Source organism: Streptococcus porci DSM 23759 (assembly GCF_000423765.1).
In the GTDB taxonomy this organism is placed as follows: Bacteria; Bacillota; Bacilli; order Lactobacillales; family Streptococcaceae; genus Streptococcus; species Streptococcus porci.
Genome location: NZ_KE384089.1, coordinates 184,742 through 239,389, shown reverse-complemented (window position 1 = coordinate 239,389; position 54,648 = coordinate 184,742). Strand labels below are relative to the sequence as shown.

General features: G+C 41.2%; 70 protein-coding genes, 1 tRNA gene, 2 riboswitches and 1 other annotated feature (2 of these 74 only partly in view). Of the genes, 18 read left to right on the top strand and 53 right to left on the bottom strand.

The features are described from left to right. The 28 genes from G576_RS13065 to G576_RS0110795 form a co-directional block, all read right to left on the bottom strand. Positions 1–48 carry the beginning of a minor capsid protein gene (locus G576_RS13065; RefSeq protein WP_051178111.1) on the bottom strand. The gene continues 1,527 nt to the left of window position 1, outside the view, so only the first 48 of its 1,575 coding nucleotides appear in the window; it begins with the start codon at positions 46–48; its stop codon lies off the left edge, out of view. After that, complete coding sequence (locus tag G576_RS12815) at positions 32–1,507, bottom strand: phage portal protein (protein WP_245563038.1); 1,476 nt, start codon at positions 1,505–1,507, stop codon at positions 32–34. Before G576_RS12815 ends, G576_RS13065 begins: the two co-directional genes overlap by 17 nt. Before the next feature lie 3 nt (positions 1,508–1,510). After that, the gene (locus G576_RS0110945; RefSeq protein ID WP_027974632.1) at positions 1,511–2,896 is read right to left on the bottom strand and encodes a terminase large subunit domain-containing protein; all 1,386 of its coding nucleotides are present in this window, start codon (positions 2,894–2,896) and stop codon (positions 1,511–1,513) included. Further along, positions 2,893–3,435, bottom strand: a complete 543-nt coding sequence (locus G576_RS12810; protein ID WP_037618962.1) for a terminase small subunit — start codon at positions 3,433–3,435, stop codon at positions 2,893–2,895. The genes G576_RS0110945 and G576_RS12810 overlap by 4 nt, the downstream gene beginning before the upstream one ends. A 78-nt stretch (positions 3,436–3,513) precedes the next feature. Continuing rightward, positions 3,514–3,572 (bottom strand) — tRNA-OTHER (locus G576_RS0110935). 849 nt (positions 3,573–4,421) lie between these two features. Further along, positions 4,422–4,835 carry a transcriptional regulator gene (locus tag G576_RS0110925; protein ID WP_027974630.1) on the bottom strand — a complete coding sequence of 138 codons (414 nt, stop codon included), beginning with the start codon at positions 4,833–4,835 and terminating at the stop codon, positions 4,422–4,424. Between the two features lie 253 nt (positions 4,836–5,088). Further along, the gene (locus tag G576_RS0110920; protein ID WP_027974629.1) at positions 5,089–5,307 is read right to left on the bottom strand and encodes a hypothetical protein; all 219 of its coding nucleotides are present in this window, start codon (positions 5,305–5,307) and stop codon (positions 5,089–5,091) included. Then, positions 5,300–5,656, bottom strand: coding sequence for a YopX family protein (locus G576_RS13060; protein WP_051178109.1), 357 nt, complete (start codon positions 5,654–5,656; stop codon positions 5,300–5,302). The genes G576_RS0110920 and G576_RS13060 overlap by 8 nt, the downstream gene beginning before the upstream one ends. Then, positions 5,650–5,787 (bottom strand): hypothetical protein, encoded by a 138-nt coding sequence (locus G576_RS13660; RefSeq protein WP_156875145.1) that lies wholly within the window; start codon positions 5,785–5,787, stop codon positions 5,650–5,652. Before G576_RS13660 ends, G576_RS13060 begins: the two co-directional genes overlap by 7 nt. 130 nt (positions 5,788–5,917) lie before the next feature. Next, complete coding sequence (locus G576_RS0110895; RefSeq protein ID WP_027974628.1) at positions 5,918–6,100, bottom strand: hypothetical protein; 183 nt, start codon at positions 6,098–6,100, stop codon at positions 5,918–5,920. A 205-nt stretch (positions 6,101–6,305) separates the two neighbouring features. Beyond that, positions 6,306–6,806, bottom strand: coding sequence for a DUF1642 domain-containing protein (locus G576_RS12795; protein ID WP_051178107.1), 501 nt, complete (start codon positions 6,804–6,806; stop codon positions 6,306–6,308). A gap of 12 nt (positions 6,807–6,818) precedes the next feature. Continuing rightward, complete coding sequence (locus G576_RS0110880) at positions 6,819–7,115, bottom strand: hypothetical protein (RefSeq protein ID WP_037618961.1); 297 nt, start codon at positions 7,113–7,115, stop codon at positions 6,819–6,821. Beyond that, positions 7,108–7,407 (bottom strand): DUF3310 domain-containing protein, encoded by a 300-nt coding sequence (locus tag G576_RS12790; protein ID WP_083960028.1) that lies wholly within the window; start codon positions 7,405–7,407, stop codon positions 7,108–7,110. The genes G576_RS0110880 and G576_RS12790 overlap by 8 nt, the downstream gene beginning before the upstream one ends. Continuing rightward, complete coding sequence (locus G576_RS0110870; RefSeq protein WP_037618960.1) at positions 7,407–7,721, bottom strand: DUF1372 family protein; 315 nt, start codon at positions 7,719–7,721, stop codon at positions 7,407–7,409. Before G576_RS0110870 ends, G576_RS12790 begins: the two co-directional genes overlap by 1 nt. Before the next feature lie 13 nt (positions 7,722–7,734). Further along, positions 7,735–7,926, bottom strand: a complete 192-nt coding sequence (locus tag G576_RS0110865) for a hypothetical protein (protein WP_027974624.1) — start codon at positions 7,924–7,926, stop codon at positions 7,735–7,737. 2 nt (positions 7,927–7,928) lie between these two features. Continuing rightward, positions 7,929–8,153 carry a hypothetical protein gene (locus G576_RS0110860; RefSeq protein WP_027974623.1) on the bottom strand — a complete coding sequence of 75 codons (225 nt, stop codon included), beginning with the start codon at positions 8,151–8,153 and terminating at the stop codon, positions 7,929–7,931. Next, a complete protein-coding gene (locus tag G576_RS0110855) occupies positions 8,150–8,545 on the bottom strand; it encodes a RusA family crossover junction endodeoxyribonuclease (RefSeq protein WP_027974622.1) in 396 nt (131 codons plus the stop codon). The genes G576_RS0110860 and G576_RS0110855 overlap by 4 nt, the downstream gene beginning before the upstream one ends. Next, positions 8,538–8,756 carry a crAss001_48 related protein gene (locus tag G576_RS0110850; protein WP_027974621.1) on the bottom strand — a complete coding sequence of 73 codons (219 nt, stop codon included), beginning with the start codon at positions 8,754–8,756 and terminating at the stop codon, positions 8,538–8,540. The genes G576_RS0110855 and G576_RS0110850 overlap by 8 nt, the downstream gene beginning before the upstream one ends. A gap of 299 nt (positions 8,757–9,055) precedes the next feature. Further along, positions 9,056–11,302, bottom strand: coding sequence for an AAA family ATPase (locus G576_RS0110845; RefSeq protein ID WP_027974620.1), 2,247 nt, complete (start codon positions 11,300–11,302; stop codon positions 9,056–9,058). An 8-nt stretch (positions 11,303–11,310) separates the two neighbouring features. Beyond that, positions 11,311–12,894 carry a DEAD/DEAH box helicase gene (locus G576_RS0110840; protein WP_027974619.1) on the bottom strand — a complete coding sequence of 528 codons (1,584 nt, stop codon included), beginning with the start codon at positions 12,892–12,894 and terminating at the stop codon, positions 11,311–11,313. Beyond that, complete coding sequence (locus tag G576_RS0110835) at positions 12,894–13,475, bottom strand: hypothetical protein (RefSeq protein ID WP_027974618.1); 582 nt, start codon at positions 13,473–13,475, stop codon at positions 12,894–12,896. The genes G576_RS0110840 and G576_RS0110835 overlap by 1 nt, the downstream gene beginning before the upstream one ends. 64 nt (positions 13,476–13,539) lie before the next feature. Continuing rightward, positions 13,540–14,634 (bottom strand): ATP-binding protein, encoded by a 1,095-nt coding sequence (locus G576_RS0110830; RefSeq protein ID WP_027974617.1) that lies wholly within the window; start codon positions 14,632–14,634, stop codon positions 13,540–13,542. A gap of 14 nt (positions 14,635–14,648) precedes the next feature. Then, the gene (locus G576_RS0110825; RefSeq protein WP_027974616.1) at positions 14,649–15,944 is read right to left on the bottom strand and encodes an AAA family ATPase; all 1,296 of its coding nucleotides are present in this window, start codon (positions 15,942–15,944) and stop codon (positions 14,649–14,651) included. After that, positions 15,925–16,158 (bottom strand): hypothetical protein, encoded by a 234-nt coding sequence (locus tag G576_RS0110820; RefSeq protein ID WP_027974615.1) that lies wholly within the window; start codon positions 16,156–16,158, stop codon positions 15,925–15,927. The genes G576_RS0110825 and G576_RS0110820 overlap by 20 nt, the downstream gene beginning before the upstream one ends. After that, complete coding sequence (locus G576_RS13760) at positions 16,145–16,318, bottom strand: hypothetical protein (protein ID WP_169361580.1); 174 nt, start codon at positions 16,316–16,318, stop codon at positions 16,145–16,147. The genes G576_RS0110820 and G576_RS13760 overlap by 14 nt, the downstream gene beginning before the upstream one ends. A 136-nt stretch (positions 16,319–16,454) precedes the next feature. After that, a complete protein-coding gene (locus G576_RS13755; protein ID WP_037618958.1) occupies positions 16,455–16,595 on the bottom strand; it encodes a hypothetical protein in 141 nt (46 codons plus the stop codon). Positions 16,596–16,597: 2 nt separating this feature from the next. Then, positions 16,598–17,182 (bottom strand): hypothetical protein, encoded by a 585-nt coding sequence (locus G576_RS14165; RefSeq protein WP_211218883.1) that lies wholly within the window; start codon positions 17,180–17,182, stop codon positions 16,598–16,600. 79 nt (positions 17,183–17,261) lie between these two features. Further along, entirely contained in the window at positions 17,262–17,456 is a 195-nt protein-coding gene (locus G576_RS0110795; RefSeq protein ID WP_018165614.1) for a helix-turn-helix domain-containing protein, read from the bottom strand. Between the two features lie 223 nt (positions 17,457–17,679). Between G576_RS0110795 and G576_RS0110790 the strand changes: the two genes are divergently transcribed. Further along, positions 17,680–17,928: a hypothetical protein gene (locus G576_RS0110790; RefSeq protein ID WP_018368812.1), complete on the top strand. Its 249-nt coding sequence runs from the start codon at positions 17,680–17,682 to the stop codon at positions 17,926–17,928. Positions 17,929–18,030: 102 nt separating this feature from the next. Here G576_RS0110790 and G576_RS12780 read toward each other — a convergent pair whose 3' ends face one another. The 3 genes from G576_RS12780 to G576_RS0110770 are packed head-to-tail and all read right to left on the bottom strand — an operon-like array spanning position 18,031 to position 18,739. Beyond that, on the bottom strand, positions 18,031–18,303 hold the full coding sequence (locus G576_RS12780; protein ID WP_051178106.1) for a hypothetical protein: 273 nt from the start codon (positions 18,301–18,303) through the stop codon (positions 18,031–18,033). A 26-nt stretch (positions 18,304–18,329) separates the two neighbouring features. Continuing rightward, on the bottom strand, positions 18,330–18,545 hold the full coding sequence (locus G576_RS0110775) for a hypothetical protein (protein ID WP_027974612.1): 216 nt from the start codon (positions 18,543–18,545) through the stop codon (positions 18,330–18,332). Next, positions 18,542–18,739: a helix-turn-helix domain-containing protein gene (locus G576_RS0110770; RefSeq protein ID WP_027974611.1), complete on the bottom strand. Its 198-nt coding sequence runs from the start codon at positions 18,737–18,739 to the stop codon at positions 18,542–18,544. The genes G576_RS0110775 and G576_RS0110770 overlap by 4 nt, the downstream gene beginning before the upstream one ends. Before the next feature lie 190 nt (positions 18,740–18,929). Here G576_RS0110770 and G576_RS13750 point away from each other — a divergent pair, with 190 nt between their 5' ends. From G576_RS13750 to G576_RS12770, 9 genes are all read left to right on the top strand, one after another. Further along, positions 18,930–19,073 (top strand): hypothetical protein, encoded by a 144-nt coding sequence (locus G576_RS13750; RefSeq protein WP_169361579.1) that lies wholly within the window; start codon positions 18,930–18,932, stop codon positions 19,071–19,073. Positions 19,074–19,690: 617 nt separating this feature from the next. After that, the gene (locus tag G576_RS13655; RefSeq protein ID WP_156875144.1) at positions 19,691–19,780 is read left to right on the top strand and encodes a type I toxin-antitoxin system Fst family toxin; all 90 of its coding nucleotides are present in this window, start codon (positions 19,691–19,693) and stop codon (positions 19,778–19,780) included. 200 nt (positions 19,781–19,980) lie between these two features. Beyond that, positions 19,981–20,085 carry a type I toxin-antitoxin system Fst family toxin gene (locus G576_RS13650; protein WP_156875143.1) on the top strand — a complete coding sequence of 35 codons (105 nt, stop codon included), beginning with the start codon at positions 19,981–19,983 and terminating at the stop codon, positions 20,083–20,085. 393 nt (positions 20,086–20,478) lie between these two features. Beyond that, on the top strand, positions 20,479–20,844 hold the full coding sequence (locus G576_RS0110745) for a helix-turn-helix domain-containing protein (protein ID WP_027974610.1): 366 nt from the start codon (positions 20,479–20,481) through the stop codon (positions 20,842–20,844). Between the two features lie 4 nt (positions 20,845–20,848). Next, positions 20,849–21,070, top strand: coding sequence for a DUF6290 family protein (locus G576_RS0110740; protein ID WP_027974609.1), 222 nt, complete (start codon positions 20,849–20,851; stop codon positions 21,068–21,070). Further along, a complete protein-coding gene (locus tag G576_RS0110735; RefSeq protein ID WP_027974608.1) occupies positions 21,060–21,335 on the top strand; it encodes a type II toxin-antitoxin system RelE family toxin in 276 nt (91 codons plus the stop codon). Before G576_RS0110740 ends, G576_RS0110735 begins: the two co-directional genes overlap by 11 nt. A 13-nt stretch (positions 21,336–21,348) precedes the next feature. Next, the gene (locus G576_RS0110730; RefSeq protein ID WP_027974607.1) at positions 21,349–21,729 is read left to right on the top strand and encodes an ImmA/IrrE family metallo-endopeptidase; all 381 of its coding nucleotides are present in this window, start codon (positions 21,349–21,351) and stop codon (positions 21,727–21,729) included. A 135-nt stretch (positions 21,730–21,864) separates the two neighbouring features. Beyond that, on the top strand, positions 21,865–22,020 hold the full coding sequence (locus G576_RS13970) for a DUF4231 domain-containing protein (protein ID WP_245563037.1): 156 nt from the start codon (positions 21,865–21,867) through the stop codon (positions 22,018–22,020). Beyond that, positions 21,971–22,366: a hypothetical protein gene (locus G576_RS12770; protein ID WP_245563036.1), complete on the top strand. Its 396-nt coding sequence runs from the start codon at positions 21,971–21,973 to the stop codon at positions 22,364–22,366. The genes G576_RS13970 and G576_RS12770 overlap by 50 nt, the downstream gene beginning before the upstream one ends. 10 nt (positions 22,367–22,376) lie before the next feature. Here the strand turns inward: G576_RS12770 and G576_RS0110715 are convergent, their stop codons facing one another. Then, on the bottom strand, positions 22,377–22,559 hold the full coding sequence (locus G576_RS0110715) for a hypothetical protein (protein ID WP_027974606.1): 183 nt from the start codon (positions 22,557–22,559) through the stop codon (positions 22,377–22,379). A 177-nt stretch (positions 22,560–22,736) separates the two neighbouring features. Between G576_RS0110715 and G576_RS0110710 the strand changes: the two genes are divergently transcribed. Further along, positions 22,737–23,888 (top strand): tyrosine-type recombinase/integrase, encoded by a 1,152-nt coding sequence (locus tag G576_RS0110710; RefSeq protein ID WP_027974605.1) that lies wholly within the window; start codon positions 22,737–22,739, stop codon positions 23,886–23,888. Between the two features lie 99 nt (positions 23,889–23,987). On the opposite strand, the gene rplL is transcribed toward G576_RS0110710, so the two are convergent. From rplL to G576_RS0110630, 16 genes are all read right to left on the bottom strand, one after another. After that, complete coding sequence (rplL, locus tag G576_RS0110705) at positions 23,988–24,353, bottom strand: 50S ribosomal protein L7/L12 (RefSeq protein WP_027974604.1); 366 nt, start codon at positions 24,351–24,353, stop codon at positions 23,988–23,990. 74 nt (positions 24,354–24,427) lie between these two features. Next, positions 24,428–24,922, bottom strand: a complete 495-nt coding sequence (gene rplJ, locus G576_RS0110700) for a 50S ribosomal protein L10 (RefSeq protein WP_027974603.1) — start codon at positions 24,920–24,922, stop codon at positions 24,428–24,430. A gap of 28 nt (positions 24,923–24,950) precedes the next feature. Continuing rightward, positions 24,951–25,084, bottom strand: a sequence feature (ribosomal protein L10 leader region). Between the two features lie 103 nt (positions 25,085–25,187). Then, positions 25,188–26,234, bottom strand: coding sequence for a dTDP-glucose 4,6-dehydratase (gene rfbB, locus G576_RS0110695; protein ID WP_027974602.1), 1,047 nt, complete (start codon positions 26,232–26,234; stop codon positions 25,188–25,190). Between the two features lie 189 nt (positions 26,235–26,423). Beyond that, positions 26,424–26,909 (bottom strand): phosphoribosylanthranilate isomerase, encoded by a 486-nt coding sequence (locus G576_RS0110690; protein WP_027974601.1) that lies wholly within the window; start codon positions 26,907–26,909, stop codon positions 26,424–26,426. Beyond that, on the bottom strand, positions 26,909–27,502 hold the full coding sequence (locus G576_RS0110685; RefSeq protein WP_027974600.1) for a dTDP-4-dehydrorhamnose 3,5-epimerase family protein: 594 nt from the start codon (positions 27,500–27,502) through the stop codon (positions 26,909–26,911). Before G576_RS0110685 ends, G576_RS0110690 begins: the two co-directional genes overlap by 1 nt. Beyond that, entirely contained in the window at positions 27,502–28,371 is an 870-nt protein-coding gene (gene rfbA, locus G576_RS0110680; protein WP_027974599.1) for a glucose-1-phosphate thymidylyltransferase RfbA, read from the bottom strand. The genes G576_RS0110685 and rfbA overlap by 1 nt, the downstream gene beginning before the upstream one ends. A 35-nt stretch (positions 28,372–28,406) precedes the next feature. Continuing rightward, positions 28,407–29,519 carry an NAD(P)/FAD-dependent oxidoreductase gene (locus tag G576_RS0110675; protein ID WP_027974598.1) on the bottom strand — a complete coding sequence of 371 codons (1,113 nt, stop codon included), beginning with the start codon at positions 29,517–29,519 and terminating at the stop codon, positions 28,407–28,409. Positions 29,520–29,524: 5 nt separating this feature from the next. Beyond that, positions 29,525–30,340, bottom strand: coding sequence for a ZIP family metal transporter (locus G576_RS0110670; RefSeq protein ID WP_027974597.1), 816 nt, complete (start codon positions 30,338–30,340; stop codon positions 29,525–29,527). Between the two features lie 26 nt (positions 30,341–30,366). Further along, positions 30,367–31,158: a Nif3-like dinuclear metal center hexameric protein gene (locus tag G576_RS0110665; RefSeq protein ID WP_027974596.1), complete on the bottom strand. Its 792-nt coding sequence runs from the start codon at positions 31,156–31,158 to the stop codon at positions 30,367–30,369. Then, positions 31,142–31,831 (bottom strand): tRNA (adenine(22)-N(1))-methyltransferase, encoded by a 690-nt coding sequence (locus G576_RS0110660; RefSeq protein ID WP_027974595.1) that lies wholly within the window; start codon positions 31,829–31,831, stop codon positions 31,142–31,144. The genes G576_RS0110665 and G576_RS0110660 overlap by 17 nt, the downstream gene beginning before the upstream one ends. Positions 31,832–31,908: 77 nt before the next feature. Continuing rightward, the gene (locus G576_RS0110655) at positions 31,909–32,655 is read right to left on the bottom strand and encodes a cyclase family protein (protein ID WP_027974594.1); all 747 of its coding nucleotides are present in this window, start codon (positions 32,653–32,655) and stop codon (positions 31,909–31,911) included. A 14-nt stretch (positions 32,656–32,669) separates the two neighbouring features. Continuing rightward, complete coding sequence (locus G576_RS0110650; protein WP_027974593.1) at positions 32,670–33,950, bottom strand: O-acetylhomoserine aminocarboxypropyltransferase/cysteine synthase family protein; 1,281 nt, start codon at positions 33,948–33,950, stop codon at positions 32,670–32,672. An 89-nt stretch (positions 33,951–34,039) separates the two neighbouring features. Then, positions 34,040–34,861: a metal ABC transporter permease gene (locus G576_RS0110645; protein WP_027974592.1), complete on the bottom strand. Its 822-nt coding sequence runs from the start codon at positions 34,859–34,861 to the stop codon at positions 34,040–34,042. Further along, a complete protein-coding gene (locus G576_RS0110640) occupies positions 34,854–35,708 on the bottom strand; it encodes a metal ABC transporter permease (protein WP_027974591.1) in 855 nt (284 codons plus the stop codon). The genes G576_RS0110645 and G576_RS0110640 overlap by 8 nt, the downstream gene beginning before the upstream one ends. Then, positions 35,701–36,465 carry a metal ABC transporter ATP-binding protein gene (locus G576_RS0110635; protein ID WP_027974590.1) on the bottom strand — a complete coding sequence of 255 codons (765 nt, stop codon included), beginning with the start codon at positions 36,463–36,465 and terminating at the stop codon, positions 35,701–35,703. Before G576_RS0110635 ends, G576_RS0110640 begins: the two co-directional genes overlap by 8 nt. A 21-nt stretch (positions 36,466–36,486) precedes the next feature. Continuing rightward, positions 36,487–37,410 carry a metal ABC transporter solute-binding protein, Zn/Mn family gene (locus G576_RS0110630; protein ID WP_027974589.1) on the bottom strand — a complete coding sequence of 308 codons (924 nt, stop codon included), beginning with the start codon at positions 37,408–37,410 and terminating at the stop codon, positions 36,487–36,489. A 138-nt stretch (positions 37,411–37,548) separates the two neighbouring features. Here G576_RS0110630 and G576_RS0110625 point away from each other — a divergent pair, with 138 nt between their 5' ends. Beyond that, positions 37,549–38,190 (top strand): metal-dependent transcriptional regulator, encoded by a 642-nt coding sequence (locus G576_RS0110625; RefSeq protein WP_027974588.1) that lies wholly within the window; start codon positions 37,549–37,551, stop codon positions 38,188–38,190. Positions 38,191–38,446: 256 nt separating this feature from the next. Here G576_RS0110625 and pcrA read toward each other — a convergent pair whose 3' ends face one another. Continuing rightward, positions 38,447–40,771: a DNA helicase PcrA gene (gene pcrA, locus G576_RS0110620; RefSeq protein WP_027974587.1), complete on the bottom strand. Its 2,325-nt coding sequence runs from the start codon at positions 40,769–40,771 to the stop codon at positions 38,447–38,449. An 82-nt stretch (positions 40,772–40,853) separates the two neighbouring features. After that, a complete protein-coding gene (locus G576_RS0110615) occupies positions 40,854–41,594 on the bottom strand; it encodes a class I SAM-dependent methyltransferase (RefSeq protein WP_027974586.1) in 741 nt (246 codons plus the stop codon). Between the two features lie 425 nt (positions 41,595–42,019). Next, a riboswitch (glycine riboswitch) is annotated at positions 42,020–42,113 on the top strand. Positions 42,114–42,363: 250 nt separating this feature from the next. Between G576_RS0110615 and G576_RS0110610 the strand changes: the two genes are divergently transcribed. Together G576_RS0110610 and G576_RS0110605 are read left to right on the top strand one after the other, a co-directional pair. Then, positions 42,364–43,719 (top strand): alanine/glycine:cation symporter family protein, encoded by a 1,356-nt coding sequence (locus G576_RS0110610; protein ID WP_027974585.1) that lies wholly within the window; start codon positions 42,364–42,366, stop codon positions 43,717–43,719. A gap of 82 nt (positions 43,720–43,801) precedes the next feature. After that, complete coding sequence (locus G576_RS0110605; RefSeq protein WP_027974584.1) at positions 43,802–45,031, top strand: cation diffusion facilitator family transporter; 1,230 nt, start codon at positions 43,802–43,804, stop codon at positions 45,029–45,031. A 98-nt stretch (positions 45,032–45,129) separates the two neighbouring features. On the opposite strand, the gene tnpA is transcribed toward G576_RS0110605, so the two are convergent. Continuing rightward, positions 45,130–45,594 (bottom strand): IS200/IS605 family transposase, encoded by a 465-nt coding sequence (gene tnpA / locus G576_RS0110600; RefSeq protein ID WP_027974583.1) that lies wholly within the window; start codon positions 45,592–45,594, stop codon positions 45,130–45,132. A gap of 285 nt (positions 45,595–45,879) precedes the next feature. Continuing rightward, complete coding sequence (gene pepF / locus G576_RS0110595; protein ID WP_027974582.1) at positions 45,880–47,682, bottom strand: oligoendopeptidase F; 1,803 nt, start codon at positions 47,680–47,682, stop codon at positions 45,880–45,882. Between the two features lie 340 nt (positions 47,683–48,022). On the opposite strand from pepF, the gene trmL reads away from it, so the two are divergent. The 4 genes from trmL to G576_RS0110575 all read left to right on the top strand — a co-directional run bounded on the left by trmL (position 48,023) and on the right by G576_RS0110575 (position 50,901). After that, positions 48,023–48,529 (top strand): tRNA (uridine(34)/cytosine(34)/5-carboxymethylaminomethyluridine(34)-2'-O)-methyltransferase TrmL, encoded by a 507-nt coding sequence (gene trmL / locus G576_RS0110590; RefSeq protein ID WP_083960022.1) that lies wholly within the window; start codon positions 48,023–48,025, stop codon positions 48,527–48,529. Then, the gene (locus G576_RS0110585) at positions 48,526–49,173 is read left to right on the top strand and encodes an HD domain-containing protein (RefSeq protein ID WP_027974580.1); all 648 of its coding nucleotides are present in this window, start codon (positions 48,526–48,528) and stop codon (positions 49,171–49,173) included. Before trmL ends, G576_RS0110585 begins: the two co-directional genes overlap by 4 nt. Positions 49,174–49,447: 274 nt before the next feature. Continuing rightward, a riboswitch (FMN riboswitch) is annotated at positions 49,448–49,581 on the top strand. A 77-nt stretch (positions 49,582–49,658) separates the two neighbouring features. Then, the gene (locus tag G576_RS0110580) at positions 49,659–50,228 is read left to right on the top strand and encodes an ECF transporter S component (protein WP_027974579.1); all 570 of its coding nucleotides are present in this window, start codon (positions 49,659–49,661) and stop codon (positions 50,226–50,228) included. A gap of 22 nt (positions 50,229–50,250) precedes the next feature. Next, positions 50,251–50,901: a phosphatase PAP2 family protein gene (locus tag G576_RS0110575; protein WP_027974578.1), complete on the top strand. Its 651-nt coding sequence runs from the start codon at positions 50,251–50,253 to the stop codon at positions 50,899–50,901. A gap of 45 nt (positions 50,902–50,946) precedes the next feature. Here the strand turns inward: G576_RS0110575 and G576_RS13055 are convergent, their stop codons facing one another. Then, positions 50,947–54,648 carry the 3' portion of a pullulanase gene (locus G576_RS13055; protein WP_051178104.1) on the bottom strand. The gene runs 2,934 nt beyond the window's last position, so the window shows 3,702 of its 6,636 coding nt (coding positions 2,935–6,636); its start codon lies beyond the right edge, outside the window — the gene reads right to left on this strand; it ends in the stop codon at positions 50,947–50,949.

The following is a 54,648-nucleotide window of genomic DNA, read 5'->3' as shown; positions in this document are numbered from 1 at the left end:
CTCGCGTCGTTGCCAGTAACTGAGTTGTTCATCATTCAGTTTGGACATTCACATCACCACCTAAGCCATCGTAACTATCCGGACGCGCACCTTCTAACTTCTCAATCTCAGCTTCAACATCATCAACGATATTAGTTAGCTCCATTGCTGTTTCATTTGAAACCATGCCACCTAATGCTTTAAAGTTAGCAATAATTTCTGTAAGAGACTTAGGCAGGTTCGGTGTAAAGGTAATTTTGAGCTTACTGTCATCAAACTTGCCATTCTCGTGCACCACCTCACCGACAGTTGCTATTAACTCATACCGCCTACGAAGCGACTTTTCAAATAGTGCTTGAGTTGTCACACGTTCTTGGTCTAAACCAAACAGTTTGTACTTCATCGCTTCGCCAGACTGAGTTCCTGCAAAATTACTATCTGTCATATTAGGCATGTTGGTAAATTTGTGGATATCTGCTTCAATACGCGACTTAAAAGCCTCTACACCAGACACATCATAGTTCTTTGTTAAGTACTTAGCGTCAACCGTACCAGCTTCTTTACCGTCGTTATCACGAGGAGGTTTAAATAACATTAACCTCACTTGTCGCATGCTGCGCATCATTTCCTGCTGTTGCTCAACGGTCATATCTTCCGGAAAATCCAAGTTACCAAAAACAGCGAGAATAGCATCTGATAAATCATTCATGTAATTTGCCGTGTCTGACTGACTCGCGTCATAAAGATCTATTAGATTTAAAATCGTCTCATAGTCGCCCATCCCCATCTCATCGTTGAGATATTCCGTCACTTGCACCTTGCCAAAAGGATTTACATCAGCCTCCCCTATCTCAGTCAATACATTTCCTGATAATTCAAAACGCCTGACATTTGTTTCGGTATACAATTCAACGAGACGTTTTTTAGATGTGCTAAATTGACTTTGTGGATAGTATCTAACGGCACAAACAGAGTGATTGCTCAGCGACGTATCATAAATGACAAATGTCTCCATCGGGTCTAGTTTCCTGACTTTCGTTTGGTCATCTTGTCCACGATAGACAACATCATAGGCACGTCCCATTTGACTTATATCAAGCACTAGGTCTCTGTTAAGGCTGTGGAAGTCATTATCAATCTCAATATCACTAAAGTCACCATCACCAGAATAATCCACTCGGACAGGCACGCCTGCTAAATATCCTTGTTTGAAAACAGATATCATTCCGCCAAAATCGTGAATAGCCCGAGCGTCAGACATATCCTTTTCATTTCGACGGTAGTCTGACTCTGAAATGCCGTGATTTAATCCATGCCCATAATCATGCAACTCTTGCAACCGTGGCTTCTGCACTTGCTCGTGATGCTTGATGAATCGTTTTAACAGCTTAAAATTATCTTGCTCTAACTCGCCAAAATCCGTCACCCTGTAGCGTAACCGTGATTCACGATGAAATCTATGCTTGAGCCATTTTGTGCGTCCCATTGAGTCTGTGAAGCTCTCTAGGCGCCCTACAATATTTGTCATATCCTATCCTCTCAATCCAGCCACAAGGGCCCTATAATCGTTATTATTAGCCTGTATTGGCTTGCCAATCTTCGCCCTATGTGGAATCCAGCCATACTGACTAGCGTTAATCGTATGGTCATTCCTATCCTCTGGCATATCCTTATCTTCCTGCCACGAATAAGATTCAATCTCTCTGATGTGTTCTTTACAATGATCTACAATCAAATAATTTCCATCTTTCATCCAACCAATCTGCAAAGTAATACGATCAATGATTTTAACTGTCTTGACTGCGTTCATAAACTCGTACACAAGCCCATGCTGTCGTTTGTATTTATTCAGCTCTGTGATAGTAGCTTGGTCTGCATTATCTACGTACACAGTTCGGCCAAACCCCCACTTGTCTTTGCAATAATCTAAAAAGCGATGTAACTTTTCTGCCACATCGCTTGGTGAAATTGTTTTGTCAGTAAAATCCTTGTTGTTGTACACACGTTCTTCCAGCACAACTAATTTGCCATCAGATGATAACCCTTGATAAATAAAGGAAATCGTATCCTCAGACTTTTGCGAATACGACGTATCTACGCCACAAGAATACTTAACAAATGTCATTTTCCTTGCAGCTGCTTCAGTAATGACGTTTCTAGCCGGTTGATAAATTGAGAACACCAGACCTTCCGAACGACCTCTAAGACCAAGTATTTTATTTTTATAAAGCTTAGTCCCCGGTGCTACCGTGCTCTTAATCTGTTCTTTCTTTTTGTTTGATAATCCTGCGTTATGATCGAAATTAAAAAACCAATACGTCCAATTTGATCTAGGGAGCGCCGTAGAAAGCTCAGATTGTATTTCTGGTGGTGTGTCATTTTCGTATCTTTCAAGGGGCCTGAAACGGTTAATATACCCGCTATACACCGGCAGGCTTGGGTCGTCAGGGTTCATTGTGCACATCCAGTAATCGCAACGCATTGTCGACTCTTGCACAAAGTCAATGTCAGCAGTATTAATCTCGTCAATGTAGCCACAGCCGAATTGCGAACCAAGAGCTTTTTCCCATTTGTCCCTGCTACCATAGCCCAAAATGAAAATAACGCGTTCTCCCTTGCTTGTCGTATATTTGAGATGAGGAATTTTGTAATTAGCGTCCCCATTTCCTCGGTAACTAACATACTCGCCAAAAATATCAATAATCCCCAAGTCAGAATTAATAATGTTTTTTTCAGCGTCCCCCACGGTTTTAGAAGCAATAAAATGCAACTTTTTATCAGACTGCGCGACCTTTAACATAAACTTAAAAGCGCCAACTGTCGTTTTTCCTGCAGCAGTAGTGCCCTCTAAAGCCTCAGCTTGTGCTTGGTGCTTTAGAAACACCTTGTATTTATCAGACAAAATCAAATCACTCATGAGCTATCATCTTCTAACTGAGCTAATATGCCATCTAATTTATTTGTTGTCACGTTAGCGTCAACCTCAATCTTCTGTTTATCAACACCAAGCGACCGGGCAAGTGTCTGAGAAAATGCTAGTCTAGTCTTTTGATCCATTGGAATTTCTCGGATTTCCTGTTCGCCTTGACCTAGACCAACAAGAGCATAATCTTGCAATTCTCCCCTCGCGCCTTTTGACCAATACTGCATTAACTCTGTTGCAGTCATGATTGATAGTTCTTCAAGTCTGCTATGATAAGCCTTTTCTAGCTTTTCAATAACTGGCGGAATATGTCTATACTTGTCTATACCAGCTAACATATTACTACTCTGTTTATTTGCGTTTTTCTCGCTAAACCCAGCTTCTTTTGCTGCCTGCGTAGCGTTCTGAAATCCGTTAGCCATGTAAGCGAGGACAAAAGACTTCTGCCTGTTTCGGGAGGCTGGCCAATCTGACATCAAATCATTTGCTAACTGTTTTAATTCATTTATGGCTTGTTTTTCTCTGTCATTCATGGTCATCACCTCCAATCAAAATTAAAAAGCCACACGTTTGTGTGACTTTGCTGACCGACATTGATGTCGGTCTGTTAACGGGAACAGCAGGATTCGAACCTGCGACATACAAGCTCTACCAACTGAGCTACATTCCCCAAACGCTGAGATTACACGTCTTATTGATTGTCTTTCGCAACCTTATGAGTTAGTCGCTTATCCACTAGAATCCCTCCCAGTAACAATCATGCACGGTTGGTTAGACCAACCACTCCTTACGTCACAAACTACTAAGCCGTTTTTCAATTAACGAAAACCCCGCTAAAGGTCTAAGCTGCTTTACTCTTCGACTTCACTCTCCTCCTTGCGAGATTCGAGTGGGTAGCCTAGCTACCGAAGTACACTTTCACTTGCAACGGGCGATGTCTTTCGCTTTAAAACAATATTTTTATTCCAAACATAATAAGCTCTATGTATTGTCAGCATATCATAGACGTGCATCGCCATGCGTTTCGTTTCCTTTTGAGAAACAAAATGCGCAACGCCTATTATTACCCTCTGGCTAGCAACCTTCCGGCTCGTTACATATCCACGGGTATTCAACCCATCAACATGTAACATGGTGCCCGCTCTTGACGCGACTCTTGAACTTTGACACCTTCTTCATTCTCCATATTCGTCTCAAGCACTACTGACGTAGCCCATCACCGATTGGCTCTTGGCAAAACTCTTTGACTTCATACGTTGCCACCCACCGAATGGCACAAGAATTGTATTGCTTAGATTGACCATTTCTGGCACTAAGATTGATATGCCATAATCTTAGTTTTCCTGTGTCACCACAGATTATCTAGGCTAAGCCCTCTCTAATATCAGGTTCGACTGAAAATATAGTGTTCATCAAAAAAATATTTGACGCAAATTTTAAATTATGTTTCTTCCTGATATCTTGATGGTACCAATTTAACATTAAAATCGTGACACTTATACACTTTTTTGTGTCAACTTTACAAATCTCCCCTAAAATCTGCAAAAATCGTTAAGATTCGTTCCCTCTTTCGGTAGATACTCTTGCGAGACACATGTAGCATATCCGCAATTTCTTCCCAGCTATTGACAGAGCTTCTAGACCAGCGCAGATAAAAGATTCTCTTTAACTCGTCGTCTAAGGCCTCTAGCGTGGCTTCTACGGCTTTCCTAAACTGCTCTAGCCCGTTTATCCTTACGTCACTAGACCAGCGCGCCACAAGGGATTCTGTTGGCTTAGAAACGATGTTAGGTCGTCCCCCACCAACGTTGCAGTCATTGGACGTTTCCGTTTGAATTTCCAGTTTACGAATAGCAATTTTTCTGTCTATCTGCTGATAATCAAAAAGTTTCGCGTCAAGTGCTCGCAATTCTACATCCGACAGTTTGTTCATATTAACTCCTTTGTGGTATAATAGGTTTGCATAACATAACAAAGGAGCTAGCGCAGGCTGGCTTTTTTTGCTGAGAGGCAGCGACTCAGCGTGTATCAATCTTTATTTATTTTTGGTGCTGCCTTATTTAATAACGACCAGCCCATCAATCGCGTTAGATTTACTAAACAACTAAAAAAGGGAAATCCTACTTTCTATTTATTTAGGCTGTAATGCTTACCAGACCTGCGACAATCTGGCAAGCTTGGGCTAGTTATTCTAACTCCTCCAACGCTACCCATCGGAATTGTGGGTATTTTTTTGCTTCTTCTTGAGTGCATTTGTAAGCTTGGTATATTACATCTTCCCACACATTCGATTCGGTTGTTGTGTAAATGGACTTCCCACATATGCCTACATCCACTATGAACATATAGCAAAATAGCTTCGGCTCTGGCACATCGACCAGTAGCACGCCTAGTTTTTCAGTCATTGATTTCCTCCCTAAAATCTGGATGTTCTAACAACTCAGGGTTTTCAAAAACATTCCCAACCCTTCCAAAGGCACGGCTGGCGTAATAGCAAACGGGCTCGAACATGCCGTGGTGCAGCTTTACTGGTAAAAGCTCTCCTGAGTGCATTCTAACAATATCCCCCTCAAAAATCTCCTTGCCGTTTTTATCAAACAGCCCTGTGGATCGCATGAGTTTCGCTCCACGTACACGTCTGCCAGCCTTGTTGCCTTCGTCCAACGTCACGTACAATCCGCGACTGGTCCAAATCACAGCTTTAACTTCATACATTTTACCTTCGTAAAATGCCCTAAACTTCGGTACTACCATTCTTCTCCTCTTTCTACACGTTCAACCAAACAATCGCCACAATACCCTGTCTGAAAGATATTGCCATAGTCCATTGTGCCCTCTTTGTACTTGCGTCCGCATTCTTCACAGGTCTCAATTTTCGGTATCATTTTCTGCCTCCTCGCTTAAATATTGGATTCTTCTTTTCAAGCTCTTTCTGCTTGTGGTAGTCTGTTTCTCTCCACATCACTCCATCTGGACCTCTTCGAACCGACAGCATGTAGGAACTTAAATTTTTCATCACTCCACCCCTTCCATTACCTTTTGTAGCCATCTTTTGGCTTCTAGTCTAGCGTTAGATGACCCGAAACGGTACAGGCTAATCATGGCCAGTGTCTCCTCATTTTTTCCTGGAAGACGGCTATATATGGCCCCAGAAATAAGCTGTCTGCGAAACTCAGCTAATCTATCCTCAAAGCTCATCACTCCACCTCCGCAGGATTAGCTCTTCTACCGCAATCTACGCACCGAAAATACTTCCAAGATTTTTTAAAAGAAAGATGGTCACACATCCCACTATTGTCAGCTTCTTCCCCAAAACTTCCGACAACAAAGTAACTAAACCCAGAAACATTCTGTTTTATTGCGAAAAGGTCACATCCGCATTCACATTGCCTGAAATTTGTATTCATTTATCTTCCTCCACCTCTTTCGCAAACTGCCACGCCCACTCAAAATCCTGTTTGATTTCGGATTCAGTGAGTTGAAAATCGCTATCATAATTTTTATTACCATTCCGTCCTACGGAACGCCAAATAGCAATACTTCCTGATAGGGTTCTCCCTAAAATATACACATCGTCATGGGTTGCATGCGGATTCGGTATCTCAACCGTATACAACTTCTCCTGCTCAACCTCGTAGCCGAAGAGCCAGGCACGGGCGAAGGTTTCTTGGTTATTAATGATCCACTCTGATTCTTTATTTTGAGCATTATCCATTGCAATAAATAATGACATGCCTTCGACTTTTGCATATCGGATATAGCTATCAATAAATGCAGGCACCACAACCTTCTGCGGCTGGTCGATTTGATTAACGATGTCGATAATTTCTTCGACGAATTCCGTCGACGAGTAATTAATTAATGGCAATTGTTTTATTTTTTTAATCGCTTCCTGTGTGTTCATCTGTTTCCCTCTCTACAAAAATAGTGTGACAATCCAAAGTAGAACGAATGTAAAAATAGGTGTACCGATTACTTTTGACAATAATTCGCCAAAGTCATAATCATTTTCCTTTCGTCCACCGCTAACAATAATATAGCTGACCAGTATATCAAGGCCTATCGCTTGTGCTAGTGTTATACTTGGGACTCCGTCTAAAGTTGTTAAGATGTTATTCCATCCATATTGTATTACCAATCCCGATAAGATAAAGCTTAATGGTAATACAAACAATAATGCCAGTAATTGTTCTCTTGTGCTCATTTTATTCATCTGCTTCTTCCAACCCAATCAACCAATCAAGATTCTTTCTTGCTTTTTTCAGGTCTTCCAGACCGTTTTTCTTTTGATAACGTAGCTGATACTTCAAAGCATTTCCGAGATGGAAACCTTTAAGCTGTTCTGGTGTCATGAAGTTTCTAAGCACGTCAATCGATTCCATGCCATAGTTGCCTTGATAATGGCTTGGATTGTTAACGTTATCATGCACAACTCTAAACCCTGTAAACTGACCTTCCACAGTTGGCATATTCAATCGCTTAGTCGTAAAATCACAATGTGTCATCAACTCCCCCGTCCTTTCAAATACTCTGGCATTTCCTGCCCGATTTCGATTTCCTCATACTGCTCTTTTGTCACCAGAAACTTACCATAAGCCTCAACCGTGACCGTGTAGCGTCCGTCTATAATCTCCTTGTCTGTTATTTTGCCGGTCATCAGACCACCTGAATTGTCCACTTGGTAGATGATGATGGGCTGAGTAATCTTAGCTTCTAGTTGATCCATTTTCCAAACGATGAGCGCTGGTGTGATTACAATCGAAAATAAAATCCAATGATTGATAATCAGTCGAACTTTCTCTAAAAAATTATTTTCCATTAGTTGCCCCCTACTACGTCTCATCGTCCAACCTAACTAATCTCTTAGCTTTTGCTGGATTAGTCCTTTTTTGATATGTTGGTGTGCCGTAATAATGTATCGTTTTAGACTTAACACCGATAAGAGCAGCTAACTCGTCCTGCGTACCAATCCCAATCAACTTATCGCCCTTGTAAAGAGCGTATTCTTTCTTACGATATACCATTGCTATTTCCCCTCGTTAGTTTTTTCTTCCAACCATTCCCAGATGAGGTGAAACTGACTATTGACTAGACTATCATTTCCGTATTTCTCACAGATAGCAACAATAGATTGGTTAGCCCACTGCCAGTAAGCTAGACTACCAAAACCAACTTCCTGCATTTTTTGGTTACTGGCCCGCATCCAGTTTGGGACTTCTACTTCAAAGAATTCTATGTAGTTAATTTTCATAGCCGTTCCACCTTTACATAAATACCAACTGTATCCGCCCAAAATTTCTCAGCAATCTCACTGGCTACCTGGGCATCATCATTCCAGTAGCCAAGTTCAGTCATGCAGTCCTTAAGTAACTTTTGCAAGTTGTCAGTATCTGGCTTAGTCGTTTTGTACTGCCCGTTGGTGCTTCCTTTAATTTTTGGAAATAACCACTTGACTGTCAGTCTGATTGGTCCGTCAATTTTATCAGGCGGCACATATTGGGCTAAAAGACTTGTAAATTTATCTCTGGCATTCTTCAAACTTTCAGGTTCGTAGAAGTGTGGCTTGCCATTTCTGACGGTCACTTTTTTCTGCTGGTGAGTTGTCGTTGGGATTTTCTCCATTGGCAAGAAAAATTCAATCATCTAAATCAATCCCTTCAAACTTTGCTCGTTCTTCCAAGATTTTTAGGTACGCTCCCATAGCGTGCCACTGAGCTTGTAACAACTCAATTGGACAAGAAAGCCTAAATTCAAGTTCATCAATTGCTGCTTTACCAAGAAGTACTCCTAATTTTTCAGCACGTTCTTTTAACTGTTTATATTCATCAATCATTCTTTGTTGGTGTGGTTTCATTTTTTACCTTCTTTCATTTTTTGTTTTTATGTGCGCCTTTGTCAAAGATGAGACAAAGGATAAAGGGGCAGGACTTACAGCCCCTTTTCCTTTTCTCTTTGACTTTTGACGAAGGAAAAACATCTTAACAACTACTTTAGTAGTTGTACCCTTTCTTTTTCCGGAAAAAGATATAGAATTTATGTTTTTTACAGGATTTAGAAAAAAAGAAATTTTATGTTTTTTACAGGATTTAGAAAGGGAAAATAACACAACTTTTCATGTTTTTTACAGGGAAAATTTCCTGTTTTTTTCTTTCCCTATTCTTTCTTTTTTTGGTAGACAATTCCGTTTTTGACATCAAATCCACCATGTTCTTTTAAGTAATTTCGAACTGTTTTTTCACTTGAAACATCTAAATATTCCTGTAATTCAGAAATTGATACTGGTGTTAATCCATCAAATAGAGCGCTGTAAGCAGTATCTATTTTTTGCTTACGTTCTTCTGATTTTTCTTTCTTAGATTTCCTACTTTCTTTCGCCTTCTGCCAGTTCGGTTTACTTTCCTCCAACTGAATATCAGCCAGCACACCTGTTGTATCGGCTTCGTGCTTCGGATAACTGAACCACATATTAACTGGTTGGAACTTCGCAAACTCACGTAGCGTACCTTCCACTCGCCAAGCTGTCGCAATCTCCACTTCATGCTGAGCTTTCTTGACTGCTTCCAGGTATGGCTGTTTTACCATGATGTCCTTAATAGCTTTGTCAAAATGCTGTTGCATTTGATAACGACTTTCTAAGTCATCAAGAGTGACTTCGTGCTGGTAGTAGTCCAAGGCTTTTTCCTGCAAAGCCTGTTGGTAAATCTTAGCTGCTGCTTTTTCTGACCGTGCCTTGATAAGTTCTTCAGTCAGCTCAAGTTCTACTAGGTCAATCAACGCATCTGGATCACGAGCAAACACCCCTGAACCACTTGCACGGTCCATGGACTTCTTACCACCTTGAGCCCCTTTCGAGTGGTGGTGACAGTAAATGACACTACAACCAAGCTCAGTAGCTACCTTATCAAACTGATTGGTAAAGTGAGCCATCTGGTCTGCTGAGTTTTCGTCGCCCGTTAAGACCTTGTAAATCGGATCAATGATAACAGCTTGGTAATTCTTCTTAAGTGACCGTCTGATTAGTTTTGGCGCTAGCTTATCCATCGGCACGGTCTTCCCGCGTAGATTCCAGATGTCAATATTTGCCACATTGCTAGGTTGTAACCCCATAGCGTTATAAACATCCTTGAAACGGTGTAGGGCTGATGGTCTATCTAGCTCCAGATTGACGTATAATACTTTTCCTTGTTCACACTGCCACCCTAGCCATTTCTGACCTTCTGCTATCGCTATGGATAGCTCAATCAAAGCAAAGGATTTACCAGCTTTAGATGGTCCAGCAATCAACATCTTATGTCCTTGTCTAAGAACTCCTTTGATTAACTCAGGAGCAAGCTCTGGCATATTATCCCATTCATCAGCTAGCGTTTCTGGATCAGGTAAATCATCGTTAAGGTCTTCTACCCATTGATACCATTCTTCATAGCTAGATTTACCTAGGTCAGTATCAATCAAAAACTGCTTATGTCCGTTTCTAGTAACACCAGGCATCCGTGATAAACGGCTAGGATTACGGTTTTGGGTATCAATATCAAGTCCATTCTTTTTGCAGATTTGATAGATGTAATCCACACGCTTACGGTATTCCTGATAGTCTCTAGCATCTACTTTGACGATAGCATGTAGAGATTTTTTACCTGAATGTACCAACGTAGCAATTGGTAACTCTAATTCTTTAAATAAAGCATATTGCTTACCAAGGTCCATGCTGTCAGACTCAACTAAGGCATAGCGGAAGTCTGTCACGTTATCGTTCTTGACTCCTTTTCCGTCCAAAGGGTTAAACCGAATCCATGCACCAGCTTCTTCTTTGTAGTCACCAAAGACTGCTCCGATGTCGTTACCGTTTTTCTGCAAGGCTTGGATAAGCTCTCCAGCAGTGCGGTCATAATTTCCTTGAGTAGGTTTATATATGGTTCCGTTATCTGTTTCAATCGGATACGTAGAAGTTACATAGCCTACTAAGTCTGTGGAATCAAAAAGGGTCTCTAAGTAACGGATAAGGTCTTGAACAGGTTGCCAGTTATGAGGCTCTTGGATTTCCTTGGACTCAACCCAGTTTTTATCAACAATTTTATAATCACGGTCAATGGTGTCATTCCAACCCAACTCATGAGCATCATCGCTCATTTTAAAATCTGATGTCCAGCCATTATCCTTGGCCATCTGTGTGATAGTTGCCCCAGTAACAGTACCGAGACCATTTCCTTGGAAGGTGTCCCATTTGGCAAAACACTCGCCTTTTTTGTAACGCTTATCTGCTTGTGACCAAGTATCCCAATCCATAGCAGTATAGCCTTCCTGTTTTAAAGCCATACCGACATTGACCCATTCCTGATAAGACAGGACAGACGGGTCAATGTAATCTAGTAATGGGATGAGGTCAAATTCTCGTTCTGTCATTTATTCTCCTATTCCGGCTGAAATTCTCTAGCTACAATGCCACGAGGTAATCTCCAACCAGCTCCTGCGATACGATCAATCATATTTTTTGCACTCTCAAACTTCCACATACCTACATGTTGGAAACCATAACGCTCCAGTAGTCTGATTTGTTTAGGTGTAGTCAATCCTGCATCACGACGTTTAGACAGTCTATCCAGCAACTTAGTAGCTTTTCCAGCGTTGCCAATCTCATCAGTAAAGATACCGAACTTTTCAAGTGCTTTTAATTGCTTGTCGCTTGCTGGTGCCATTTCCCAACCAAATTCAGGGACATAGTCTACTAAGTCCTCTGCATTGATAGACATTTCAAACTGCAGAGGGTCAACCAAAGCACGTTTACGCTTACGCATTTCTGCAAGTTGTTTAGCCAGTGCCTCTTCACGTTCTGCGATGACATCTTTAGCAGCAACCTCTTCGGCTTCGATGAGTTCAAATGCTACCTCTGTTTCCTCAGTCATGTTCTCGACCATCTTTTGTGCCACTTCTGGACTGCCAGCGATTAGGTGAGCAGGTCTGCATAGTTCATGGCGTTCAGTGTGCCATAGAAAATCAAGCAATAATAGATTTTCCTTACCTGGTGCTAAACGTGTCCCACGTCCCACCATTTGGCTATATAGCGCTCTGACTTTTGTCGGTCTAAGAACTACCACACAATCAACTGTTGGGCAATCCCAGCCCTCTGTCAAAAGCATAGAGTTACAAAGAACGTTGTATTTGTCCTTGTCAAAGTCTTCTAAGATTTCTGCACGGTCTTTAGATTCACCGTTGACTTCTGCAGCTCTAAAACCTTTAGCATTTAGAATGTCACGGAACTTCTGCGATGTCTTTACCAGTGGCAAGAATACCACTGTCTTACGGTCAGCACACTGTTTTACCATTTCATCAGCAATCTGCTCCAGATAAGGATCTAAGGCTGTTCCAATTTCACTAGCTTTAAAATCTCCTGCCTGCTGACTGACGCTTGATAAGTCCAAAGTCAAAGGTATTGTAACTGCTGTGATTTTAGATAAGTAACCTGACTTGATAGCATCTACCAGTGAATATTCATAAGCTAAACTATCAAAATATTTTCCTAGGTTCTGCTTGTCGCCACGGTCGGGTGTTGCAGTAACGCCCAGCACGTTAGACTCTTCAAAGTGTTGCAGTACTCTTTGATAACCGTCTGATATAGCGTGGTGGGCTTCGTCAATAACGATAGTGTCAAAGTAGTTAGGTGGAAACTGGCTAAGCCTTTTCTCGCGTTGCAAAGTTTGGACCGAACCAACTACTACACGATACCAGGAACCAATAGAGGTGTTCTCCGCTTTTTCTAAAGCTGTACCCAATCCTGTTGCGGTTTTCAGTTTATCACTAGCTTGTTCGAGTAATTCAGACCTATGGGCCAATACCAGGACACGCTCCCCACGTCTGACACGGTCTTCAATAATTTTTGAAAAAACAATAGTTTTCCCACAACCAGTAGGCAAGACAAGAAGTGTTCGCTTCCTGCCTTCTTCCCACTCTTGTTGTACTTTTGACCGTGCTTCTTCTTGATACGGTCTAAGCTGCATTAGAATCCTCTCCAGTTACCCTGTGCAGGTTGTTGTGGTTGTGGTTGCGTTGGTTGTTGATATGACTGCTGTGGAGCTGGCTGACTAGGGGCTTGGTAAGATTGTTGCGTTGGTTGCTGACTAGCATTTAATACTTTCGACCAATCTACTTCATCTGCATAAATCATATTTTTAACATCATTGTAGACATTATCGTTGTAAGTTCGATTGCTTACACGACAAACGCCTTTTGCACCTGGAACTGCGTTCCAATTCATTCGCAGAGGTTCACCGTGTTTTTTCTGTCCAATAGCCCCAAAGAAAGCTGATAGCATTCCTTCTGTCGAAGTGTGAAGGAAAAGATTATGTTTAAGAGAGGCAATCCCTTCTTCCGTTTCAATTTCAATGGAAATGATTGCCTTATTACACGCTGGTAATTTACCCGGATTTTGTGGATTAGGCGTGTGTCGCGCACGCTCAAAACCAGTAACCGTGAAAACGTAGTCTCCTGGCGCCAAAGTAATAAACGGGGCAGCATCTTGGGTAATTTCATCATCCCATCCAAGTTCGCGGTCGAAGTTATTGTTATATTGCTGTGTCATGTTGTTTTCTCCTTAATTTATAAAGTTTTTATTAAATCTACTAATTGCTTCTAATTCCCAAAACCTACGCCCCCTCCACTGTAAAGGGTGGCTCGACAGTACGCACTTGGTTTTTAATCACTTCCAATGTTGCTCCCCAGTTGGCGATGATCATATTCCAGTAGTCTGACGGGAAGTTTTCGATAGGAGTCAGTGGTGGGAAGTGTCCTCGGATGTTTGCTACTGCCACAAGTTCATCCGGTGTAACCTGCTCTGCCGACATCAAGTCAGTCAATGCTTTTGGCATACTTGGTGGGTAGGCTACCGGCGCAGATGTCGGTTGCATAGGTGGTTGTTCTGGTGCTTTTTCCACTTGTTGCTCATGTACGGGTTCATGTGCGGGTTGTGATGCAGGAGTTTCCTGTACTGTTAGCGTTTGTGGCACTGGCTGAGTTGGTACTTGTGCAAATAGATGTGCGATTACTGCATAGTCTAAAGGCACCTCACTCGGCAATCCATGACGATTCTTTGCGTCCCACGCTGGGTGGTGTTCGGTGTAAAGCACTCGTTGGCCACCAGTAGCCTTTTTCTTCTTGGTATCCGATGTCATAACTACTGTTTTGTAGTTGGCAAATAGAACCATGTCAGCCCATTCTTTGACCAAAGGAGCTGTCTGAGAACTTGTTTTTTTACCAAGTTTTAATTCCCAGCGGTCGTAAGCTCCCATTTCGTCCGGTTGCTCAAACTTACGCATCTGAGCGTGAGCCGTTAGCACAATGTTAATGCCTAACTCAATGAGTTCCTGTAACATGTTGAGGAATCGACCTACTTCTTCTTTTGTGTAAGTATAGCCATTTCCCCATCCAAAGTCTTCGATACCCTTTTTACCGTGTTGAGCGCAGACATCATCAACAATAAGACTTTCCGCCCAGTCAATCGTATCAATGACTAATGTCTTGCAGACAGTTGGATTAGCTTTTACAAAAGCAATCTGATTTTTTAGCATCGTGTAGCTTGTTGGCTTATCCAACCGTGCCACGTCCATATTGTCCGTTGACCCTTCCGTATCGATAAATAGCGGTTCTGGAAATTGAGCTGCAAAGCTAGACTTACCAATTCCCTCTGGTCCATAGATGACCACACGTTGAGCCCGTGCTCGTTTCCCTCTTGTAATTTGCATGTGTTAATTCCTTTCTAAAATCCGCCCTGCCAAGTTGGTGCTGGTTTATGTTCTTCATGATGTTCTGGATTTTCCACAGAGTAGCCGTCCTCGATAATTATCGCGCACTCTTCACCAGTAGAAACTCTAGTAGCAATTGCTTGAAGTCCTTCTTGTTCCAGCCATGCCCCAAATTCTTTTAATGTGATTTGATCCATCTGCTCTAGCTTATCAATCAAAACAAAGCCACAATCTGGTTTTAGCTTACGGACAATCGCAGTAGCTACCATGAGCTGTTGAGATCCCGACATGTTATCCCATTCTTGGCCAAGATAAAGTAGTTTTCCATCATCAACTGACAAGCCTTCGAGCGGCAAGTCTGCTGAGGTTAATAGGTCACGTTTTTCTTTTCGTACTGCTTCAATCTCAGTAGATAGTTTTGTATATTGTTCACGTTGAGCCTTAGCATCTTCTTCTGCCTTATCCTTATCAAGGTTAGCACGAACTTTACGGTTAGTCTCATCGATTGCTGCAATACTTGCTTCAATTTCTTCAGTATTTTCATCATGTAAATCCAAAGCATCAGCTTGAGCGATTTGTAGATCATTGGATAATTCTTTCAATTGTTCCTGCGCTTGTTGTAGCTGTTGTTTCAAACGCTCAACTTCCGCTAGCTTAAAGTCATAATTCTGCTGAATAATTGTCACATTTTGACGCTTACGGGCATTTTCGCCATTTTTGGCAAGGATTGCTTGTTGTTGTTGGATAAGCTCTGTGATAGATACTAGCTCTTTTGGCGCATCAGGATAGTAAGTCATTTCTTTGGCAAACTTTTCCTTTTGGTCTGCAATAACACCGATAGCGTGACGCTGGTTATAGAGTTCTTTCTCTTTGATTTCCAGCTCTGCTAACACATCACCAAGACCGATAATCTGCAAGAGTGTATCTGCCTTTTCCTTTGGGGTACTTTCCATGAACTTAGGAAGATTGATAGCTAGTTCTTCCACAAAGCTATCAAGCAACTGCTGACCGCCTTTTTGACCGTTAGGGTCAATAACCTTCAAACTAGCATTCTTACCCTTACGCTCTACGACAAGACCATTTGACATGGTAATTTTAAGCGTAGGCGGTACCAGTGACCCTTCACGCATCGCTTGGCTAGGTTTATACTTATTACCGCCCAGCGCCCAAGCAATAGCGTCCAGTACGCTTGTTTTACCTTGATTGTTATTTCCACCGACGATGGTTAGGCCAGTTGTGGATGGTTCGATTTTAACCGCTTTGATGCGCTTGACGTTTTCAAATTCAAGTTTATTGATTGTTATACTCATCAAACATTTCCTCCCCAATCTTGAATGAATGCACTTCAATTGTTCGCTCTTCAACAATTAACTCGCTATGAGCAAGAGCGAATCCTAATAAAGCATTAACAATAGCCGTTTTAGTCATTCCTGTTTTATCAGCGATTTCAGTGATTTCATTTTCATATTCCATAGCGCAACCAATGCGTCCATAACCATCTTTACGTTGTTTAGTTATTCTCATTATTCAACACCTTTCTAATTTCCATCTGATCAACTTCATCTAGTTCTGCGATACACTTTTCCAACGTTGCAGGTAAGATAAAGCCTTTTTCGATAACTACATCCAGTAAGTTAGCTTTAGCAACTATACTAAAATAATGTTCTTGCATTTCCTTGCTCATTTGATACCTCCATTTTGCAATACCAAATTGATGGAATCTACAATAGTTTGTAGTCTGTGATTTTCGCTTTGCAGCTGATTGACTTTATTTCTGAGTAAGACATACTCTTCCATCGAAATTTCTACTCTACCTTCCATCACGCCACCTCAGTCCTGACTTTGACATTGCGAAGCAACCCCTTTAGATTTCGCTTTTCCTCATCTGATAGCGTCAAGCTATCAATGTGCTTGTTAATCGTCTTAAATGACTTTTGCAATTTTTTCTTTTTGTTAAACATTCTTATACTCCTAGTTGTTTTTCTCGTTTGATATTTTCAAGCATTTCAGCCAAAGTCTCTTTTTTAGGTCTATATCGATTGCGAGATTTCCAAATCATAAAATAACGTAAACCTAGCAAATTAAAAAATGCTGTTTTATGTGTAGGATTTAAGATGTACTGTGAAAAATCACGATTTTCTCGCATTTCTGTAGCAATTTGTTTGGCAAAACCTTTTTTAAAATCAACCCAATATTTCTCGATTGACTTATAACTACAATATTCTGCATCTAATGGCACTTCAATTGGCCAAAAAGTTTTCCATTCTTGTATTTTGATTTTTGACAAGTCCTTCGTAAGGTTTTTGTCTTCTGGATTGCTTTTCCATTTCATAAAAATTTCAAAAGCTTCAAAATGTACAAATTTCACATTCGAGTATGGACTATCAACAAAACGTGCAAAATCAGTAGTTTGTGCCATTTCATCGATAAGTTTATTTGCCATATGCTTAGTCATACCAGCATATTTATCTGAAATTTGTTCAGCTAATCCCCACTCTGCCTTTTCATGACTCTTAACAGGCATAAAGTTTATTTCTGCTTTTGGCATAGCCATTCATTCCTTTCTGTGATATAATTTTGTTAGAAATTTTTGTAAGCTCCTGACCTTTGTCATGGGGCTATTTTTATTAGCTTTTTGCTAATTCGTCCAGACTCACATCAAGAGCCTTAGCGATTTTTTTTACTGTTTCAAAGTGCAAATCTTTGACCCTGCCGTCACGAAGATTATAAATCTGAGCTGTGCCGACCCCAGCAAGCATACAAAGTTTATAGACTGTTAAATTTTTTCCAGCTAAAATTCGTTCGATATTTTTCCATAACATATTGTTTTACTCCTTATCAATATTTATAAAATTAGTTTTAACGCTTATACCGACTTATACACTATATGTAGTGTATATTTTTCTTTTGAACACTACATATTGACAATAATGTATTTTTGATATATAATTTACCCATGACAATCAGGAAAATAAATCCAACTTTAACTACCAAATCAAGCGATTTCCTCCTGTGCGTCAAATATTAAGGAAAGGAGGTGATTATATGAATATAGAAGAACAAAATTTACAACATGTGTATGTATCGCCAAGCGACCATCCTCAAGGTTATCAATTTATTCCCAAAGGTAATCTAGTCTATAAGTTTGTAAACAGTTCAGACCGATTATATTTTCAAAGATTTTATATTTTTGATGACGGAACAATTGTTTTAGATGAGGTTTCGCAAGGTCAAATTACTATTAAATCTAATAATGAGTTCACAGTTGAAGGTGATTTTATTAGATTTGTTTAGTTGAGTCTATTTGTTCTTTAGTCCAATTCCCAAGGACTATTTTTCCTGAATCTACTGTTACCGCAGTAGGTTCTTTTTGTCTATACGGATATCGTTTAGGTCTCATATTGCTCCTTTCCGTGCTAGTTCATCCTGCTCAATTATTGGTAAGTTTTCGTCGAACGTGTAGTCTTTAGCTGCACGTTCTCTTTGTTTATCTGCTGAAAGATAATCATCAGATAAAAGATTTGAGTAGCCGCTAGAAGCAACTGTTAACGTTACAAGAGTGACATCACCTTCTCTTTTTGCGAAAACTGACCCTTCTACTACATAAGGAATCCTGTGGTCTCCGATAAATAATCCATTGTCACTTTCTGTTACTTTTGGTAAATCCATGTTTTTCCTTTCTATGCCGTCTCCCTCTAACTCACCTCAAACTCTTCCCAAGGTTCGCGGATACCAAGCAATTTTGATACACGAATTTTTAAGTCCACACTACCTTTTCCTGTTTTTAATAGGTCAGTGATAGTTCCTTGACTTTTAAGTCCCACCGCTTGAGTTAAGTCAGCTTTTGTCCAGTTTTTCTCGACAAGTCTCTGCTCAACAAGAGCGACCCACTTTTGATGTTGTTGGCTCATATAATCTCCTTTCTGAATTCGTCTAGGCTGACATCCAAAGCGTCAGCAATTTTGACAACAGTGTCAAAATATAATCTTTTTGTTCGTCCTGCTTTAAGCGCAATCAAAACATTCTGTCCGATACCAGCCTTCTTACTGACTGCGTACATAGTTGTATCTTTCTCAGTGATTAATTGCTCAATTTTATTCCACATTTTATCTGCCCCTTTCCAGAAAACACAATATATTGTGTTTTAAAAAGTTATCCACAACTATATATTGACAAATAACTATATTCTAGTTACAATATAACTATGACAAATCAGTTCAAAATTTGAAGAATCCTACCGCTTCAAACCTCCTTATGAATTGAATAGTCAAATAAAAAATAGAAAGGAGATATGTATGGTTAAAAATTCAAAACAAACATCACGCAGTGTTGCAACTAAAGCAAGTAAAGCCCTTCGTGATGGTCGTTCATCATCAAGAACCAAATCTATTGCTGGTTCTGCTTTGTCACAAGCTAAACCAAAATCATCTAAGAAGTAGAATGATGTAGTTTGTGCTTAATATGTAACTCTTTCCGTTTTCGATAACTTCGACAAAATTGTCATCAGGAAAGAGTTTTTTTATTTCATCTGAAACATTTCTTACTTCACAATTGTAAAATGTAAGTTCTTCATCCATAGTCACTACTTTCGTGAAAATCATCTCCCCCTCCTCTCTTCAAAATAAAAACGCTCCTATCGAACTGATAGAAACGTGGTATAATATTGATTGGCACTCCTATACCGCCAGGGAAGGAGGTGAAAGCCGATGTGTGACTTCTTACTTACCAACTTTGTTGCACCAATCTTGGTCGGTATCATCTTGCATATCCTATTAGATAAGTTAGATGACTAGTGTCAGTTAGTTTTAACTAACAAAAAACCCCAGTATTAACGGTACTGGGGTTTTTAATGTTACACTCGGTGAATACCTTGTGCGACTTCTTACTTCCCCTCAATAATACTCTATAAGACTGAAAATGTCAAATATAAGTATTCATACGATTAAAACCACGTTTCTATTCAGTTGTCAAAGAGCTGCCTTTTGAACTGAATAGCAATATGGTATAATTAGGGTCGGCACTACGATACCTGCCTTAGCAAGGAGGTGAATGTCCAGTGTTCGAATTGTTCTTCTCAACTATCATCGGACCGCTCTTGGTCGGTTTAATCCTTATCCTTGTCCAGAAATGGCTAGATAAGGACTGATAGTGCCAAAAAGCCCCTTGCATTTGTAGGATCTTGCAAGGGGCTTTTCTTGTCCAATGTTCATTGAACTGTTCTTCTTTTCCCCTTAATATTACCATATCGCTATTCAGTTGTCAAAGAACTACCTTTTGAACTGAATAGCAATATGATATAATTAGGGTCGGCACTAACGATAAAGCCTCTGGAAGGAGGTGAAACCAATGGAACTACTTTTTACACTCATCCTTGCCCCGCTTTTGGTCAATTTGATTACCAAATTGATCAGCGACTGGTTGGATAGCAAGCAGGACAAAAACAAACGTTAGTGTCCAACCCACAAAAAAATCCCCTAGTATTTGCGGTACTAGGGGATTTGTGTTCCAACGGAACTACTTTTCACTTCCCCTTAATACTACCATATCGCTATTCAGTTGTCAAAGAACAAAGCGAAATTTTTTGCGAATTTTTACATTTTAACCTTGACTTTTTTTAGTTGTTTAGCTAAAATCAAAGTATAAGAAAAACACTAACAAAAACATTGATAATACTATTCTTTCAAGTCGCCAAACTTATTTTTTTTAGTTTTATCTTCGCTTTTTGTTTCGCTTATTATTTCGCTTTACAAATTATATTTTATATGTTCATCTAAAATATGTCAAGGGTTTTTAGATGAAAAAATAAAATATTTTTTGTCATGTCTTAGAAAGGCTGATAAATCAATGTTTGTAACCTTTGAACGCATAAAAGAATTATGCAAAAAAAGAGGGATTTCAATAAATTTTTTAGAGGAACAACTAGAAATAAGTAAAAACTATGTATATAGTCTAAAAAATAAAAAGACCCCTTCCGCTGAACATATCGCAAAAATCGCCGACTACTTCAACGTCTCGACAGATTACCTGCTAGGTAGGACAGATAATCCAAACATCGCTAGAGACACCTACGTTACCCCATCTGGGAAAGAGATGGATTTAGCCCAGCTTGCCGATGGTGTCATGCTCTTTGACGGCAAACCATTGACTGAAGAAGAAAAGATTACTATCCAAGGTATCATCAAAGGCTACCTTGATAGTAGGAAAGGATAAGTATATGACCACTATTACACTTAATACCACTGCGCATCAAGACAATCTGATTGCTCAATATCTAAAAGAACACAACACTGATTTGGATGACCTCGTCACAAAAATCCTTTTGGAAAAACTAGAAGATGAAGCTGATTTAAAAGCACTGCGTAAAACACAAGCAGAAGATGACGGTTATCGTATCAGCTTTGAAGACATCATGAAGAAATATGCTCATGAACTATAAAGTTGAATTGACAAGAAAAGCTGAAAAGCAGCTTGATAAACTAGACAGAACCGTTAGAAAACAAATCCTAACTTGGATAGAGAAAAACCTATGGAATACAACTAATCCTCGCCAACACGGCAAAGGATTAACAGGAGACCGTTCTGGAGAATGGCGCTATCGTGTAGGAAATTATCGCATTATCGCCACAATCTATGATGATATCGTGACAATCGAGGTTTTTCAAATAGAACATCGCAGCACTGTCTATAAATTAAAACGATAAAGGACTGATATATTTGACAGATAAAGAATTACTTGAAACTTTTCAAGTTGAGCTTTGTATCTTTCATGGTGATTTAATTGAACGAGACGGCTTCTATGAGCCTGAGTTTAGGGTTGTCTATATCAATAGCTTACTAGACGAAAAAGAGCGCCACAGAGTCCTATTACACGAATTAGGACACATGACGCACAATCCCGTAAATTACCAAAGATTACTCGTTAAATACGAAAACGAAGCAGACCGCTTCATGGTTAGAACACTTCTTGAAGAAGAGTTAGCCCAATATGACGTCGTTGATTTTAACTGGCTACAATTCGCACAGCGCCACAAAATCTCGACTACCTGGGGCGAATCAATGATACAAGAAGAATTTAGGAAAATAGTAGGGATGTAAGGAGGAATAATGGGGCAAGAAGAATATATTCAATCTCGCCTAGATGAACAAATATCTTGGTATGACAGTAAAAGCACACATCATCAAAAATGGTATAAAGGATTGAAATAGACAGAAATATTTCTTGGTTTCCTAGTGCCAATTTTGACCACTTGGCAGCTTCCCTGCTATGGTTTGCTTTCTGCTATTTGTGCAGGCGGGATGTTGCTATGCGAAAGTTTTATCTCTATTTCTAAACACCGTGACAATTGGATCGATTATCGAAGAACATCTGAATTACATAAAGCGTGAATTGCAAGCTTCACTATCTAATACATCTGCAGGAACAAGAAACGGTATACTAGGCGTTGTACTACCCGAAATGTATGACAACATTTATACCGGCACTTACACTTGCAGTGAGTGCGGAAGTAGTCATAACGGTGTGAAAATCAACGACGACACAACAGTATCAGAATTTAACTACAACTACTACTTGCCACTCGAACAAGGAAAATGTGCATGGACTGAAGAAGATAGATATTGTGCGTTAGTTAAATGGGAAGATTTTATAAAAAGTCCAAATGAATATATTGACAAAGCTTTTGAAAAGCGAAATAATGAAAATTTAACGAAAAAAATAAAGGTCAGACCATAGAAGTCCAACCTTAAAGAATTTCATAAGTTTTAGCAAAAATATCTGGTTTTACAGGGTAACGCTCCCCATCAACACCAGTGATAACCCAATCACCTGCAGAAGCCTTCATAGTGCCTTCCAGGGTCTCTATATACTGTACTTCACTGATTTGCTCTGCGTCAACCACTACTGGAATTTTTCTAACCTTAACCATATTTACCACCTGCCTGCTATTTTTGATTACATTATAGCATACTTTAGAAAAAATAAAAAAATCCCCACACTTCCAACCGACCAAAGCGAAAGTGTGAGGTATCTCGTACAATAAAGAATAGGCATTAAATGGCCCTCTTTACTGTACCCATTTTAACAGAAAATGAGGTAAAAAACAATGTGGATTGAACAACTATCCAATGGTAAATACAAATATTTCGAGAGATATAAAGATCCCTATACTGAAAAATGGAAAAAGGTGTCCATCACTTTAGATAGCGGAACAGCTCGAGCCAAAAAAGAAGCTCAAAGACTTCTAGAAGAAAAAATTAGCGATAAACTACAAAACTTAACAACTACTGATTTATTGTTTGAAAACATTGTTGAGGAATGGTGGAATTTACACAAAAAATCTATCAAACCTTCTACCGAAAAAACAATGATTTATGCAGTTGATGAGGTTAAAGAAAACTTTGCTCCAGGAATCAAAATAAAAAACATCACTCCAAAATATACCCAACAATACTTTACAAACTCAGAAGATAACCTAGTAAAATTGAGAAAACATAAATCAGTATTAAGCATGGTCTTTAACTACGCTTTAGATTTAGAGCTGATTAGTTCAAACCCAATCGAACGTGTAAGATTACCAAAAAAAGTTGTAACTTATGAAGAGATGGAGCGCATCGAAGATAAATACCTGGAACAAGATGAACTACAAAAATTACTCGAAGCAATGAAGAACTACAACCGTGGTTACCACGTCGCCCGTATGGCAGAATTTATGTCCCTCAACGGATGTCGTGTTGGTGAAGCTGGTGCGCTCAAATTTGAAAATTACAATAAAGAAAATCGCACTATAACGATAAACGGAACTCTCGATCCCACACGAAAAGGATCTGAGGGAATCAAGTCAACGCCAAAGACTGCTGCTTCTATCCGTGTAGTTGACCTTACCAACAAAGAAATTGAAATCATTGAAGAATTTAGCCAACTACATGAACTGAGGAAACATACAAACCCAAACTACAAAGATATGGGATTTATATTTGTTTCGGCTAATGGCATCCCTATTGGGAAATCATCAATAAATGTCTTAATGAAGAAAGCAAATGAAACCTTAAAAGAGCCTATTAGAAAGCCACTACACCCCCATATTTTACGCCACACACTCATTAGTACACTAGCTGAGCATAATATACCACTCAAAGCAATTACCCAGCGTGTAGGCCACAAGGATAACGGAAAGACTACTATGGAGATTTACACTCATATCACTAAAAATATTAAGTCACAAGTTGTGGACGTGCTAGATAAACTTTATCAATAGTTTGCCCCTTTTTTGCCCCTTTTCAGACAAAAAGAAAAACCGCTACTCTGAAGAATAGCGGTTTAATCATGTTTTTAGGCTACTTGAGTAGTTGCTCTATTATTTAAGAGTAACTGAAGCTCCAGCTTCTTCAAGTTTAGCTTTGATTTCTTCAGCTTCTGCAGTAGCAACACCTTCTTTAACAACAGCTGGTGCACCGTCAACAAGTTCTTTAGCTTCTTTAAGACCAAGACCAGTGATTTCACGCACAACTTTGATAACGCCAACTTTTTTGTCGCCAGCAGCTGTCAATTCAACGTCAAATGAGTCTTTAGCTTCTTCAGCAGCACCGCCAGCAGCAGCAACTGCAACTGGAGCAGCAGCAGTTACGCCAAACTCTTCTTCGATAGCTTTTACAAGATCGTTAAGTTCAAGGATTGTAGCTTCTTTAATTTCAGCAATAATGTTTTCAATGTTCAATGCCATTGTGAATTTCCTCCAAATAGGTATTTTATAATAATGGTTGTAGCTTTAAGCTGCTACAAGCTGACGCCATTTGATTAAGCTGCGTCTTCTTTTTCTGCGACTGCTTTGACAGCATACGCAACATTTCGAACTGGCGCTTGAAGTACAGAAAGGAGCATAGAGAGCATACCTTCGCGGTTTGGCAATGTTGCAAGTGCTTCGATTTCTTCTTTCGAAGAAACTTTACCTTCAACAGCACCACCCTTGATTTCAAGAGCGTCAGCAGTTTTTGCAAAATCATAAACGATTTTTGCTGGAGCAACTGCATCTTCTGAGAATGCAACAGCTGATGGTCCTACGAATAATTCAGCCATTCCTTCAAGACCAGCTTTTTCAGCAGCACGACGCAAGATAGAGTTTTTAATCACTTTATACTCAACGCCTTCACCACGCAAGTTACGACGAAGAACGGTATCTTGTTCAACAGTCAAACCACGCGCATCAACCACAACGATTGAAGTAGCTGCTTTCATTTGCTCAGCAACAGCGTCCACGAGTTCCGCCTTTTTAGCAATAATAGCTTCTGACATTTTAGTTTACCTCCGTTTTTATTTTGGGCTAGGCACAAAAAAATCGCACCTAAACCTAGACACGAAAGTACAAAATACACATATTTGATATGGTTTTTGTCCTCGGTAGGATGTTTATGAGTCCAGCTCCCCTACTGTCTTAGGTCAGTTTTATTTTAAAACCTTAATTATTCTATCATGGCAAAGCTGAGCTGTCAAGGATTTTATGTCATTTTTCAAAAAAAGTCATCTCAATCGAAATTGAAATGACAAGGTTTTTATTAATCTACTTAATAACTTCCTGTGTCTTAGCATAGTTGGCTTCAACAGCTTCTTTTTCAGCCTTCCACCAGTCTTGGTTATCTGTGTACCACTGGATTGTTTCTTCCAAACCTTCAGAGAAGTCTGTGAATTGCGGCGTCCATCCTAGCTCATCACGAAGTTTGCTTGCGTCAATAGCATAGCGTAAATCGTGTCCTGCACGGTCAGTCACATGATCGTAAGCGTCTTTTGGTTGACCCATTTTTTCAAGGATCAATTCAAGCACTTCTTTGTTGTTCTTCTCACCGTCAGCACCGATCAGGTAGGTTTCACCCATACGGCCTTTGGTCAAGATTGCCCAAACACCAGTCGAGTGGTCATTGGTATGAATCCAGTCACGGACGTTTTTACCTTCACCATAGAGTTTTGGCTTGATACCTGCCAAAATGTTGGTGATTTGGCGTGGGATAAATTTCTCGATGTGTTGGTAAGGACCGTAGTTGTTTGAACAGTTGGAAATAGTTGCTTTGACACCAAATGAACGTACCCATGCCTTGACAATCAAGTCTGATGCAGCCTTGGTTGATGAGTAAGGTGATGAAGGGTTGTAGTTGGTTTCCGCAGTGAATTTCTCACCTGGACCTTCTCCATGACCTGGCAAGTCTTCACGCAAAGGAAGATCACCATACACTTCATCAGTTGATACATGGTGGAAACGGATGTCGTATTTACGAGCCGCTTCAAGAAGAGTATATGTACCGATAAAGTTGGTATGGATAAATGGGCTTGGATCGTTGAGAGAGTTGTCGTTGTGGCTTTCTGCCGCATAGTGAACAATGGCATCTGCCTTAGCTGCCAATTTGTCAACCAACTCAGCATCTGCAACGTCGCCAACAACCAGCTCAACACGGTCACCAAGAATAGCTTCCAAGTTAGCCTTGTTTCCTGCATAAGTAAGTTTATCCAAAACAGTTACGTGAACGTCTGGATGATTGTTATAAACATAGTGTACAAAGTTTGAACCGATGAAACCAGCTCCACCAGTTACGATAATATTTTTAAATTGAGACATTTTTTTCTCCGAAAAGTTTTTTCTTTAGTTGATAGTTTCCTTAGGCAGTGGGGACGCCAGCAAACCTTCGGTTTCACGGCTAAATTTTGAACCTAAGGTTTCAAAATTTCCCCTGTAAGATTATGTATTTTCACTACGGCGGAAACTATCGCTTTGGGCTCGCGATGCTCGCCCTCTTGCATTACCAGACTACTTCAATACTTCTTTCAAGTAAGCAATCTTAGCAAAGTCTTTTTGATTGTTATTTTCTGCTCGGTAGGAATCTTTTGAAGAGGCTTGGTAAATTTTCAGGTATTGTTCAAGTGTCGGTAGGTAATAGCGAACACCTGCTGTTTCTAGTTCTTCCAAATCTTCTAGCTCTACACCAGCAAATTCAGGCAGTGAATGTAGACCTCCGAATTCAACAGATAAGCCATCTTTATGAAATTCATGTTCATGACGGTCAACAAGGACATAGCCTAGTTGGTTCATCATAGAAATCAAGGCGTCCGCCTGATAAATCCGCTCCTCGTCTGGCGCTTCCCATCCCCGTGGGTCACTGGGCACATGAATATCTAAATCTCCTGCCTGCCAGTCCCTCCCTGTGCGCCTTTCCAAACCAACTGAGCCCATTAACAAGGGAGTGATTCCTAACTTGTTTAACTGCTCTGCTATTTCCAAAAAGGCTTGAAACATTAGAGGTCCTCTTTTCTCAAAGGCTTGACGTCCTTGAGGAATGGGTGATTTTTATCTGCTTCTGAAACTTCTGCTTCTTCTAGGTTTTCCCACTTGATGTCGAGGCTAGAGTCAGCGTAGTTGACAAAGGCATACTTAGGTTTGAGTTCCAAAGCCCAGTAGTCGTTGACCAAGTAACTGTAAGCCACGAAATCTGACAAGACTTGGAAACCATTGGCTACTCCGCGCGGAACGAAGATACCTTTTGAAGCATCGATAACGGTTTGATAGGTATTACCGAAGGTCTCTCCTTCACGTAGATCGACCCAAGTTCCCAAAACCTTACCGCCGTCTGCTACTGAAATGTATTTATCCCAAGGCTCTGCGTGAAGACCACGAAGAACGTTTTTACGAGAGAAGGAAACATTATTCTGCAATTTTCCTTCTGCAAAGAAGCTTTCAGGAAAGCCGAGAGGCAACATTTTTTCCTTTTGGAAATTTTCCTTAAACCAGCCACGGTTGTCGCCATGAACAGGAATGTCAAATTCTAACATTCCTGGAATAGCTTCAACTGGGCGAGCGGCTAGTGTTTTACCGAAAAAGTTTTCTGTCATTAGGCCTCTCCAATCAAACGGAGCAAGTATTGTCCGTATTCATTTTTCTTAAGTGGCTGTGCCAATTCATGCACTTGTTCTTTTGTAATGTAGCCCATGCGGTAAGCAATTTCTTCCAAGTTAGCCACTTGAACGTTTTGCAAACGTTGAACCGTTTCGATGTATTGAGCTGCTTCTAAGAGACTTTCATGTGTACCAGTGTCCAACCATGCAAAACCACGTCCCATCAATTCAACTGATAAATCACCTCGATCTAAGTAAGCCTTGTTGACATCAGTGATTTCCAACTCACCACGAGGAGATGGTTTAATATTTTTCGCAATCTCAACAACATCATTGTCATAGAAATACAAACCTGTAACCGCAAAATTTGATTTTGGATTCTCTGGTTTTTCTTCGATAGAGATAGCATTCATATCTGCGTCAAACTCAACAACACCAAAGCGTTCTGGGTCTTTTACTTGGTAACCGAAGACAGTCGCTCCCTTTTCTTTGCTTGCAGCACGTTGCAACATCTTGGTCAATCCATTTCCATGGTAAATGTTATCCCCCAAGATAAGGGCTACATGGTCATCACCGATGAATTCTTCACCGATAATGAAGGCTTGCGCAAGTCCATCTGGACTTGGTTGTTCTGCATAAGAGAGAGAAATTCCCAATTCAGAACCATCACCAAGCATGTCTTTGAAACGTGGTAGATCCTGAGGAGTAGAAATAATTAAGATTTCTTTAATCCCAGCCAACATGAGGGTTGACAATGGGTAATAGATCATTGGTTTATCGTAAATTGGCATCAACTGTTTTGAAGCTACGCGCGTTAAAGGATACAAGCGTGTACCTGACCCACCTGCCAGAATAATACCTTTCATCAATAGTCTCCTTAAAATATAGTCACTTCATTTTATCACATTTTGATATCTCTGTCACTTGCTATATAGCGACTGATAGGATAGTCAGTGGGCAAGAGATAAGGTTCCTGACCAGTCACAAGCTGGCTTAATATCTTTCCAAGCAATGGACCTGTAGTTAGCCCCGACGAGCCAAGCCCACTAACTGCGTAGACATTATCCAAACCTGGTACTCGACCGATAAAAGGACAATAATCGCTGGTGTGAGCTCTTATCCCTACACGATTCTGATGACTACTAGCATCTTTTAGTCTTGGGAAGAAGGCTGACGCTCTGACATGAAAATCAGTTAATATTGCCTCGTCAACAGTTAAGTCAAACCCCATATTCTTCTCATGACTAGCACCAACAGAAACCTTTCCTCCTGCAAAAGGTATAACATCAATCTCACCCTCAGGAATGATAACAGGATTATCCCCTGTTTCCAAATCATCAAAAAAATAATCTCTGAGTTGACCTTTCTGCGGACTAACATCAACTGAGTATCCTAGTGGCTCTAAGATTTGAGGAAGCCAAGCACCGCAGGCTAAGATGACTGTGTCAAAAATCTGTCCATTGACCTCGTAAACGCCATCTGGCAAGATCCTCAGCTCTGCTTTTTCCCGCAAAAATTTAAAACCAGACGCTCGAACCAGCGTCTTTGTCAACTGTGCCCCTTCAACGCGAGCAGCACCCGTCGTCAAAATGCCTCGATCAAATCCTGCCAAATCAGGGTAGTCTGCCTGAACCTCCGCCAACGTTTTGACCGCTAACCTTCCAATTAGAGGAGACTCGGCTAGTCGAGACTCGGCCAACTCGCAAAGTTCCTCTAGGTATTCAGGACGAGATTTAAGTAATAGAGCACCTGACTGGTCGTAAAAATCAGTGGATACCTGATCTTCTCTTAAATCTGTTAGGAGTTCTTGGTAAAAATCTGCTCCTAAACGTGCCAAACGGTACCAGGCTTTGTGACGGCGACGTGAAAACCAGGGACAGATGATACCTGCCGCAGCCTTGGTCGCCTGCCCAGTGCCCTCATCAAAAATAGTCACATCGATCTCTGTTTTGGATAGGTAGTAGGCTGCTGTTGAACCTACGATTCCCGCTCCTATAATGGCAATTTTCTTCATTACTTTTACCCCAAGGCCACATCCATGACCATCATGATGACAAAGCCTAGCATCAAGCCAAGTGTTGCCACATCTGTGTGCCCATTGGTTTGAGATTCTGGTATCAATTCCTCAACCACTACAAAAATCATAGCCCCTGCTGCAAAAGCTAGGGCATAAGGTATGATAGCCAGCATCCACATAACCAACGCAGCTCCAAGAACTGCTCCAATCGGCTCAACGATGGCGGACATAGCTCCCCAATAAAATGCAGAGCTCCGCGATTTTCCTTCTGCACGAATGGGGATGGAAAGAGCAGCTCCCTCAGGAATATTTTGTAGACCAATCCCCAGAGCTAGACCTATAGCCCCCGCTACAGCAGACTGACTCATATTACCGTTGGCAAGCGATCCAAAAGTGACTCCGACGGCCAGACCTTCTGGAAAATTATGAATGGTAATGGCTAGGAAAAGCAGAGCTGTTTTTGAGAGTCTTTCTGGCTCAAGACCTTCTGCTTCCGATTTTTGCTTACCCAAATGCAAATGAGGGACAATGGCATCAATCAGTCGTAGACTAAAGCCTCCCACGAGAAAACCTAGAGCAACAGGCAACCAAGACCATTTACCGTAACTTGGCTCCGCATATTCCAAAGCTGGTGCCAAAAGCGACCAAAAAGAAGCAGCAATCATGACACCTGCTGCAAAACCATTCATAGTGTCTAGTAATTTTCGGTCAATATTTCTAAAAAAGAAGACGATAGCTGCCCCTAAAACGGTACACCCCCAAGTAAAGAGCCCTGCTAAAAATGCCAATAAAATAGGATTTAAAGACAATAAATTCATAGTTGTTTTTTAACACTTTCTAATTCTTAAAGATGATAAAAAGGATTGGTATTGCTACTAGCTTCAACAATATCAAGTTGCCACTGATTTTCTCTAGTCCAGTCACGCAGAAGCTCTGCTATTTTTTTTATAAAAAGTACCTCGATATGATGGCCTGGGTCAATGCCAAGGAGACCTTCTGTTAGCATTTCCTGAGCTGTGTGGTAGTAAATATCCCCAGTTACATAGAGATCCGCTCCTTTAGCTAAAGCAGCAGGATAAAACTCATCTCCTGACCCACCGCAGATAGCCACGCGAGAAATGAGTGGATTTTCCTTGGCGTAGGAGACCAAGCGTATACTGTCCAGATTAAAGACCGACCGTACCTTAGCCGCAAACTCCTCGACAGTTTGCTCAGTTATCGTCCCAATACGGCCAAGCCCATAACCCTCTTGCGTCGGTGAGAGAGGCTCAGTATCAGTAATCTCCAACAGCTCACAAAACCAGTCATTTAGTCCATTGGGAACCACATCAATATTAGTATGACTAACGTAAACCGCAATATCGTTCTTGACCAAATCCAGCAAAATATTACGCTGAGGGCTAGCCACCAAATCTTTGATTCCCTTAAAAATAGGGGCGTGCTTGCTAATAATCAGATCGACACCCTTTTCAATTGCCTCGGCAACCACATTTTCTCGAACATCCAGAGTCACCATGACCCGCTTGATGTCCTTATCTAAGCTTCCTATCTGTAAGCCCACCACATCGCCTTCAACGGTCAATTCCTTGGGACAAAAAGCCTCATATCTTGCCATCACTTCACGCGCCAGAACCATAAAGTACCTCCTTAATTGTGTTGATTTTTTTGGAAATGGCAGAGCGGTCATGTTCATTACTTTCTGGGATTTGAGCCAGAGCGACCTCTAGTTTGCCAATTTCACGTTGCCACTTACTGATGAAAACCTCTGATTTTTCAGTAGCTAGGTGTTTTCCAAAACGTAAGTCTCGTTCAGTTACATTATCCCAACCATGCTCTGCAACCAGGATTTCATAGAACTTACCATTTTCAGTCATGATTTTTTCTGCCACAATGGTAAATCCGTTTTCTGACAGCCAATGTCTCAAGTCGTCCTCACGATTGTTAGGCTGTAAAATCAAGCGTTCTACTGACATCAGCTTTTCTTTTCCAGCTTCCAAAATGTCAGCAATCAAACGTCCACCCATACCGCAGATACTAATAGCAGTCACAGCATCTCTGGCTTCAAAAGCAGCCAAACCATTAGCTAGCCTCACTTCAATCTGTGAAGACAAGCCGTAGTCAGCCACATTTTTTACCGCAGAATCATAAGGTCCCCGAACTACTTCACCAGCAATTGCCGAGGAAACAATCCCAGCCTTAATAAGGGCAATGGGCAAATAAGCATGATCACTGCCCACATCTAACAACTTACTTCCTGTCGGAACAAAAGTCGCCACATCACGCAGACGACTTGATAAAATCATATCCATAACAAAACTTCCTAGTTTATAATCATTACCTATTATAGCAAAAAACTCGCACTAAGTACGAGTTTTCATAGAGAATATCAGTCGTTAGCAGGCACATAGGCAACTGCTCGAACGGGAGATCCTGTTGCTTGTGTCCAGTTTGGAAAGGCTATGGAGATAATGCTTCCTGTGGCTGGTAATTGATCAAGGTTTGCCAGAACTTCGACTTGGTAAATTCCTTGCTCTAGAAGATAATATTCTTGTTTCAAGGCTCCCTTATTTTCAGCCGCAGCTCGCCCACTATCTGTATCCAAGGTTTCGTGCCCGACCGCCTTAATGTTACGTTCATGAATCAGAAATTCCAAGGCCTCATGGCTCCATCCGGGAGTTTGTTGAGCGCCACTGTCATCAAGGTTACGGATAGCGTTTTGGTCTGGCCAGCGCTTGTGCCAGTCACTACGAAAAGCGACAAAGGCGCCAGCTTCAATAGAGCCGTGCTCGGCCTCAAAATCAAGGATATCCTGCTTAGTCAGTTCATAATTAGGATTCTCAGCGACAGCTTTTGTCTTATCAATGACATAGAGAGGTAAAAGCAAGTCCTCCAAGGCAATCTCATCCAACCATTTGCCACCCTCCACAAAGTGAATGGGCGCGTCAATATGGGTGCCATACTGACCTACAACCGTGAACTGCTGGACATGAAAGCCATCTTTCAATGTGAAAATATCTTTCTTTTCTAATGAAGGCAAGGCAGGAAAATGAGGGCTATTCTCATCAATTTTATGAGTTAAGTTGACCAAACGAGCAGACTTAAAAGCTTTATAAGCATCGTATAACTGTGTCATAGGCGACTCCAATCTTAAATCTTTTCTAAGGCTAAGTTCAAATCTTCAATTAAGTCATCGACATTTTCAAGACCAACAGAGATACGAATTTGGTTTGGTGTCACACCACATGCTTCCAAGTCTTCTGGAGAAAGCTGAGAGTGGGTCGTTGTGTAGGGATGAACAACGAGCGATTTTGCATCAGCCACATTGGCAAGGTTAGAGAAGATTTCCAGATTATCAATAACAGTGGCTGCATCCTTATCATCACCTTTGACATGGAAAGTGAAGATAGAGCCCGCACCTTTTGGCAGGTATTTTTGAGCTAGTTCATAATAAGGACTAGAGGGTAAGCTTGGGTAGTTGACCTTCTCAACCTTAGGATGTTTTTCTAAAAACGCTGCAATTTTCTTGGTATTTTCTACATGGCGTTCAACACGTAGCGAAAGTGTTTCTAATCCCTGTAGAAGCAAAAAGGCATTGAATGGTGAAATAGCTGCACCAGTATCTCGCAGGAGCTGGACGCGTAAAGCTGTGATAAAGGCAGCTGCACCGATATCGCGGGTGTAAGAAATATTATGATAAGAAGGGTCCTCATTTACAAATTGCGGGAACTTACCAGAAGCCTCCCAATCAAATTTACCACTGTCTACGATGACACCACCGATGGTAGTTCCATGTCCACCAATGAACTTAGTTGCTGAATGAACTGAAATGTCCACCCCGTGGTCAAAAACATTAATAAGATATGGCGTTCCAAATGTATTGTCTGCAACAAGAGGAATTTTATGTGCATGAGTCAACTCGGCTATTTTTTCAATATCAGGAATATTTGTGAGAGGATTTCCAATCGTTTCAATCAAGACCAACTTGGTGTTATCTTGAATCGCTGCTTCGACTTCATCTAAATTTTCAATGTTGACAAAACTTGTAGTGATGCCGTAACGTGGCAGGGTTTCTTTAAGGAGATTAAAAGTACCACCGTAAATTGTTGTAGCTGCTACTACATGGTCGCCAGCATGCGCCAAACCAAGGACCGTGTAGGTAATCGCCGCCATTCCAGACGCTGTCGCTAGAGCTCCTACACCCTTTTCAAGCGCAGCAAGGCGGTCTTCAAAAACAGCGACCGTTGGATTCCCAATTCTAGTATAGATGTTCCCTGGTTTTCTAAGAGCAAAAAGATCCTCACCCTCCTGCACATCATCAAAAACATAAGAGGTTGTTTGGTAGATAGGAACTGCACGTGATTTCGTTTCGGCATCTGGTTTTTGTCCAGCATGTAATTGCAAAGTTTCAAATGAAAATTCTCGTGTCATAGCTTATCTCACTTTCTTTTTTCCTTATTTTAACGGAAAAAAGCTGAGCTGACCAATATTTATTCCATGAAAAAAGGTATAGTTTTAAACTATACCTTGGTTTTAAATAGCAAAGCTATTAAATAAATGCCTAAACCAGACATGGCACATAAGCCTGATAAGCTAAGATCAAAAGCCATGCCTAAAGTGTAGCCGATGACAACAATGGCAGTGCTTAACAGAAGAACCAGACCTAGAAAATGATGGAAATGTCTAACCCAGAGTTGTGCAGCCATTGCAGGAGCAACTAAAAAACTAATGACCGTGATTGAACCTGCCACATCAAAGGCCAGCACTACCGCCAGAGAAGTCAAAAAGACAATGACAATCCGCAAATGCTTAACCGACATCCCCGACATTTGTGCCTGACTTTGATCAAAGAGAAAGAGTTTGAGACGTTGATAAGCCAGATAAAAGAAAGTAAGGATTATCAAAAATAGAACTCCCGATTTTATCAGAGCCAACGGAACAGAAACACCCAGAAAAACGACCCGATTTAAAGGGGCAAAAAGGACCTCACCCATCAATACCATATCAATATCAAGGTGTGCATTACGGGCAAAGAGAGAAATTAGAATAACTGCTGTTGCAAAAAAGCTCGTAAATATCATACCAGTTGCAGCATCATGGTTTAAACTAGTGGCACTAATCGCCTCAATGGCAAAAACCGCTAAACACCCAAAAACTGTTGCTCCAATGACTAAGAACGGACTATCCAGATTGCCAGATACAAAAAATCCTAAAACAATCCCTAAGAGTACCGAATGAGAAAGAGCGTCAGCCAACATTGATTGATTTCTTAACACCAGTAAACTTCCCAATAAACCACAAGACCAGCCCGTCACGAGTAGAATGACAAAAACTTCAGACATGACTCTTCCTCCTCTTTCCTGTTAAAAGGTAGGAAGAAAGCGCCAATCCAGTCATGATTAAAATAATGGTCGGTCCTGTCGAGAGTCCTGAAATAATCGAACTAAGGTAGGTCCCTACGACGGCTGAAAAAATGGCTGAGCAACTAGCAAAGACAAGGGTTTTCCCATAAGTTTTTGAATAGAACAGTCCGATAACCGCTGGTATAATCAGAAAAGCTGACATGAGAATAGCACCAACAACTTTCAAACCAACCGCAATGAGACAAATCATGAGTAAAATAATGATTTCTTGCAGAAGCCGTATTGAAATGCCTACACTCTTAGCAAAGCCTTGGTCAAAAAGATAGAGTTTAAAAGCTGGGTAGGTCAAGCCGAAAATAATCAAGGTAAGTGCTGACACTGACACAATAATCCAAACATCTTCTATTTGAATAAAGGCCGCTTGACCAAAAAGGTAATGTTGTAATCCCGCTTGTGAACTCGTTGCAAAGCTAGGATGACCTTGTAGAAGTTGCTTAAGAACCATTCCCAATCCAAAAAAAGAAACTGAAATGAGAGATAGGATATTAAGCATGGGTTGACCGCTCCGCCTTTTTACCCAATAAACCAAAGCGTATGAAAGGTAACCCGAAAGCATAGCACCGAACATCAAGAGCAGGGGATTTCGAGACTGAAAAATCATAAAAGCCACGATAACCCCTGGATAAGAGGCGTGCCCCAGTGTATCACCAACTAGACTCTGTCTCGTCAAGACACTAATGGTACCCACCAAGCTAGTCGCCAGCGCAAAAATCCCAGTCCCTGCAGCTACAGTCAAAAAAGAATAATCCATCAAAACATCAAGCATGGCTACCACCTTTTTCTTTGGGACTAAATGGCTGGGCTAAACTTTGATAAGTCATTTGATAGTTTTCTTGGGACAATACTTCCGATAGTGGCCCGCTAGCCATCACCTTCCGATTAAGCCAAACAAGATGATCAAAATACCTTTCCAGACTAGACAAGTCGTGATGAATAACCACTGATGTCTTGCCCTCTTTTTGAAATTCTTTCAAAATTTCCATAATCATCTCCTCAGTCTTAATGTCTACGCCTGCCAAAGGTTCATCCATGAGATAAAGCTCCGCCTGTTGAGCAAGAGCTCGAGCAATAAAGACTCGTTGGCGTTGACCACCCGACAACTGATCTATCTGGCGGTCTTGCAACTCTAATAATGCCATCTTGTCAAGCGCCTCTCTGACAATAGCCTTATCTTGCTTTTGGGGTTGTTTAAGCCAGCCTTTGATATGAGGATAACGCCCCATCAAAACAATATCATAAACCGTTGCCGGAAATTGCCAATTGACCTGACTAGCTTGTGGAATGTAAGCAATTTTCTTTGCAATCACTTGTGACAAGTGCTCTCTTTCCCCTAGTAATTCAATCTTACCAGTACTAAGTTTTTCAAAACCCAATAAGGATTTGAATAAGGTTGATTTACCTGCACCGTTTGGTCCCACAATCGCACATCGGCTGCCTTTTGGAATCTTGAGATTGACATTTTCTAAGGCCAAAACGTCTTGATAAGATACTTTCAAATCCGACACTTGGATAGCTGTTTCCATTTCCCCCACCTATCTAACCTGTTATTTTAAATGGTCTACAATCAATTTGATATTATGTTTGTACATGTCAATGTAATTATCCCCGTCTTTACCAGCTGGAGCAAGCGAATCCGAGAATAATTCTTTCCCCTCACCGCTAATGACCTCAACCGCTCCACCTTTTGCTTGAACCGCTTCTTGAAGTTTTTTCATTCTCTCAGGATTGGTTGTTGACTCAGTGAAGATAGCTTTAATGTGATGATTAATAATCAAATCAACCGTCTCAATCATATCACTGTTAGCCACTTCAGATTCGGTGCTGACACCTTGTGGAGCATAAAGAGTAAAGCCGTATCTTTTTGCAAAGTAATTGAAGGCATCATGTGGCGTTACTAAATAACGGCTTTCTTTAGCCACAAGAGCTAATTGCTCTTTATTCCAAGCATCTAGCTCATCCAATCTAGCTAAATAAGTTTTCTCATTGCTGGCAATTTGTTCTTTATTTTGTGGCAATAAATTTTGAAGTTGTTCTGAAGCTACCTTAACCGCTTTTTGATAGAGAGAGATGTCAAACCAGAAATGTGGGTCAACTACTGTTTCACCATCTTCATCCATGGTTCCAATTTCTGATTTTTCAAAATCTCGCGTTACCGCTACACCCGTTTTCTCTAGAGCTTCAACCATTTTCCCTTCAAAGTGAAGACCATGATAGAGGACTAGGTTAGCCTCCTGCAATTTTTTCAAATCACTGGCTTTCGCTGTATAGAGATGAGGGTCCTCCCCTGCTGGAATAATAAGCTGGCGCGTCACATAGTCTCCAGCCAACTCCTTAACCATGTCGTCCAAAAAAGATGTGGTGACTGTAACGACAGGCTTCGCTCCTCCCTTACTATCGCTATTTGACCGACAAGCAGACAAGCTAAACAAAGCGAGAAAGACACAAATAAGTTTTAATAATGTTTTCATAACAACCTCCTAGGTTTTCTTATTTATTAAATTAGGTATACTTAATTTTAATTAAAGGGTACATTATTTTAAAACTTCTGTCAACTGTTTTACGACATTTTTTGATATAATAGTGTTCAAAGATTAGCGAGGAAGATTATGACACCCAATAAAGAGGACTATCTCAAAACCATTTACGAATTAGGTGAGCAGGGAGAAAAAATTACCAACAAAGGTATCGCCGAACACCTGCAAGTATCTGCTCCAGCTGTTTCTGAAATGGCAAAGAAAATGTTAGCTGAAAAGTGGATTATAAAAGACAGTAAAAAGGGTTACCTGCTAACGGATAAAGGGCTTCTCGTTGTCACTGAGCTCTATCGCAAACACCGTTTGTTAGAAGTCTTTTTAATTAACCATCTACACTATACAAGCGAAGATATCCATCAAGAAGCTGAAATATTGGAACACACGGTTTCAACTATGTTCATTGATCGTTTAGAGGAAAGCTTGGGCTTCCCTGAATTCTGCCCTCACGGAGGTACCATCCCAAGGAAAAATGAGCTTCTGGTTGAAAGGAATCATCAAACTTTAGATCAGGTGACAGAACTAGGCACTTACCGCCTTGTTCGCATTCACGATGATAATAACCTTTTAAATTACTTGGAACGGAACTCATTAACCTTGGGGACTGTTTTTAATCTGACAGCCATTGATACTTACGCTGCCACTTACCAGATTACTTTCTCAGAAAAGTCCCTTACCATTCCCAATAACATAGCCAAACTGATTTTCGTGTCATAAGGAAAAGCCCATCTCTACCGAGACTGGGCTTTTGTGATGTTTTATAGTCATTTGAATTAGCTTTGAAACACCGTCACTTTTGGCTCGCCGTACTCTAGTACTGCCTTCCCCTCAATTTCTTGTCGGAAAGCTAATGCATTCGACGAAATAATGTGATACTCAATTAAAATTAAGGCAAGAGAAAACGACGATAGAGATAGGACCGTTCTTCCTCGCCTCGAGCCAACAAGGACAAAGGCTGATTTGCGATGGGAATTTATCCCTTCTTCTCAATCGGCGCCACACTAGCTAAAAGTTTTTTGAGTCCAACTTCTGGGAATTTGATTTTTAATTCTTGAGTTTTGCCCGATCCTGAGACTTCAAGAACGGTTCCTTCTCCCCACTTTCTGTGGATAGCGATGTCACCGATTTGCCAGTTGTTTTCACTAACATCTGATTTAGCTACTTGTCCAAATGGTAGTGGTCCAGAATTTTTTGAAAATGGCTGAGCTATTGAGCGACTTTGTGCAGAGCTTGCTGGCTGTACCTGAGCTTTTCGAGCCTGCAACGCCTGCTGCAAACTCATTCCCTGACCGAATTGTGTTGCTCCGCTATTGGCATAAGAAAGGCCAAAAGAAGAATGTGCTGGTCGCGCCAAACCTTGATAGGCAAGAAGTTCATCAGATATTTCTCCCAGGAAACGAGTCGGGCGGTTATAGCTAGTCTTACCAAAGAGGGTACGGGTGTTGGCATTAGTCATGAAAAGAAGCTCTTCGGCACGAGTAATCCCCACATAAGCTAGACGGCGTTCCTCTTCTAGTTCGTCTGGATTTTCCGTGGCACGTGAGAGCGGAAAGACACCTTCTTCCATCCCGATTAGAAAGACCACTGGAAACTCCAAGCCTTTAGCTGCATGAAGCGTCATCAGAGTCACTTCTGCCGACTCGACATTGCCATCATCTGTATCCGCAATTAGCGCTAGGTCATTAAGAAAACGACTGAGGCGGTCAAGCCCTGTTTCACTTTCTGTGGCAACTTCTTTATTGTCATCAAAGTTCTTAGTAACGGATAAAAACTCTTCGATATTTTCGATACGGGCTTGACTTTCCAGAGTGTTTTGCACGCGGAGGGCCTCAAGGTAACCCGTTTTTTCCAGAACTGCTTGAGTTAATTCAGTCACAGTCAGATTGTCTAACTTGTCCCTTAAATTTAAAAGCAAATGCGCTAGGTCATAAACTGCCTGCGCAGCTTTTCCCTTAATAGGCGAAAGGATGATATCCGCTGAAGCCTCTAGTAAACTCATGCCATTCTCATAAGCAAAGGTGCGAATCTTCTCGAGCGTGCCTGGACCCACACCGCGCTTAGGTTCGTTGACAATACGCTCATAGGAAATATTATCTGAGGTATTTGCAATGAGGTTGAGGTAAGAAATCACGTCACGAATTTCCTTGCGACTGTAGAATTTGGTGCCACCAACCATGGTGTAGGGAATGTTGGATTTGAGTAGAGCTTCCTCGATGGTACGGGACTGGGCATTAGTACGGTAGAGCACCGCAAAATCTTTGAAGTTTTTACCTGACTCACGAACAATAGTGTCGATGGTCGAAGCCACAAATACCGCCTCGTCTCGCTCGTCATTGGCACGGTAATAAACCAGCTGTTCCCCTTCTGCATTTTGCGTCCAGAGTTTCTTAGGACGACGGTTTTGGTTGTTGTCAATAACCTGATTAGCTGCCTGGAGGATTTTCTTGGTTGAGCGGTAATTTTCTTCTAAAAGCACCACTTTTGCTTCAGGATAATCCTTTTCAAAATCAAGGATATTCTGCATATCAGCTCCACGCCAGCCATAGATAGACTGGTCAGCATCCCCAACCACACAGATATTTTTAAAGCGCGAAGCCAAAAGTTTAACCAACTGATACTGAGCATGGTTGGTGTCCTGATACTCGTCCACATGGATATACTGATAGCGTTGCTGATAATAGGCTAGAACTTCTGGATTTTTATCAAAAAGACGAAGCGTCATCATGATGAGGTCATCAAAGTCCATAGCCTCACTCCGACGCAACTCCTCTTGATAAGCCTTGTAACACTTGGCAACCATTTGGCTATACATATCACCTGCCAAATGCTCATAAGCCACTTCGTCTATCAGGTCATTTTTAGCGTTAGAAATAGTGCCTAGAATAGCTCGTTCATTCCATTTCTTTGGATCCAAGTTAAGGTTTTTCAAAATGCGCTTCATGAGCGTGCGCTGCTCTCCGGGATCAACAATGGTAAAGTTACGATTGTAGCCAATATAATCAGCTTCACGACGCAAGATACGAACACACATGGAGTGAAAAGTCGCAATCAGTGTGTCCTGAGTGGCTGGGTTAAGTGCCATAGCACGTTCCCGCATCTCACGCGCTGCTTTATTGGTAAAGGTGATGGCTAAAATATTCCAGGGATTGACCATCTTTTCATCAATCAAATAAGCAATGCGGTGGGTCAAAACCCGAGTCTTTCCCGAACCAGCCCCCGCCATAATCAAAAGTGGCCCTTCCGTCGTCTGCACCGCCTCAGCCTGACGGTCGTTCATACCGTTTAATAAGGGATTCATTTTCTTCTCCGTTCACAAAAATAAGCCCTACTATTTTACCATTTTTTCAGGAAAATAGCAGAGCTTTGTGTCGTAAATATCCTTAGACTTTACGAGCTTTCAGTAGTAAAAAGTCAGGTTTATGTTGTAAATCAGCATATTCGGGATATACTTTCAATAAATCTTCGCTGGGAAAAGGCTCAAGCATCTTCTCAATGGAAAAGCCTGTTGCTATCATGTCATTGATTACCTCAGAAAAAGTTCTGTGATATTTTTTGACATTATCCACAAACCATACCGACTCCCTTTCACCCGATAAGCCATAATGAGCAAGATTGGCATATAAGCGATTTCCATCCTCATCTCTTGTCCATCGGTCGCCGCCAGAATGACAAGTATTGATTGGGTGCTCTTGGGAGAAAACAAGCAATCCATTTTCGGTTAATTTCTCATGAATTTTCGTCAAAACTTCTGAGAAATCATCTACATAATGAAAGGCTAACGAGCTGACAACGAGATCGAAATTCCCCTCAATCTTGTCCAAATCTTCCATGGGCAGATTGACATAAGTGATTTTAGGGTTGCTGTGTTCACGTTTGGCTAGTGTAAGCATTTTCTCCGAAATGTCCAAACCCACAACCGCCTCAGCTCCTAAATCCACAAAACGCTGGCAATGCTCACCGAAACCACATCCTAAATCCAGCACTCTTTTCCCCTTCAAATCAGGAAGGAGAGAGAAAAGAGCCGGAATTTCAAAGAGATTGTTGGCGTTAACCGCATTTTCCCTAATTCTCTGGTAGCCTTTAAAAAAGGTCGGATTATCATAAATATTTTGTTTCGCCATCTCTGCTCCTCACCTCGTTTTACCGCTTTATTATAGCATATTCACAGCAAGAAAGATCCCCCAAATGGTAGTTTTTCCTTAAACATTAAACACATCATTCAAATTTTCTGCCATGGTTGGGTGGGTGAAGATTCGGCTTGGGGAACACTCCTTGTTGATTTTCTTTAAGTTTACCAAACATTAAAAACCTTTTCATAGTTCTGATACGAAATTTTCTATCGGATTTTCCGAACGTTTTTAACGATAAAAACATATTTCAAGGATTTTTCTATGATTTTCACTCAAAATAGCTTGACAAGCTCTGCTTTTTCCCGTAAAATAAAGCAAAATTAAATAAGACACTAACCGATTGACGTCATTCTGGAGAAGATTTTTCTACCGAAGGAGTTATACTCTCAGGTGCCTTAGGGCAGGGACAGGATGACTGACGGACTTCTGGAGAGATTCTGCAAGACAGAACACCGAAGGGGCAAGGCGAATTTCGCTCAATCTCTCAGGTAAAAGGACAGAAAGAAAATAACGTAAGGCTTGCTAAGTAGTCATGATGTGATGGTGTAGGTGTTTTTACCTATCCTCTTTTCAATAAAAGGCTAGCAGCTTGCAATGTTTTCCAGCTCTTACCTCCAGGACTGTGATTTTTCTCAGTCCTTTTTGTGTACCACCTCTGATAAACAAAGCTAGTGGTGTCTTAAACTCAGACATGATGGACGTGAACACTATCTCCTGTCACGCTCAAGCATTCTGTTATCTTAACAATAAGGAGTCGCACATGCCTACTTTTTTTGCAAAACTCGAGAACATTCTCTCAACCATTAATGATTTGGTCTGGGGACCACCACTTCTCATTCTTTTAGTGGGAACCGGAGTCTATCTGACGCTCAGACTTGGCCTACTGCAAATCACCAAATTGCCAAAGGCTTTCCGCCTCATTTTTGTCCATGATGAAGAACATCATGGCGACATTTCAAGTTTCGCTGCTCTTGCAACCGCCCTAGCAGCTACGGTCGGCACAGGAAATATTGTCGGTGTTGCCACTGCTATTCAATCCGGTGGTCCTGGGGCTCTCTTTTGGATGTGGGTAGCCGCTTTCTTTGGAATGGCAACAAAATATGCTGAGGGCTTGCTAGCTATTAAGTACCGCACAAAAGATGCTAACGGAGAGATTTCCGGTGGTCCTATGTACTACATTCTTCACGGTATGGGAGAAAAATGGCGTCCGCTAGCTATCTTCTTCGCAGTCGCTGGTGTTTTAGTAGCTTGGTTGGGAATCGGTACTTTTTCTCAGGTTAATTCAATCACCGGCTCCTTAAAATCAAGTTTCGGCTTTGCACCACAAATTGTCAGTATTGTTATTGCTATCATCGTTGCCTACATCATTTTTGGAGGTATTCAGTCCATTTCAAAGGTCGCTGAAAAAATCGTTCCTTTTATGGCAGGACTCTATATCTTAGCTGCCGGAGTTGTTCTCCTGCTCAATATCAACCAAATCATCCCAACTCTGAACTTAGTTTTCCAATCTGCTTTTACAAAATCCGCAGCAGTCGGTGGTTTTCTAGGTGCAAGTGTTCAAAAAGCGATTCAGATGGGTATTGCCCGTGGCGTCTTCTCAAATGAATCTGGTCTCGGTTCTGCTCCTATTGCAGCGGCAGCAGCCAAAACCAATGAACCCGTCGAGCAAGGCTTGATTTCCATGACAGGAACCTTTATTGACACTATCATCATCTGTACCTTGACAGGTCTAACTATCCTTATCACTGGTGTCTGGACCAGCGATACACTTAAGGGAGCTGATGTCACGCAGGCTGCTTTCAGTGGAATCTTTGGCTCTGCGGGAGCATTTGCTTTGACTATTTCTCTCGTCCTCTTCGCTTTCACCACGATTCTTGGCTGGTCTTACTATGGCGAACGTTGTTTTGAGTTTCTTTTTGGGACCAATCACATCCGTATTTACCGCATTATCTTTACCCTTATGGTTGCTTTGGGTGGCTTCCTCAGCCTCCATATCGTCTGGACAATCGCTGACATTGTGAACGGGCTCATGGCTATTCCAAACCTCATTGCACTCCTGGCCCTATCCCCTGTCGTCATCAAAGAAAGCAGAGCCTATTTTGATAAAATCAAATAAAGTCTTTCTCTCAGTTTTCTGAGAGATTTTTTACACCCGTTGCGCTATATGCTATAATATTGAGATATGAAAAGGAGGCCTTATGACACCTGCAACCGCAAAACTCCAGCTAGCTAAGCGTGGACCCATCATTTCTATCATAGCCTATCTGATTCTGACCGCTGCAAAATTAATCACTGGTTACTGGCTCGATTCCAGTTCCCTCATTGCTGATGGTTTTAATAACCTATCTGATATTTTGGGAAATGTTACCCTTTTAATCGGTCTTCATCTAGCAAGTCGTCCTGCTGACGAGGATCACAAGTTCGGTCATTGGAAGATTGAAGATCTATCTAGTCTAATCACTTCCTTCCTCATGTTTACCGTGGGTATTCAGGTATTGATTCAGACGATTCAAAAGATGATTTTGGGAAAAAGCTCTGCTATTGACCTAGAAGGTGCTGTTGTGGGAGTCCTATCTGGTCTTGTCATGTACGGTGTCTATCTCTACAATCGGCAACTGTCCAAACAAGTTCAATCTTCTGCCTTAGCAGCTTCAGCCAAGGATAACCTCTCTGATGCCGTCACCTCAGTTGGAACATCCCTAGCCATTGTAGCTTCCTCTTTTAATCTACTTTGGTTAGATAATCTTTTCGCCCTGCTGATTACCTACTTTATCCTTAAAACAGCCTACGATATTTTTATGGAAGCAACCTTTAGTCTCTCCGATGGCTTTGACGACAAACAACTTAAAGCTTACGAGGAAGCTATTCTGCAAATTCCTAAAATTTATGCTGTTAAATCCCAGCGTGGACGTACCTATGGAAGTAATATTTATCTGGATATCATTTTGGAAATGAATCCAGACCTCTCTGTCTATGAAAGCCATGAGATTACAGAGCAGGTAGAAAATCTTCTGCGTGACCGCTTTGAGGTTTATGACATTGACATACACGTCGAGCCTGCTCCTCTTCCAGAAGATGAGATTTTTGAAAATGTTTACCATAAACTCTACAAAAATGAGAAGATTATTCTCTCAAAAATACCAGACTATGAACACTATTTAGCTGAGGAATTTCAACTCATTGACAGTGATGGTACTTATCTCAGTAAAAAAGAGGTCATTCGAAGAGATAAGCACTATTTGACCAATTTCCAATATTTTAAAATGACCTCCGTCAGTCAAAAAACTAAACTGATTAGTTACCAACTAGACGGTCATCAACACACCAGCCTCTGGCGTCGCCATGAAAAATGGTTTCTGATTTTTCACCAAGTAACGAAGATAAATCATAACCACCCGTCAAACGGGTGGTTTGAACACGGGCTATAAGCCCACATCACCAGCCAGCGCCTAAAGACGCTGGCTTTCACGTTGTTCAAGCCTCACTGCTTTTGACTCGTCACTTGCCTCTTAAAGAGGCGTTGGTATTACTTGCCATCATCCCTAAAGGGATCTTCGTATTCTTTCACACTCAGTTTATCAAGTGTGATATCATGCTTTTCCTGTTCTTGAATATATTTCTTTATTGTGGCTTCATTAAGTCCGACTGTACTCACGTAATAACCCTCTGCCCAAAAATGGCGATTCCCAAACTTATATTTGAGATTGGCGTGTTTGTCAAACATCATCAGGGCACTCTTACCTTTTAAGTAGCCCATGAAACTTGAAACACTAATTCGTGGTGGGATACTAACTAACATATGAACATGGTCCGGCATGAGATGTCCTTCAATGATTTCTACACCTTTGTAGCGACATAAACGGTGGAATATCTCGCCTAGACTGCTTCGATATTGATTATAGATGATTTTTCGTCTATACTTAGGGGTGAACACAATGTGGTATTTACACATCCACTTTGTGTGTGATAAACTATGTGCCTTTTGTGCCATACTTTTCTCCTTTCGCTTTACAGTGGGCTTGAACACCTCTATTGTAGCGCGTTGGGAGTTTTTTTGGTATAACCTTCGTTTGCGCACCCGCATAGCGGGTGGTTTATTTGTCTCTCTCCGTAAGGTGCGAGACGGACTTAAAGTCACATAATTAAAAAGATTGGCATCAACCAATCTTTTTATCGTCATTTGAATTAACTTTGATACATCATCCCTTTCGGCTGACGTACTCTATACTCCTGTGCCTCAGTGCCCTGTCTGAAAGCTAATTCATTCGACTATAATTTACAAATGTACGCCCTTTTCAACCAATGTTTCAAGTTCCGTCAAGCGTTCTTCAAAGACTTTGAAGGCTGCATTGAGGTAGTCCACTTTAGTCATGTCAACACCAGCTTTAGCGATGACATTGAGGGCGTAGTCTGAGTTACCTGCTTTGAGATAGTCAAGGTATTTATCCCTGTCTTCTTGCGTTCCGTGAACAATTTTATCAGCTAGATAGTTCGCAGCTGCAAATCCTGTAGCGTACTGATAAACGTAGTAGTTATAGTAGAAATGCGGAATGCGTGCCCACTCGAATTGAATGTCATCATTATCTTCACGAGAGAGACCATAGTATTTTTCATTGAGTTCTGCATAGAGGTTATTGAGGTATTCGCTTGTTAAAACCTCACCATTTTGATCTGCCATATGGATGGCATGCTCAAATTCAGCAAACTGAGTTTGACGGAAAATAGTTCCCTTGAAACCATCTAAATAATGGTTGAGAATGGCAAAGCGTTCTTTTTCATCCGTCACTTCTGCAAGAAGTGCCTCAGTCATGATATTTTCATTGGTCGTTGAGGCGATTTCTGCTAGAAAAATACTGTAATCGCCATACACGTAAGGTTGGTTTTCACGAGTATAGGCTGAGTGCATCGAGTGCCCAGTTTCGTGAACAAGGGTATAGAGATTGTCCAGCGTGTCCTGCCAGTTCAAAAGCATAAAACCATTGGTGTCATAAGCCCCACCTGAGTAGGCTCCTGAGCGTTTCCCTTTATTGACATGAACGTCAATCCAGCGCTCTGTGAAGGCACGTCTAACACGCGCTGAGTAATCCTCACCTAAAATAGACAAAACAGATTCTGCTTTTTCCAAAGCCTCATCATAGCTAATAGCCATATCAACTTCTGACAAGGGGGTATAGATATCGTACATCTTGAGGTCATCAAGTCCCAGAACCTTTTGACGGAGCTTCATGTAGCGTTGCAAAAGTGGCAAATGATTATTAACCGCTTCAAGTAAAGTATCGTAAACTGCTTCTGGGATGAAATTGGCAGACATGGCTGCCTGACGAGCTGAATCGTACTTACGAACCTTAGCCTTGAAATTGTGAACCTTGACATTGGTTTGGAGGGTTTTCGCGTAGGTGTGTTGAAATTGCTCATAGGTACCGTACATAGCCTCATAAGCACCTTTACGAATCTCACGATTTTTTGATTCCATGAGGCTGATGAAATTACCGTGAGTCAATTCAATAACTTCTCCCTCATCATTGGTCACCCAAGGAAAGGCAATGTCCGCATTGTCCAAAACAGAGAAGGTCTCACTTGCACCAGAGAAAATTTCCTGAGCACCAGCTAAGAGTTCTTCTGCTTCCTGCGACAGCACATGTTCCCTAGTCTTAAAAAGTCGCTCAAAATGATGATGATAAAGTTCCAATTCGGGTTTCTCTGCAATAAATTTAGCATAAGTTTCCTCAGAAAGCGCCATAAACTCAGGCTCATAAAAGGCAAATGTCTCGCTCAGTTTAGCATAAAGAGCTGACGCCTTAGCTTGCAACTCTTGATAGTAGGCAACCGTTGTATCTTCATCATTTTTCATAGAAGCATAGACATAGAGCTTCTCCAAACGGCGCATAAGACCCATATAAGTTTCAGTCGTTTGGAAAAGGCTGTCGCTACTGTCCAAAAGATGACCTGCAAGATTTTGTGCTACTTCAACATCAGTCGCCAGCTCTGCTAATTCTTCTTCCCAAGCTTCATCTGTAGGGAAAACACTTGTAAGATCCCAAGTATATTTCTCGTCTAAATGACTACGATTTTCTGACATGTCATTCCTCCAAAATTCATAAGATATGACTATTTTAACATAATAATAAATCTTTCTAAATGCTCAGCCTCACTCCCAAAACTTTTTTCTTAAAATAAACTAAAACTATTGACATCTCCTTTCAAAGTGTTATACTAGAAAACAAGAATTCGTTGGTTTAACTCAAACCTGTTATGAGTTAAGTTAATGAATCGCCACAACCAGGTTATCTGCCGAGAATGAACTCCGGGTAACCTGGTATTTTTTATACCTAGAAAATTAGAAAGGTGAGTTCAGTCCATTCGGCAAACTGAACAGGGAGCTTCCTTACCAATCCAAGTCACTCCCTAGTAACAAACTTATGAATCACATTGTCCTCTTTCAGCCACAGATTCCGCAAAATACTGGCAATATCGCTCGTACTTGTGCGGCCACCAACTCCCCACTTCACATCATTCGTCCTATGGGCTTTCCCATCGACGACAAAAAGATGAAGCGGGCTGGCCTTGATTACTGGGACAAGTTGGACATCTACTACTACGACTCCGTCGAGGCGTTTTTAGAAAAAATGCCAGTGGCTTCTAAGTTACATTTAGTGACAAAATTTGCAGACAAAACTTATTCAGACGAAAGCTACAATGATGGCTTTGCCCATTATTTCATGTTCGGTCGTGAAGACACGGGACTCCCTGAAAAGTTCATGAGAGCAAATCCCGAAAAAGCCATCCGCATTCCCATGAACGACCAACATGTCCGTAGCCTTAATGTCTCAAACACCGTTTGTATGATTGTCTATGAGGCACTGCGCCAACAAGAGTTCACTGGTCTAGAGCTTACTCACACTTATGAAAAGGACAAACTCAAATGAAGGATTCAGATATTTTAAAACGTTTAGAGCTACATGTAGAGAAAGAACTTGCTAGGGAAGCCAGTGGGCATGACTGGTGGCACATTGTTCGCGTCCGTCATTTGGCAACCACTATCGCTCAAAGAGAAAAAGCTGACCTCTTCATTTGCCAAGCGGCAGCCCTTGTCCATGACTTAGCTGATGAAAAATTAAATGAGTCTGCCCAAGCAGGTCTTGATAGAGTTGCGCAGCTTTTAACAAAAGTTGAAATCGACTCCCTTCGACAAAATCATATTATGGAAATCATCTCGACCATGTCCTTTAAAGGTGGAGGCGGAAAACCAATGACAACACTTGAAGGACAAATTGTTCAAGATGCCGATCGCCTAGATGCTATCGGTGCTATCGGCATCGCTAGAACAATGGCTTTTTCAGGAAACAAGGGACGTTTGATTCATGATCCCGAACGCCAGCCTCGGGATCAGTTGACTTCAGAGGACTATCGCAAAGGCGACGATACCGCCATCATGCATTTCTATGAAAAATTACTGAGGCTTAAAAATTTGATGAATACTAACTATGCTAAGGAAATGGCTGAGCACCGCCATGCTTTCATGCAAGCCTATTTAGATGAATTTTATGCTGAATGGGAAGGTCTAAAATAAAAAAACAATTACTAATTAGTAGTTTTGCGTGAAAAGTCTTGCAAAGTCAAAACTTTTTTGTTATCATGAAAGAGTCTTCAGGGCAGGGTGAAATTCCCGACCGGCGGTGACTTTATCAGGCTAGTTTCTCTGATTTTAACGATTATTTGACATAGCGACAGCAAAGCGACCACGAGGCGCAAACATAAAGCTCGTCACTGTGATGAGGCGTCATCCTATTAAGGTGACACATAGGAATTTTCAAGTCTAAGACTTGAAAATATGCTATAAAACCATAGGTTTTCTGGCTTATCTACTCCCTCAGATCGACGTTAAAAAGAAATTATCTTGTTAAAGAAGTCCGTGAGCGAAAGCTGATGTGGTGCAATTCCACAACCGACAGTAAAGTCTGGATGGGAGAAGACCAATTCTTTTTGTGCGATGCTTTTTTGGTACAAAAATACTTGGAACTTCTTTCAAATTGTAAAATTTGGAGGAATTTTTTTATGTCTATACAGGCAAAACAAACACGTCGCTTAGTCTATATTGCTATTCTGACCGCACTTTCATTTCTGCTCATGTACTTTCAGTTTCCACTGATTCCAGGGGCAGATTTCCTGAAAATCGACTTTTCGATTTTACCACTTCTCGCACTCATGCTGGTTTATGATCTTAAAAGTGCCTGGCTTGCCCTTGTCTTGCGCAGCCTTTTGACCCTCTTGCTCAACAATAATGGTCCTAGTACTATCATTGGATTGCCAATGAACATCATGGCACTTGGACTTTTTATCACAGCCCTAGCTGTTTTGTGGAAAAAAGAGCAGAGCTTTAAAAACTATGTGATAGCTTCTATCGCAGGTACCCTACTTTTGACCATTGCCATGGTGGCTCTGAACATTTTTTACGCCGTACCCGCTTACGCTGCTTTTACTAGTGTTGATATCAACCAATTTATCGGCCTCTCTAAATATATTTTTGCCATGGTCATTCCCTTTAATCTGGTTGAAGGTGTTATCTTCGCGCTATCTTTTTACCTCGTCCATCTGGCCGTGAAACCACTTTTAGAAAAAATTTAGCTATTTCTGCTATAATCTTAGTATGAAACATAAACAAGCACATTTTGTAAGAGCCTCATTTGCAGCTCTTATCTTCGTCATCTTAGGTTATGTTGTCAAATTCTATCCTGAAGTCCTTACAGATTTTGACAGCACCGTTCAGACAAATCTCCGCGGCGACTTGTCACAAGCCGCAAACCGATTTTGGTCAGCCATTACTCTCATTGGTGAAGCTCATGTCTTAATTCCAATCGTCATTATTCTGGCACTCTTTTTCTACTGGAAACAATGGAAATCCGAAGCTGCTTTTATCAGTATTGCTTTGGTATTTATGATGATTGCTTCTACCGGTCTAAAGTACCTGTACCAAAGACCCAGACCAAGCATTGAATGGGTAGTCCATACAACTGGCTACTCATTCCCTAGCTGGCATACCGCTTCGACCATGCTAGTGGCTGGCATTTTAACCATTATCATTTATCAGCGCATCAAACAGAAATGTCTACGCTCCCTCTTACAAGTCGGACTGATTGGCTTAGCCATTTTGATTGCCCTGTCACGTATCTATGTTGGTGTTCACCACCCTACTGATATTGTGGCTGGTTGGTTACTTGCCTATGCCATAACAGAAGTGCTTTACCCCTTCTACGATCAAAAACGGTTTGAATGGCGTTTTCAAAATAAACAAAAATAACTGAGTTGCTATTGCAACTCAGTTATTTTCTTACTTCAAACCTGCTTATGAACGACGTTTTTTCATCAGAATTCCTACTACTAGAAGTTGTGCAAGACCTGCTAAAGCAAGGTAAATAGCATCATCTTCTCCAGTGCTTGGTAAAACATCTGAATTAGCTTTGTAATCTCTTGTGCTATGACCAGTCAGCACAGGTTCTGAAGAGTCCTTTTGCCAATCTCCATTTTCTGATGACAATGGCTGACCATCGCTAGGATTCTCTATATCAGTCGATTGATGACTAACGTGATAGACAATACCGTAGTGACTAAAGTGTTCTGCAGTGAAAAGGACTCCTTCCTGACCATTTCGTATGGTGATTTCAAAAGCAAGCTTCTCTGCAACAGCTTCATTTGGTAAGTAAACTACAGCCTTCACCTTTTTACCTGCGTCAACTGGTAAGAAGACTTGTGCTGGCTTGGTAATATCCAAATCTTTGCCGGAATCGTCCACTACTTCAATGTCATAGAGGTCGAAGTCAACTTCTTTCAGAATATGCGGGAGTTGCTCTGCATTTGGCTCTAAGTGGGTAACTTTGAGACGAGTTGCTACTACTGTTTCATCCTTATCTAGCAAGACACGGACGCCTGTTGCTTTATCAACAAGTTCAATAGCAGTTTTCTCTTCTTGTTTTGCCTTGAGGCGCAAAATCGTTGCTGTCAATGGATCTAACCGCAAACCATCCGAAGTCCAAGATAGGCCAACTGGATTGGAAATGGCTGTAGTGCCAGCTCGGTCGCCGTCAGCAAGCACTTCTGAGCCCAGCAAGGCTTTAAAGTTATTCGCAAAGGTAATGCTTCGTTCTTTAGTATCAGCATTAACCAGAACAGCGTAAATATCCCCATTGCTTGCCACAACTTGGTATCCAATTACCAAATCATTTGACGCTATACCATTTTCCCCAGGAACCGTGATGAGACTCACCCGTTTGTCAACCTCAGCCAAATCCTTTATACGGAAAGCATCTGTTGATTTACGAAGGGCAATTAAGCCTTTGGTGTAAGCCTGACTTTTAGTATTTTCAGGGAAAAGCTGTGCATCGGTAGCTTTTGTCCAATCAAAGTGATTGATGGCATCTGTCGAATCGTAGGAATCGTGGATAAAGTATGGGTATTCAAACGGTTTACCATTTGTATCTACCAACAAGTGAGATTTATTTGGCACCAAATCTGACGATACAGGCTCTTTATATGCTTCATCTTTAAATTGTTTTGTACGTCCATACTCTTGACCTGAATGAATAAATGGCGTTCCTTGAGAAGTCAAAATCAGGAGATTACCAATACGGAGACGACGATGAATTTCCGCATTATTCTCAGCGATAGATGGATCTTTTTTGATGGATTGAGCAATGATATCAAAGAGGGTCAAATTATCATGAGCTGCAATGTACTGAATAACATCTCCTGGATCATCCGAAAGGAAGTTACCCGGCTGTGCTTTGATGTTATTAAAGACCGCTTCAACAGACTTAGCACCTCCTGTAATAAAGGCTGGTTGCCCTTCATTTGGATAACCAGATTTAAGGGTGTTGCGGATATCATCAGAGAATGATGCCACTGTATCAGTCATAGACATCCAAGATTGGTCTGCTGGTTGGCGAGCATCATTGGCATCACCTGTATAAGTTACCCAACCCTCACCTAGCATCAAAATCTTTGGATTAAGAGCTTGCGCAGCCTTAAAGGCCATCTCGATAGATTCAGCATCGTGATCACCCATCATGTCAAAGCGGAAACCATCTACCTTATACTCGGACACAAGATACTTAATGGAGTCAACCAAGACACGACGGCTCATATGGTGTGTTGTACCAAGACGACCACCGCCGAAACTAGATTTAGGGGTACCATCTGCTTCCATAAAGTGGTAATAATTTGGTTCCAAATCTTCAAATAAATCAACTTTTGCTGTGTGATTATAAACCACATCTAAGATGATTCCCATGCCACGTTCATGGATGGCATTGACCAGTTCTTTAAATTCCGCAATGCGTTTTTCAGCATTGGTTGGATCAGTCGAGTATGCTCCTGTCAAAGCAAAATAACTTTGTGGGTCATATCCCCAGTTATAGTTAGTGTCACTAGAATCATAATCGGTCATACGCTCACGCGCTGCCATTTCATTGATAAAGTAGTAGCTCATGACAGGCAAAAGTTGAATGTGTGTCACGCCTAGATCTTTTAGATAATCTAGTTTCTCAATAAAGGCTTTGAAAGTACCAAACGGACTTGTTAATTGATCTGCGATAGCTTGATCTGAGGTGAAGTCTCGAACATGAGCTTCATAAATGATGGCATCTTCACGACTACTATAACCTGCAATATTTGCATCAATGAGTTTTGGTCCGATTGAACTTGGATCTACAAAGGCTGCCTTGGCTACTTTGTAAGCTGGATCATCTGATTTTGCTAAATCACTATTCCATGCAGCCAGTGACTTAGCATAAGGATCGAGCACTGACACACTTTGACCATCACGAGTGATTTTATAGTGGTAATAATAACCACGGTAATCTGACAGACCTAATCCACTCTTATCGGTCAAGGTGAGCTGCCAAGTTCCTTTCTCAGCTGAAGACATGGATACTTCACCCAGAACTTTGGTTTGATCTTTCTTGTCATAAACAACGACTGACACGCTATCAGCACTCGGTGACCAAAGTGTCATCTCAACAACCTTACCATTTTCTTTAACCCTTGCCCCTAACTCGCCATCATAGGCATAGAGAGAGTCCATATACTGCCAACTTTGGCGGGTCTGTACACTATCAGAGTGATAAGTCACATTAAATGGTGCCTCAGCATTAGCAAAGTTACCAGTCAAAATCACTTTTTTCCCAGCAACATCTAGACTCACATCTGAGATTGCAACTTCCTGACCATGGCTGTCGCTCAGCTTAATCTCTTGTAACAAGCTTGCGCTGTCAGCTCCTTCAAGAGTGCTAAAGGTCGCTTCAATCTGATTTGGGCTAAGTTGTATTGCTCCTGTTACTCTAATGAGATTGGTATAGTAAGGGTTGGTGTAAATCGTTGAATCCTCATCTTTCAAGAAAATTTGGGTGTGGTTTTGAAGATCTTTAAAATTATAGTTGTTAGAATTGATTTTAACTGCGTCCCCCTCTTTGCTTTCGTCCAAAAGCAAGAATCCAAGATCGTTGAAATCTGCCAAAGGTACATCAATATAAACACCATATTTACCTTGGTTTTCAAAGTCAATACCGTTTGGACAATTGCCTAATTGACTTGTGATAGAAGAATCCGCACTACCCCAAAGCCAAAGGGCTTTCTTATCATAATTGCCATCTGTTCGGAAATAATTGATACGAATGGTTCCCTTAACCTGTGGCTCGTAATAATGTGCTTTAAAGTTCTCATCTAGCCATACTTCATTCATCTCTTGACTGATAATCTCAATGGACTGATCACCTGTCAAATTATTTCCAGCAGTATTGTTGATGAGATAGGACACCTTATGACGATTTTCCCCAACTAATTTGACATCTAGATAATAGCCATAGTCATCTTTTGTGGCATCAGTAAAGCTCGTTGCACCTGTTGGCCAACCCGCAACCTTTTCAGATGGCGTTTCTACATCACCCCATGTCCACAAACCAAGCGACTTCACATCGTCTGATGGGAGTTTCTTGAAGTGAATACGAAGTGTATTTTCGGCGATAGGAGCCTCGTCATCAACTTGGCTGGTTGC

Bases quoted from the DNA above. Each gene is read 5' to 3' on its own strand.
- G576_RS12815 (WP_245563038.1), bottom strand. From the start codon at position 1,507: ATGACAAATATTGTAGGGCGCCTAGAGAGCTTCACAGACTCAATGGGA.
- G576_RS0110945 (WP_027974632.1), bottom strand. From the start codon at position 2,896: ATGAGTGATTTGATTTTGTCTGATAAATACAAGGTGTTTCTAAAGCAC.
- G576_RS12810 (WP_037618962.1), bottom strand. From the start codon at position 3,435: ATGAATGACAGAGAAAAACAAGCCATAAATGAATTAAAACAGTTAGCA.
- G576_RS0110925 (WP_027974630.1), bottom strand. From the start codon at position 4,835: ATGAACAAACTGTCGGATGTAGAATTGCGAGCACTTGACGCGAAACTT.
- G576_RS0110920 (WP_027974629.1), bottom strand. From the start codon at position 5,307: ATGACTGAAAAACTAGGCGTGCTACTGGTCGATGTGCCAGAGCCGAAG.
- G576_RS13060 (WP_051178109.1), bottom strand. From the start codon at position 5,656: ATGGTAGTACCGAAGTTTAGGGCATTTTACGAAGGTAAAATGTATGAA.
- G576_RS13660 (WP_156875145.1), bottom strand. From the start codon at position 5,787: ATGATACCGAAAATTGAGACCTGTGAAGAATGCGGACGCAAGTACAAA.
- G576_RS0110895 (WP_027974628.1), bottom strand. From the start codon at position 6,100: ATGAGCTTTGAGGATAGATTAGCTGAGTTTCGCAGACAGCTTATTTCT.
- G576_RS12795 (WP_051178107.1), bottom strand. From the start codon at position 6,806: ATGAACACACAGGAAGCGATTAAAAAAATAAAACAATTGCCATTAATT.
- G576_RS0110880 (WP_037618961.1), bottom strand. From the start codon at position 7,115: ATGAATAAAATGAGCACAAGAGAACAATTACTGGCATTATTGTTTGTA.
- G576_RS12790 (WP_083960028.1), bottom strand. From the start codon at position 7,407: ATGACACATTGTGATTTTACGACTAAGCGATTGAATATGCCAACTGTG.
- G576_RS0110870 (WP_037618960.1), bottom strand. From the start codon at position 7,721: ATGGAAAATAATTTTTTAGAGAAAGTTCGACTGATTATCAATCATTGG.
- G576_RS0110865 (WP_027974624.1), bottom strand. From the start codon at position 7,926: ATGGTATATCGTAAGAAAGAATACGCTCTTTACAAGGGCGATAAGTTG.
- G576_RS0110860 (WP_027974623.1), bottom strand. From the start codon at position 8,153: ATGAAAATTAACTACATAGAATTCTTTGAAGTAGAAGTCCCAAACTGG.
- G576_RS0110855 (WP_027974622.1), bottom strand. From the start codon at position 8,545: ATGATTGAATTTTTCTTGCCAATGGAGAAAATCCCAACGACAACTCAC.
- G576_RS0110850 (WP_027974621.1), bottom strand. From the start codon at position 8,756: ATGAAACCACACCAACAAAGAATGATTGATGAATATAAACAGTTAAAA.
- G576_RS0110845 (WP_027974620.1), bottom strand. From the start codon at position 11,302: ATGACAGAACGAGAATTTGACCTCATCCCATTACTAGATTACATTGAC.
- G576_RS0110840 (WP_027974619.1), bottom strand. From the start codon at position 12,894: ATGCAGCTTAGACCGTATCAAGAAGAAGCACGGTCAAAAGTACAACAA.
- G576_RS0110835 (WP_027974618.1), bottom strand. From the start codon at position 13,475: ATGACACAGCAATATAACAATAACTTCGACCGCGAACTTGGATGGGAT.
- G576_RS0110830 (WP_027974617.1), bottom strand. From the start codon at position 14,634: ATGCAAATTACAAGAGGGAAACGAGCACGGGCTCAACGTGTGGTCATC.
- G576_RS0110825 (WP_027974616.1), bottom strand. From the start codon at position 15,944: ATGAGTATAACAATCAATAAACTTGAATTTGAAAACGTCAAGCGCATC.
- G576_RS0110820 (WP_027974615.1), bottom strand. From the start codon at position 16,158: ATGAGAATAACTAAACAACGTAAAGATGGTTATGGACGCATTGGTTGC.
- G576_RS13760 (WP_169361580.1), bottom strand. From the start codon at position 16,318: ATGAGCAAGGAAATGCAAGAACATTATTTTAGTATAGTTGCTAAAGCT.
- G576_RS13755 (WP_037618958.1), bottom strand. From the start codon at position 16,595: ATGTTTAACAAAAAGAAAAAATTGCAAAAGTCATTTAAGACGATTAAC.
- G576_RS14165 (WP_211218883.1), bottom strand. From the start codon at position 17,182: ATGCCAAAAGCAGAAATAAACTTTATGCCTGTTAAGAGTCATGAAAAG.
- G576_RS0110795 (WP_018165614.1), bottom strand. From the start codon at position 17,456: ATGTTATGGAAAAATATCGAACGAATTTTAGCTGGAAAAAATTTAACA.
- G576_RS0110790 (WP_018368812.1), top strand. From the start codon at position 17,680: ATGAATATAGAAGAACAAAATTTACAACATGTGTATGTATCGCCAAGC.
- G576_RS12780 (WP_051178106.1), bottom strand. From the start codon at position 18,303: ATGGATTTACCAAAAGTAACAGAAAGTGACAATGGATTATTTATCGGA.
- G576_RS0110775 (WP_027974612.1), bottom strand. From the start codon at position 18,545: ATGAGCCAACAACATCAAAAGTGGGTCGCTCTTGTTGAGCAGAGACTT.
- G576_RS0110770 (WP_027974611.1), bottom strand. From the start codon at position 18,739: ATGTGGAATAAAATTGAGCAATTAATCACTGAGAAAGATACAACTATG.
- G576_RS13750 (WP_169361579.1), top strand. From the start codon at position 18,930: ATGGTTAAAAATTCAAAACAAACATCACGCAGTGTTGCAACTAAAGCA.
- G576_RS13650 (WP_156875143.1), top strand. From the start codon at position 19,981: ATGGAACTACTTTTTACACTCATCCTTGCCCCGCTTTTGGTCAATTTG.
- G576_RS0110745 (WP_027974610.1), top strand. From the start codon at position 20,479: ATGTTTGTAACCTTTGAACGCATAAAAGAATTATGCAAAAAAAGAGGG.
- G576_RS0110740 (WP_027974609.1), top strand. From the start codon at position 20,849: ATGACCACTATTACACTTAATACCACTGCGCATCAAGACAATCTGATT.
- G576_RS0110735 (WP_027974608.1), top strand. From the start codon at position 21,060: ATGAACTATAAAGTTGAATTGACAAGAAAAGCTGAAAAGCAGCTTGAT.
- G576_RS0110715 (WP_027974606.1), bottom strand. From the start codon at position 22,559: ATGGTTAAGGTTAGAAAAATTCCAGTAGTGGTTGACGCAGAGCAAATC.
- G576_RS0110710 (WP_027974605.1), top strand. From the start codon at position 22,737: ATGTGGATTGAACAACTATCCAATGGTAAATACAAATATTTCGAGAGA.
- rplL (WP_027974604.1), bottom strand. From the start codon at position 24,353: ATGGCATTGAACATTGAAAACATTATTGCTGAAATTAAAGAAGCTACA.
- rplJ (WP_027974603.1), bottom strand. From the start codon at position 24,922: ATGTCAGAAGCTATTATTGCTAAAAAGGCGGAACTCGTGGACGCTGTT.
- rfbB (WP_027974602.1), bottom strand. From the start codon at position 26,234: ATGTCTCAATTTAAAAATATTATCGTAACTGGTGGAGCTGGTTTCATC.
- G576_RS0110690 (WP_027974601.1), bottom strand. From the start codon at position 26,909: ATGTTTCAAGCCTTTTTGGAAATAGCAGAGCAGTTAAACAAGTTAGGA.
- G576_RS0110685 (WP_027974600.1), bottom strand. From the start codon at position 27,502: ATGACAGAAAACTTTTTCGGTAAAACACTAGCCGCTCGCCCAGTTGAA.
- rfbA (WP_027974599.1), bottom strand. From the start codon at position 28,371: ATGAAAGGTATTATTCTGGCAGGTGGGTCAGGTACACGCTTGTATCCT.
- G576_RS0110675 (WP_027974598.1), bottom strand. From the start codon at position 29,519: ATGAAGAAAATTGCCATTATAGGAGCGGGAATCGTAGGTTCAACAGCA.
- G576_RS0110670 (WP_027974597.1), bottom strand. From the start codon at position 30,340: ATGAATTTATTGTCTTTAAATCCTATTTTATTGGCATTTTTAGCAGGG.
- G576_RS0110665 (WP_027974596.1), bottom strand. From the start codon at position 31,158: ATGGTTCTGGCGCGTGAAGTGATGGCAAGATATGAGGCTTTTTGTCCC.
- G576_RS0110660 (WP_027974595.1), bottom strand. From the start codon at position 31,831: ATGGATATGATTTTATCAAGTCGTCTGCGTGATGTGGCGACTTTTGTT.
- G576_RS0110655 (WP_027974594.1), bottom strand. From the start codon at position 32,655: ATGACACAGTTATACGATGCTTATAAAGCTTTTAAGTCTGCTCGTTTG.
- G576_RS0110650 (WP_027974593.1), bottom strand. From the start codon at position 33,950: ATGACACGAGAATTTTCATTTGAAACTTTGCAATTACATGCTGGACAA.
- G576_RS0110645 (WP_027974592.1), bottom strand. From the start codon at position 34,861: ATGTCTGAAGTTTTTGTCATTCTACTCGTGACGGGCTGGTCTTGTGGT.
- G576_RS0110640 (WP_027974591.1), bottom strand. From the start codon at position 35,708: ATGCTTGATGTTTTGATGGATTATTCTTTTTTGACTGTAGCTGCAGGG.
- G576_RS0110635 (WP_027974590.1), bottom strand. From the start codon at position 36,465: ATGGAAACAGCTATCCAAGTGTCGGATTTGAAAGTATCTTATCAAGAC.
- G576_RS0110630 (WP_027974589.1), bottom strand. From the start codon at position 37,410: ATGAAAACATTATTAAAACTTATTTGTGTCTTTCTCGCTTTGTTTAGC.
- G576_RS0110625 (WP_027974588.1), top strand. From the start codon at position 37,549: ATGACACCCAATAAAGAGGACTATCTCAAAACCATTTACGAATTAGGT.
- pcrA (WP_027974587.1), bottom strand. From the start codon at position 40,771: ATGAATCCCTTATTAAACGGTATGAACGACCGTCAGGCTGAGGCGGTG.
- G576_RS0110615 (WP_027974586.1), bottom strand. From the start codon at position 41,594: ATGGCGAAACAAAATATTTATGATAATCCGACCTTTTTTAAAGGCTAC.
- G576_RS0110610 (WP_027974585.1), top strand. From the start codon at position 42,364: ATGCCTACTTTTTTTGCAAAACTCGAGAACATTCTCTCAACCATTAAT.
- G576_RS0110605 (WP_027974584.1), top strand. From the start codon at position 43,802: ATGACACCTGCAACCGCAAAACTCCAGCTAGCTAAGCGTGGACCCATC.
- tnpA (WP_027974583.1), bottom strand. From the start codon at position 45,594: ATGGCACAAAAGGCACATAGTTTATCACACACAAAGTGGATGTGTAAA.
- pepF (WP_027974582.1), bottom strand. From the start codon at position 47,682: ATGTCAGAAAATCGTAGTCATTTAGACGAGAAATATACTTGGGATCTT.
- trmL (WP_083960022.1), top strand. From the start codon at position 48,023: ATGAATCACATTGTCCTCTTTCAGCCACAGATTCCGCAAAATACTGGC.
- G576_RS0110585 (WP_027974580.1), top strand. From the start codon at position 48,526: ATGAAGGATTCAGATATTTTAAAACGTTTAGAGCTACATGTAGAGAAA.
- G576_RS0110580 (WP_027974579.1), top strand. From the start codon at position 49,659: ATGTCTATACAGGCAAAACAAACACGTCGCTTAGTCTATATTGCTATT.
- G576_RS0110575 (WP_027974578.1), top strand. From the start codon at position 50,251: ATGAAACATAAACAAGCACATTTTGTAAGAGCCTCATTTGCAGCTCTT.